Below are 57671 nucleotides of genomic sequence, written 5' to 3'. Positions count from 1 at the left end.
GTAAAATTCCAAGGTTCAACAAGCGGTTTTGCTTACGGTGTTTCTTACTTTGAAACTGGTGATATCCATGTTACTGCCGATAAAGGTGTGAATGGTTACGTTGGTATTGAACAAGAAATTTTTAATGTTTATGCTGGTTATGAAACACGTGATGAAGCTGAATATGATGTAATTACTGTTACTGGTAATGTTAATCTTGGTGTTGTTAAGTTAGGTGCAAACTTCTGGATTGAAGATGGCGATGCTAAAGATTTAACTGGTAAGAATATTACAAATAAAGAAAATACTGGTTATTATTTATCTGCTGGTTATACGTTAAGTGAAGACCTAACATTAGCGGCTGGTTATGCCGCTAATACTAAAGATATTTCAAACGTAGAGACTGATTACTCTTACATGAACGTTGCAGCAATGTACACGTTAGCTAGTAATATGGATATGGGTGTTGATATTCGTCAAGATCTTGATGCCGGTGCTGCTGACGAAGAAACTTACGTGTTTGCAGCTGGCTATTATTACTTCTAGTTCTAATATTATAGATATTAAAGCTGACCTAATGGTCAGTTTTTTTTGTTCTTTTTTAAGTGAGGCGTTTATGGATGCTTTAAATAGGTTATAAAGTGGATCATAGATCACAATTAATTTTTATCCTTTCTTACAAAAACTGTATTGTCGTTCTGATATTTGGAAAATAATTCACTCAGGATGACATTTTTTTTGCTTGTATTTCTATCTATATTTCTATTTATAAACATTAAGCGCTCTTACCGCTAAAATATCGGTAATTTAGGTATATTTATATTATTAACCCTAATTTATTAGTGAGTTATGCGCTTTCTGTGTGGGTAATGCGTTACGGTAATTTATATAAATTTATATTTTATGATTTGAAGTAGGTCACACTTCTATATACTTGGCATTAAGTGTATGTATTGCAACTCTTTATTAATTTTTACTTTCCTTGACTTTGCGCGTTGACACAATGAGAAAACTTTAGCAAAGTAGCGTCCAGAAACAGAGACGCTAACAAGTCGCACATTAGATGTAGCTGTAGCGCTCTAAAATAATGGAACCGGAAATCGGATTTCCAATCTTTCTAAGAAAAGGCAGTGGACTTATTATGAAAAAGACTCTTTTAGCGCTTGCAATCGCAAGTATCTCAGCTTCAGCTTTTGCTGTTGATACAAGCAGCCAAAACAGCAAAAATGATGCAATGTTTGCATTTGACCCAATGCACAAAGACCAGTTCTCTGTATCTGGTTCTGTTGGCGTTGGTGGTTATTACGACACAGGTTCTAAAGCATTTTATGATGATTGGGCTACTGGCCTAACGCTAGCAGTTAACTACCGTAACAACCGCATTGTTGGTTATTTTGAAACTGACCTAATGTTGAACTACGCAACTAAGCATGATGTTGCTGCAAATGTTAATACAGCTGGGTGGGTTAACGGTATTGAGTCTGGTCCTGCAACTGATGTTGATAAAGCATGGTTAGGTTTTGATACTGGCTTTGGTATCGCTTCTTTTGGTTGGGAAAATGATACAGCGTTAGATACAATTGACGGTGCAGGTGATAATACGTACGAGTTTGGTGCTAATGTTGGTGATGCTGGTGATGCATTCAATGTTGCAAAATTTGAAGGCTCTACTAGCGGTTTCGCATACGGTGTGTCTTACTTTGAAACGAAAGATAGCCATAAAGCGTCTGACAAAGGTTTAAGTGGTTACGTGGGTCTTGAGCAAGAGATGTTCAATATCTATGCTGGTTATGAAAAGCGTGATGATGCAGATTACGACGTAATGACTGTAACAGGTAATACAACTCTAGGTGCTCTAACATTAGGCGCTAACTTCTGGATCGAAAATGGCGATTCAGATGATCTATCTGGCAACAATGCAGATAATAAGAAAGAGACTGGTTATTACGTATCAGCTGGTTACTCAGTATCAGAAGATCTAAGACTTGCTATGGGTTATGCTGCAAACACAACAGAAAAGAATAATTATCAAGATGTTGATACTTCTTACGTGAATATTGCAGCAATGTACACAATGGCGAAAAACATCGACATGGGTATTGATATTAAGCAAGACCTAGAAATGTTTGATGAAGAAGAAACTCACGTATTCGCAGCTGCATACTACTACTTCTAATCTCTTGATTTAAAGTAAACCAAATTATTAAGCCAGTCCTTGTGACTGGTTTTTTTTCGTCTGAATAAAAGTCAGATATAAGTATATTTATTAAACCTTTCATAACATCAAAACTTTCTTTAAAATAATTGATCTTTTTTGTTGAAATAAAACCACAGTTTGCTAATGTGTTTACAAGGTTAAAAACAAAATCAATTTGTTACTAAAGGTTTATAATTATGCGTATTCAAGGTCTGAACATTCATCACCACCATCATCCTGAGTAGTCTTTCGGGAGGATATGCATATCCGGGAAGGCAACTAGAATTTCCTTCCGATGAATAAAATTTCAAACCCTCGGAAGGTAAAACTTCTGAGGGTTTTTTCGTTTTATGACCAACATTAGTAACAGATAACCACAACAAATTTAGAATTACATTTTTACAAGGAAGAGATTATGTCAGCACAACGATTACGCATCGCGATTCAAAAAAAGGGACGTTTGTCTAAAGAGTGCCAAGAGCTATTTAAGCGCTGTGGTATGAAATTTAATATTTCAGGTGAGCGTCTAGTGGTTCATTCTGAAAACATGCCAATCGATCTGCTATTAGTTCGTGATGATGATATTCCAAGTCTTATCATGGATGGCGTGGTTGACTTAGGTGTTATTGGCGAAAACGAATTAGAAGAAGTACGTCTAGAACGTAAAGCATTAGGCGAGGCTTCTGCATTCACCACACTGCGCCGTTTAGATTTCGGTGGTTGCCGTTTATCTATCGCTATCGATAAAGATGAAACCTACAACGGCCCACAAGATCTTGCAGGTAAACGCATTGCAACGACTTACCCACAATTGCTTAAAAGCTTTATGGATGAGCAAAATATCCCATTCTCAACTTGTATTTTAAATGGTTCTGTTGAAGTTGCTCCACGAGCGGGTCTATCTGATGCAATTGCCGATCTAGTTTCAACAGGCGCAACCCTTGAAGCAAATGGCCTAAAAGAAGTTGAAGTGATCTTCCGCTCTAAAGCAACGCTAATTCAACGTGAAGGTGAGTTTGATGCGGATAAAGCAGCCTTGATTGATAAATTACTGACTCGTATGCAAGGTTGTATCCAAGCGAAAGAATCTAAGTACATCATGCTACACGCGCCAACCGATAAGTTAGAGGCGATTAAATCACTACTACCGGGTGCAGAAGATCCAACCGTGCTTCCTCTATCAAGTGATGGTGCGAAAGTAGCTGTTCACCTAGTGAGTACTGAAAATCTATTCTGGGAAACGATGGAGCAACTAAAAGCATTGGGTGCAAGTTCAATTCTTGTCTTGCCAATTGAGAAGATGATGGAGTAACCATGATGAAAACCCTAGTTTGGCAATCATTAAGCGACTCACAACAAGATACGGTGCTTCAACGTCCAGCTATTACAGAAGGCGCTAATATAACGGCCGCTGTAACCAGTGTGATAAATACCGTAAAACAAGACGGTGATGCTGGCGTGTTAGCGTTGACTGAAAAGTTTGATAGGGTTAAACCTGATTCTATTCGCGTTTCAGCAGCAGAAATTGACGCGGCGAGTGAACGTTTATCTGAAAAGATGAAAGCGGCACTGCAACAAGCTTATAGTAATATTTCAAAGTTCCATAAAGCACAAAAGCCTCAGCCAATCAAAGTTGAAACTCAACCTGGTGTCGTATGTGAACAAATTACGATGCCAGTGAACAAAGTCGGCCTATATATTCCGGGTGGCAGTGCGCCATTGCCTTCAACAGTATTAATGTTAGGTATTCCTGCGCAGATTGCGGGTTGTCATAAAGTGGTACTTTGCTCACCACCGCCGATTGCTGATGAGATCTTATACGTTGCAAAACTATGTAAAGTCGATGAGGTGTATAACATTGGTGGCGCACAAGCGATTGCTGCTATGGCATATGGCACAAAATCGGTTTCTAAAGTAGATAAGATCTTTGGCCCTGGTAACGCATATGTCACTGAAGCAAAACGCCAAGTTTCTAATGATTTTCGTGGTGCTGCTATTGATATGCCAGCGGGACCTTCTGAAGTCTTGGTTATTGCTGATGAAACGGCAGATCCTGATTTTATTGCGGCAGATCTTCTTAGCCAAGCTGAACACGGTCCTGATTCACAAGTTATCTTAGTTACACCATCACCAATCATTGCTGATCAAGTCGCTGATGCCATCGAAAAGCAATTAAAAACACTGACTCGTGCAGATATCGCTCGCCAAGCGCTAGGGTCTAGTTTATTGATTATTGCTGAATCATTGACGCAATGTGTTTCAATCTCAAACTTTTATGGTCCTGAGCACTTAATTGTTCAAACTAAAAACCCACGTGAATTATTACCACTGCTAGATAATGCAGGATCTATTTTTTTAGGTGAGTATTCTCCAGAATCAGCAGGGGATTATGCATCAGGAACTAACCATGTATTGCCGACTTATGGTTATACCAGAACCTATTCAAGTCTTGGTCTCGCTGATTTCTCTAAGCGTATGACAGTGCAAGAATTGACAGCAGATGGTTTAAAAGGATTAGCACCAACAGTAGTAACAATGGCCGAAGCGGAAGGGCTTGACGCTCACAAACGTGCGGTAACAATCCGAGTTGAAAAACTAGCTAAACTAGAAAAAGATCAGCTTGAAGCAAATCAATTAGAAGCGAATTAATAGGAATTCATGATGGAAAAGTTAGCCAGAAAACAAGTGCAAGCGTTAACACCATACCTCTCTGCTCGCCGTATTGGTGGAACAGGTGATGTATGGTTAAATGCCAATGAATCTCCATTTGATAACGAATACAAATTCAATTTTGCACGACTAAATCGTTACAGTGAATGTCAGCCTCCAGAGTTGATTAATGCTTATGCGGCTTATGCAAAAGTAAAGCCTGAACAAGTGCTAACTTCTCGCGGTGCAGACGAGGGTATCGAGTTATTAGTTCGTGCGTTCTGTGAGCCAAATGAAGATGCGATTTTATATTGTCCACCAACGTATGGCATGTATTCAATCAGTGCAGAAACCATTGGTGTAGAGACAAAAATGGTTCCGTTAACCTCTGATTGGCAATTGGATTTACCATCGATTGAGCAAAATTTAGATAACGTAAAATTGGTCTTTATCTGTAGCCCAAATAACCCAACAGGCAATGTGATCAATCGTAACGATATTTTGTCTTTATTAGAGATGACAAAAGATCGTGCCATTGTAGTGATGGATGAGGCGTACATTGATTTCTGTCTGGAAGTCTCAACAGTTGATTTACTTACTGATTATCCGCACCTTGCTATCTTGCGTACACTATCTAAAGCATTTGCTTTGGCTGGTTTACGTTGTGGTTTTACATTAGCAAATGAAGAACTGATTAATGTACTACTGAAAGTGATTGCCCCATATCCGGTGCCAGTCCCTGTCGCTGATATTGCAACTCAAGCCTTATCTGAAGCCGGTTTAGCTCGCATGAAATACCAAATGCTTGATTTAAGCGCCAACCGTGCTTATTTGCACGCAGGATTAATGGTATTGAATGGAGTTACTGTTCATGAAGGTTGGGGTAACTATTTATTAGTGCAGTTCTCTGATGGCGATGCAGTGTTTCAAGCCGCGTGGGATCACGGCATTATTTTACGTAACTCACCAATTAAAGATTGTGTGCGTATTAGTGTTGGTAACCGCGAAGAGTGTGAAAAAACATTGGGTTTTATTCGTAATCAATTAATCTAATACCAATCGTAGTAAATAACTGATCATCCTAGCTAGTTAAAATGCTCGATAACTGCGTTAAAATTTTTGATTGTAGAATAACTACCTATCGAAAAATTTTGCCTTGTTCTCAAGCATTTTTCCTTCGCTATTACTGCTCATTTACTTACTGTGATTGGTATAATTTATCCTCTAAGCCTAGGAATAAGGCTTGGGGCTATCAATAATAGAATTAGAAAAATTAAAAGGACGTTCCTGTGAGCAAACAACAAAAGATTTTATTTATCGACCGTGACGGCACCTTAATTGTTGAACCGCCTGTCGATTTTCAAGTAGACCGTTTAGATAAGTTAAAATTTGAGCCTCTGGTTATTCCTTCTCTGCTGTCTCTTCAAGATGCCGGTTACCGTTTAGTGATGGTCACCAACCAAGATGGTTTGGGTACAGATAGCTATCCACAAGATGAGTTCGATGCGCCACACAATATGATGATGGAGTTCTTTGAATCTCAAGGTGTGAAGTTTGATGATGTTCTGATCTGTCCTCACTTTGAAGAAGATAACTGCTCATGCCGTAAACCAAAATTGGGTATGGTAAAAGAGTACCTTCAAGGTGGAAAAGTTGATTTTCAACACTCGGTTGTGATTGGTGATCGCCAAACGGATCTTCAATTGGCTGAGAACATGGCAATCCGTGGTATTCAATATCACCCTGAGACAATGAACTGGCCTGCGATCCTAAAAGATCTGATGGTAAATGCTCGTACTGCTGAAGTGATCCGCACCACCAAAGAAACCGATATCAAAGTCTTTGTTAATTTGGATGAACAAGGCGGTAATACAATCTCAACGGGTCTTGGCTTCTTTGATCACATGCTTGATCAAATTGCCACACATGGCGGCTTCCAAATGAAGATCAATGTGGACGGCGACTTACACATTGATGATCACCACACTATTGAAGATACAGCGCTTGCTTTAGGTGAAGCGTTAAAAGAAGCGTTAGGAGATAAGCGTGGCATTGGTCGTTTTGGTTTCAGCTTACCAATGGATGAGTGTTTAGCGCAGTGTGCGTTGGATTTATCAGGCCGTCCATATCTAAAATTTGATGCGGAATTTAGTCGTGATCAAGTAGGGGATTTATCAACAGAAATGGTGGTTCATTTCTTCCGCTCATTAACAGATACCCTTGCTTGTACATTACACCTTTCTTCTGCAGGTCATAATGATCACCACATTATTGAAAGCTTATTTAAAGCGTTTGGTCGTACGTTACGCCAAGCGATTAAAGTGGAAGGTAATGAATTGCCAAGCTCAAAAGGCGTATTGTAGGAGTGACTATGACAAAGCAAAATGTCGTTATTATTGATACAGGCTGCTCTAACGTATCATCAGTGAGATTTGCGATTGAGCGTTTGGGTTATGACGTTACGATAAGCAGAGATCCACAAGTGGTATTAGCAGCAGAAAAGCTGTTTTTACCGGGTGTTGGTACGGCAAGCGAGGCGATGAAAAACTTGGCTGAGCGAGATCTTATTGAATTAGTAAAACAAGTTGAAAAGCCGCTATTGGGTATCTGTTTAGGTATGCAACTGCTAGGTAAGCTCTCTGAAGAGAAAGGCCAAAAAGCAGATCAAATTGTGGATTGCTTAGGCCTATGTGACGGTGAAGTTCGTAAGCTTCAAACGGGTGATTTACCCCTGCCTCACATGGGTTGGAACACGATTAAGCCTGTCGATGGTCATCCGTTATTTAAAGATATTCCAGAGAACAGTTACTTTTACTTCGTACACAGCTTTGGCATGCAAGTGGGTGATTACACTATTGCTTCTTGTGACTATGGACAGCAATTTACCGCCGCATTACAAGTGGGTAATTATTACGGTGTTCAGTTTCATCCAGAGCGCTCAAGTAAAGTGGGCTCAAAGCTTATTCAGAACTTTTTGGAGTTGTAAAAGGCAGGGTTCAAAATAAAAGAGTTCAGATCGGTCGCAAGCTCCCTTGCAGAATTCAGAGAAAGGTGAGGGGATTATTAATGCCAAAGCGGTTTTTCTGAATTCTTCAAGCGAAGCGATCTGAACTCTATTACTCTGAAAGTACAGTATTTGATAGCGTAAATAAAAATTAGGAACTCACAGTAGAGTGAGGCGTAAAAGGATATTTATGATCATTCCAGCATTAGATTTAATTGAAGGCCAAGTAGTCCGTTTATTTCAAGGCGACTACGGGCAAGTAACAGAATACAAAGTCGATCCGGCTGAGCAGTTCAATCTGTATCACCAAGCAGGCGCTAATTGGCTGCACCTTGTGGATTTAACGGGCGCAAAAGACACAACAGCGCGTCAACTCGACTTAATTGCACGCTTATTAGCAAGTACCCCTGCCAATATTCAAATCGGTGGTGGTGTACGTAACGAAGCGGATGTACAAGATTTATTGAATGCAGGCGCACAACGTGTGGTTGTCGGCTCTACTGCGGTAAAACAGCCAGAGCTTGTTAAAGGTTGGATGGAAAAATACGGCGCAGAAAAAATCGTATTAGCGCTAGATATCAACATTGATGAAAACGGCACGCGTAATGTGGCGATTTCAGGCTGGCAAGAAGACTCTGGCGTGACTATTGAAGCACTGCTTGAAGATTATCTAACCGTTGGCCTTAAGCACGTATTATGTACTGATATTTCACGTGACGGCACACTGCAAGGTTCAAACGTAGAGCTGTACGTAGATCTATGTAAACAGTACCCACAAGTGCAATTCCAATCTTCAGGTGGCATTGGCTCATTGGATGATATTGCGGCTTTGAAAGGCTCCGGTGTTGCAGGAGTCATTGTTGGACGAGCACTGCTTGATGGCAAGTTCACCGCAGAGGAGGCATTCCAATGTTGGCAAAGCGAATAATCCCTTGTCTTGATGTAAAAGATGGTCAGGTAGTAAAAGGCGTTCAGTTTCGTAATCACGAGATCATTGGTGATATTGTTCCTCTGGCGCAGCGTTATGCTGAAGAAGGTGCCGATGAGTTAGTTTTTTATGATATTACTGCATCAAGTGATGGTCGCGTCGTAGATAAAAGCTGGGTGGCGCGTGTGGCAGAAGTGATTGATATCCCTTTCTGCGTTGCTGGTGGTATTAAATCAGCAGAAGATGCCGCGAGGATTTTAGAGTTTGGTGCTGATAAAGTATCTATTAACTCACCGGCACTGGCTAATCCTGAACTCATTACGGAGCTTGCGGACAAATTTGGCGTTCAATGTATCGTTGTTGGTATTGATTCATACTTTGATAAAGAAACGGGTAAGTACCAAGTTTACCAATTTACGGGTGATGAAGAACGAACCAAAGCAACTAAATGGGAAACCAAAGATTGGGTGCAAGAAGTACAAAAACGCGGTGCGGGTGAAATCGTACTTAATATGATGAACCAAGATGGTGTGCGTAACGGTTACGATCTTGAACAGTTAAACATGGTGCGTGAAGTGTGCCATGTGCCATTAATCGCATCAGGCGGAGCGGGTGAAATGGTTCACTTTGCCGATGCGTATAAAAAAACAAACGTGGACGGTGCATTAGCGGCATCGGTCTTTCATAAACAAATCATCAATATTGGTGAGTTGAAAGAATATTTAGCCCAACAGGATGTAGAGGTGCGCCGATGAGCCAACAAGAATTAGCAACACGAATTGATTGGGAAAAAGTGGACGGGTTAGTGCCTGCAATTATTCAAGATTTTGGTTCAAGCCAAGTATTGATGATGGGTTACATGAACCAAGAAGCATTGTCGAAAACATTAGAAACAGAGAAGGTAACGTTTTTTTCTCGCACTAAAAATCGTCTATGGACCAAAGGTGAAGAGTCTGGCAATAGCCTAAATCTAGTCAATATCTCTTTAGATTGTGATAACGATACTTTGCTTATTAAAGTCAATCCAGTAGGCCCAACGTGCCATACAGGAACAACCACTTGTTGGGATGGCGATAAAACAGAAGAGACACAATTGGTGTGGCTTCATCAGTTGGAACAGCTACTTGCCGAGCGTAAGAATGCTGATCCTGATTCCTCTTACACAGCAAGTCTCTATGCCCGTGGCACCAAACGTATTTCGCAGAAAGTTGGCGAAGAAGGCGTTGAAGTCGCGCTTGCAGCGACGTCGGGTGACAAGGCGGAGCTAGTATGTGAATCTGCGGATTTGATGTATCACTTGTTTGTTTTGCTTCAAGATCAAGGTTTGTCGTTTGATGATGTGATCAACAAACTAAAAGAACGTCATAAGTAAGTCTATCGTTCTGAATGACGTAGATTCAAAGATAACGCCGATCATCTGATCGGCGTTTTTGTTGGAATTGAGAAACTAACCTCGCTATACTCTGCGCTCAATTTTAGGAGCGCCAATGTTCGATATCCTTTATCAAAATTCAGATTTTCTTGTCATCAATAAACACCCTAATGTTAGTGTTCATAAAGATGATGGTGACACTTCATTATTAATCGAACTCGGGAAAGTTACAGGTGATAAACAGCTGTATCTTATTCATCGTTTAGACAAAATGACGTCAGGATTATTATTGATTGGACGTACTCAATCTGCAGCCAGTGAATTATCACAATTGTTTGCAAATCGCTTAGTTGAAAAATACTATTTAGCTATTGGCGATAAAAAACCAAAGAAAAAACAAGGCTTAGTTATTGGTGATATGGAGCGTTCACGTCGTTCTTCATGGAAGTTAATAAATAGCAAAGAAAACCCTGCGATAACTCAGTTTTTCTCAACAGCAGCACATGATGGCAACCGCTTGTTTTTATGTAAGCCTCATACAGGTAAAACTCATCAAATTCGAGTGGCTTTAAAAAGTGTAGGTTCTGGTATTTTAGGCGACTCTATTTACAGCTCATCAACGTCTGATCGCGGTTATTTACACGCTTATGCTTTGCGATTTACCTATCAAGGGCAAGCGTTTGAATTTGTTGAAATACCAAAACAAGGTGATGAGTGGCAAGATGACACCATTCAAGCAGGATTAGCGCAGTGGCAAACACCATGGACATTAACTTGGCCTGAGATTAAGAAGAAATCATGAAGATAGAAGCATTAGATACGTTATTTACTCATTTAGAAGCGCAGTTAGCAACACCACAGAATGAGCTTCGTCGTTTATTCCATGGTCGTGGACAATGTTTTGAAGGATTAGAGCAAATTACGGTAGATTGGCTACAAGCGAAAGACTCTCAGGGGCAGGGCTCTCAAGGTCAACTAGTAGTGGCGTTATTTAAAGAGCAAGAACCTGAATTTTTAGAAGAGTTAGAAGCTAGGCTAAAAGCATTTGCAGACTCAGAGTTATGGACGAATGCAAAAGGGGCTTCTATCTTATTGCAGCATCGTTACCAAGAATTAGCGCCAACACAAGTGGTATGGGGAGAAGAAAATACGTACCCTGTCGTTGAAGAAAACGGTTTAAAGTACCAACTAGAGCTGAAAAAGAACCAGAATATGGGGATCTTTTTAGACATGCGTTATGGTCGCCAGTGGGTTCAAGCACATAGCGAAGGCAAGTCGGTATTAAATTTATTTGCGTATACTTGTGGTTTCTCTGTGGCTGCTATTGCTGGTGGTGCAACTCAAGTGGTTAACCTCGATATGGCGAAAGCATCATTAGGCCGTGGCCGTGATAACCATCGTTTAAATGAACATGATCTTTCTAAAGTAAAATTCTTAGGTCATGATATATTTAAGTCATGGGGAAAGATTAAGAAATTGGGTTTGTATGACTTGATCATTATTGATCCGCCAAGTTTTCAAAAAGGCAGTTTTGCGTTAACTAAAGATTATCAAAAGATCTTACGTCGTCTGCCAGATCTGTTAACAGAAAATGGAGAGGTATTGGCGTGTGTGAATTCACCGGCAGTATCAACGGATTTCTTAATTGATGGTATGGCAGAAGAAGCACCAGAGTTGAAATATATTGAGCGTTTAGATAACCCACCTGAGTTTGCTGATATCAATCCTGAAAGTGGTTTAAAAGTGATGCTATTTACACGTTAGTTTTCAGTATAAGACATTAATATTTACAGAAAAGCCCTCTCATTATCAGATTATGAGAGGGCTTTTTAATTAGCTAAATGTGCATAAATGAGAGAAGAAAGAGGTTAATTTTCAGCTTGCTCTCGATCTAAACAAGATTGTTCATTAACAAAAATATCATTTTGCTTTTGACCACGTGCATTACGGATTAAATAACGATAAGCGACGCCTTTTTCAAGTACAGGGCGGATCTCTTGATCTTTACAGTAAGTTGTAATGCTTTGCTCTATGATTTGATTGGTACTAGTTTCACCAACACCGCTGTCTAAAAACATCATTTCAATCACACCTTGTTTTTCTTTTACTTGAATCAAGGTCAGTTGTCCCATTTCTAATGGGAGGGTACTTGCAAGAATACTGGCGCGGTAATCGGCAAGCATCTCTATTTTTTGTTGCTGTTCGTTGGAAGAACATCCTGAGAGCAGAATGGCACTTAACGCGGTAAGAATAATTTTATTCATAGGATTCTTTATCATTTTTAGTTTAATTTTACTATTTATTAAAAATAGTGTCATTAAGCTGGGAGTACTTTCTTGAATGGTTTAACGATTACATTAGCATAAACGCCTGCATCAATATATGGGTCATTATTTGCCCATTCTGTTGCCGCATCTAAAGAGTCAAATTCTGCGATGACAGTTGACCCTGTGAAACCAGCGTCTCCTGGGTTCTCAGAATCAATCGCAGGCATTGGGCCAGCTACTAATAAACGGCCTTCATTTTGCAGTTGAGTAAGGCGCTCTAGATGTTTTTCACGAACACTTAAACGACGTTCTAAGCTATTTTCAACATCTTGAGAAAAAATGACATACCACATAGCTGAATCCTTTTATTTTTGAATCATCATTGATATAACCATCATAAAAAAAGCTCTAGCGATAAACCAGAGCTTTTTGATAATTAATCAGAAAAATACTAATAACTACGCACTTTTAGCTATTGGACGGGGTTTTCCTTTCGCATCAATGGCAACATAGTTGAATATAGCGTCACAAACCATGAAGCGATCGCCAATACCATGTTCTTTAATTGGCTTAACCCACACTTCAAGATTGATAGACATTGAAGTTCGACCGATTTTCACACACTCACCGTAACAGCAAACCACATCGCCAACTTTTACTGGCTTTTTAAAGGTAATACTAGAAACAGAAACCGTAACAATACGGCCACCAGAAATTTCTTTGGCTAAAATACCACCGGCTAAATCCAGTTGTGACATGATCCATCCGCCGAAGATATCACCATTTGCATTGGTATCAGCAGGCATAGAAAGAGTACGAAGAAGAAGCTGGCCTTTAGGAGCTTGTCCTAGATTATCTGGTGTTGTCAAAGTGGGGTTCCAATACAACAAAAATGAAATTGGCGGCAGTCTATCACAAAAAAACAGATATAAAAAAGCCGTGCGATAAAACAGCACGGCTTAATAAATAGAAACTAAGATTACTCTTGTTCTTCTTTTTTCTCTTTTGGCATGAATTTGTAAACGTACATACCTGTAAGTAATGTGTATAAGAAGGTTAGGCCAAGTAAGCCGAAGACTTTAAAGTTAACCCATACATCTAATGGCATTTCAAAGGCGACGTATAAGTTTGCAATGGCACACACGGCGAAGAATAGAACCCACGCGTGATTAATTTTTGCCCATTTATCGTCAGGTAAGGTCACTTCTTTACCTAGCATGCCTTTGATAATTGGTTTACCCATAATGTGAGTAACGATTAATCCTGCGGCAAATACACAATAAACGATAGTTACTTTCCATTTAATGAAATTGTCATCGTGCAGGAAGATGGTCATGCCACCAAATACGGTCACCATAAGAAAGGTGATTAGCTGCATTTTTTCTACTTTTTTGTATAAAGCGAAAGTAACGATGAGCTGTACAGCCGTAGCGATGATCAGTGCGCCTGTCGCTGTATAAATGTCGTACATTTTGTACAGTGTAAAAAAGATGACCAGTGGAATAAAATCTAAGATCTGTTTCATTTTTATATGTCGAGCCAATAATAAATTATATTGTGAGTGTATCTAAAATTTGTGGGGGAGGGAATCGCTAAAAATTGCTTGTTACATTTTACTTGTTCATTTTTTTTAAAAGATCATTGGTTAAAGGTTATAAAATAATAAAGAGCTCATCATGAGCTCTTTATTAGTGGGAGATTTGTGTTAACGGTTATTTTTGTGTTGCAGCTTTCATCGATGAGGTAAATGATGAAAGAGCGTTAAGTAAGGCGATAGAATCATTTTGATGTTGCTCAATGATTTTTACGGTTGCAGAGCCTGAGATTGCCCCGGCAGCACCCGCTTTAATGGCTTCTTCTACTTGAGCTGGTTCTGAAATACCAAAGCCTAAGATAGCAGGAGGCGCATCAAATTGGTTTAAGCGCTCTAGTAATTGAGCAACTGGCATGCCTGCTTTTGTTTCTGCACCGGTAACACCTGCACGAGAAAGAAGGTAAGTATAGCCGCCGCCTAATTTAGCTACCGTTTCTAATGTTTCGTCAGAGGCCGATGGTGGTGCAATGAAGATAGGGTGAACATTGTGCTTAATCGCGCTTGTTCTAAACTCTGCTGATTCATTGGTTGGAACATCCGCAATTAACACTGAATCTACACCAGCTTTCTGACATTTAGCATAGAAAGTATCAATGCCATTTGCGAACACAAGGTTCGCGTAAACTAATAAACCAATGGGTGTTTCAGGATATTTAGCTCGGATTTTTGCGATTAAATCAAAACACACAATAGGGGTTGTTTTGCTGTTTAATGCACGGATGTTTGCGCCTTGAATTGTCGGGCCATCAGCCAGAGGGTCAGAGAATGGGATACCAAGTTCAAGTGCGTCTGCGCCAGACTCGAGTAGTGTTTCCATTATCTGATAAGAAAGTTCTGGATTTGGATCGCCAATCGTTACAAAAGGAACAAAGGCACCTTGATTTTTGTCTGCTAATTTAGCAAAGAGGGCTTGATAACGATCCATTAGATTTCTCCCTTTTCTTTTAGGATATCATGAACAGTAAAGATGTCTTTATCACCACGGCCAGATAGGTTTACTACTAGCAGTTGTTCTTTTTCTTGTTCTGAATGTGCCATTTGTAGAGCATAAGCCAGTGCATGAGAAGACTCAAGAGCAGGAATGATGCCTTCGCCTTTTGCCAGAGTTTGAAAGGCTTCTAATGCTTCATCATCGGTTACTGAGCCATATTCAGCACGGCCAATCGAATTTAAGTGTGCGTGTTGTGGACCAACCGATGGAAAATCAAGACCAGCAGATACCGAATAAGACTCTTCGATTTGACCATGCTCATCTTGCATTAGTGGGGCTTTCATACCGAAGAATATACCGGTTTTACCATGTTTAAGTGGTGCGCCATGTTGGTTGGTATCAATACCTTTACCTGCCGGCTCTACACCAATCAATCTTACGTTTTCTTCTTCAATGAAATCAGCAAACATACCAATTGCGTTTGAACCGCCACCAACACAAGCAATAACCGCATCAGGAAGTCGACCTTCACGAGCAAGGATCTGCATTTTTGTTTCTTCGCCAATCATACGTTGGAATTCACGTACAATGGTTGGGAATGGGTGAGGGCCTGCCGCAGTACCCAATAGGTAATGCGCGGTTTCATAGGTTGCAGACCAATCGCGTAATGCTTCATTACATGCATCTTTCAGTGTTGATGAACCAGAATGAACAGGGATCACTTCTGCGCCCATTAATTCCATACGGAATACATTCGGGCTTTGACGTTCAATGTCTTTTGCGCCCATGTAAACGCGACATTTTAAGCCGAGTAGAGCACATGCAAGTGCAGTTGCTACACCGTGTTGACCTGCCCCTGTTTCAGCGATAATTTCTTTTTTACCCATACGTAAAGCGAGCAGTGCTTGACCTAATACTTGGTTGGTTTTGTGTGCGCCACCGTGCAGTAAATCTTCACGCTTTAGGTATAACTTAGTTTTAGTACCCTTGGTTAGGTTACGACAAAGCGTAAGAGCGGTAGGACGACCGGCATATTCTTGCAGCAGTGTCATGAACTCGGCACGGAAATCTTCGTCTGCTTGAGCATCAATAAAGGCTTGCTCAAGTTGATCAAGTGCAGGTACTAAAATTTGTGGAACGTATTGACCACCATATTCGCCGAAGTAGGCATCTAATTTTGCCATGATATTTTCCTTAATAATCTCGTAATGCGCTAAATACGGCGCGTAATTTTGTGTGATCTTTTTTTCCTGGGGCCGATTCGACACCAGAGTTGAAATCTAATCCGTGGCAACCAAGTTGTGCGGCTTGTTTGGTATTGTCTAGTGATAAGCCTCCGGCTAGCATAATGTCGTTATGTGGCAGTTTACTCCAATCAAAACTAACGCCTGTGCCGCCTGCTTGAGAGCCAACTTTACAATCTACCAACACTTTATCAGCAAGGCTTTGCGGAAGGGAAATACTTTGCGCATCATCTGACACAGAAATAACATTCCACACTTGGCATGCTGTTGGTAATTGCTGTTTTAGCTCGGCAATATATTCTTCACTTTCATTTCCATGAAGTTGAACAACAGCTAAAGATAACTGGCTTTCTGCATTCACTACGGTTGCAACTGTTTCATTTTGAAACACCCCGACATAGTTTAATGTTGTCGCTTGAGTGATGGTTTTTGCGGTTTCAAGAGAGACAAAGCGAGGTGATTTTTCAACAAAGATTAATCCGCCATACACAGCACCTGAGTCATAAACTGCTTTTGCATCTTCAACAGAAGTTAAGCCACAGACTTTGTTCTCACCTAGAATTACTTTTCGCGCAGCTAGTTCTAGATTTTCTTCTGCCATTAACGAGCTGCCAATTAAAAACCCCGTTGCGTGTTTCGCTAGATCTTTCACTTGCTGATGGTTATAAATGCCTGACTCAGAAATGATTATTGTGCCTTTTGGTAGCAGTGGGGCAAGTTCTTTCGTGCGGTTTAAGTCGGTGGATAAATCACGTAGATTGCGGTTGTTAATGCCAATCACTTGCGCTTCTAATGCGACCGCTCGGTGTAACTCTTCTTCATTACTGACTTCCGTGAGTACACTCATACCAAATGAATGAGCGACTTCTGCAAGTTCTCTGTATTCTTCATCGTTAAGCACTGAAAGCATTAGTAGAATAGCATCAGCACCGTAGTGGCGAGCTAAATAGACTTGGTATGCATCAATCATAAAATCTTTGCATAGAATAGGCTGATTAACTTGATCACGAATAATTGGTAAGAAATCAAAACTGCCTTGGAAATACTTTTCGTCCGTTAACACAGAAATTGCACTGGCGTGTTTGTTATAAACTGATGCAATGTAATTCAAATCAAAATCTTGTCGAATTAGTCCTTTCGATGGCGATGCTTTTTTACATTCAAGAATAAATTCGGTTTTACCCGTTTTTAATGCATCATAAAAACTGCGATCAGAATTTGTTAGGCCATTCTTAAAGGTATCGAGAGGCTGACTTTCTTTACGTTCATTTATCCAAATCGCTTTGTCTTTGACAATTTTAACTAGCACTTCAGCCATTTGGGTATTTTCTACTGAGATGTGCTCAGACAATTGTTGTGTCATCTTTATTATCCTCGTGCAGCCAGTTGTTGAACTAGCTCGAATGCTTTTCCTGAGTTCATCGCATCAATGGCTTTTTGTGCATTGGCTTTTAAATCTTCATGTCCAAATAAACGCATTAATAGGGCAACGTTAACGGCAATGGCACCTAATTGAGCGTCAGTCCCTTTACCCGTCAGGATATCAGTAATAATGGCTCTGTTTTCTTCCGGCTCTCCACCCTTAATTGCTTCAAGTGGGTGGGTGTCTAAACCAAAATCTTCAGGGGTTAATGTGTATTCTTTGATTTCGCCATCAATGATTTCAGCAACCGTTGTTGGACCATGAATCGCAACCTCATCTAAACCTGAACCAAAGACCACGGCTGCGCGTTTCATTCCCATATTCACCATGGTTTCTGCAATTGGTCGAACAAGAGACTCATCGTATACACCCATTAATTCAATGTTTGGACGAGCAGGGTTGATCAATGGACCAAGGATATTAAAGATGGTGCGTGTTTTCATGGTTTGACGAATTGGCATCGCATGACGTACACCGCCGTGATAGTGCGGTGCAAATAAGAAGGCAACGCCTAAGTCATCAACGGCTTTTCGTGTATCTTCTGCTGACATCGCTAAGTTGATACCAAAAGAATCCAGCAAGTCAGAAGAACCTGATTTACTTGATACGCCACGATTACCGTGTTTTGCGATTTTTAGACCACACGCTGCAGCAACAAACGCTGCTGTGGTGGAGATATTAATGGTATTTGAACCATCTCCTCCTGTGCCTACGATATCGGCAAAATCATAATCTGGGCGAGGAAAATCATTGGCATTTTCAAGCAATGCTTTTGCAGCGCCTGCAATTTCGTTAGGCGTCTCGCCTTTTATTTTTAAACAAGTTAGCGCGGCGGTAAGTAGAATCGGATCTAACTCACCTTTAATAATTGCATCAAAAAGGACTTGGCTTTCCGCTTCTGAAAGAGAAATTTGATCATATAGTTTTGTAAAAATGGCTTCAATTTGAGTCATGAGAATATCCTTATTCTTTGTTATCTGAATGGCTTGAATCTAAATTTAAAGCCCAGTTTAGTGTATTAATTAGTAGCTCAGCGCCTTGCGTCGTTAAAATGGATTCAGGATGAAATTGGAATCCACACACTTTATCTTCTTCTTGGATCACCGCCATGACTAAATCATCAACGGTTGCTGTAATGGTTAATTGATCGGTTACCTTTGTTGCGACTAAAGAGTGGTAACGAGCAATAGAGAGTGGGTTTGGTAAACCGTCAAAAATTGCGTGTTGGTTATGGCTCATCATTGCAGATTTACCATGAACGATTTCACCAGCACCTGCAACCGTACCATCATATGCTTCAACAATTGCCTGATGACCAAGACAAATACCGATCATAGGTACTTTGCCTTTTAAGCGTTGAATGACTTCAGGCATACAGCCCGCTTCTGATGGAGCCCCTGGTCCTGGAGATAATACAACTACCGGATTTTCTAGTTTATTTACCGCCTCTTCAAAAGCTACCGCAGATAAACTATTACGATAAATGGTAACTGGGTAGCCAAGTGAGCGAAATTGATCAACCAAGTTATAAGTAAAGGAGTCGAAATTATCGAGTAATACAATATGAGCCATTAGTTTTTCTCCTTAGTGCTTACTGGTTGAGCTAAGTGCGCTTTTTGAATTGCAGAGATCACCGCTTGGGCTTTTCCACGCGTTTCATCAGCTTCAGCTTGTGGGTCAGAGTCATACACCACACCAGCTCCGGCTTGAACTTGAGCGATACCGTCTTCAACATAGGCTGAACGAATAACAATACAAGTATCCATGTTGCCATCGCCTGTTAAATAACCAACAGCGCCACCATAAGTGCCTCGGCGTGTTTTTTCTACGTCACGAATGAGCTGCATAGCACGGATCTTTGGTGCGCCAGTTAATGTCCCCATATTCATACACGCTTGGTAAGCATGAAGGGCATCAAGATCCCCGCGTAATTGACCAACAACACGAGAAACCAGATGCATAACATGGCTGTAGCGATCGACTTTTAATAAATCAGCCACATAGCGAGTGCCTGCTTCTGAAATACGAGCCACATCATTACGAGCCAAATCAACTAGCATCATGTGCTCTGCATTTTCTTTGGTATCACAACGCAGTTCTAATTCAATGCGGCTGTCTAAATCATGGTTGATAGAGCCATCGTTGTTTTTACCACGTTGACGTGTGCCTGCGATTGGGTAAATCTCAACTTGGTTTGTTTCTTTGCCGTATTTCAATGCAGATTCAGGCGATGCACCAAACAGGGTGAAATCGCGATCTTGCAGATAAAACATATAAGGGCTTGGATTACCTATTTTCAGTTCACGGTAAGCTGCTAATGGCGCAGGGCAAGGAAGAGTAAAGCGACGAGAAGGAACAACTTGGAAAATATCGCCTTTAATGACAAATTCTTTTAAATCTAATACGGTTTGACAGAAATCTTCATCTGACACACTTGGAATTGCTTCACAACGTTCTAGCGTTGGGGCTGAGGGAACCGTATGTGGCTCTGAGCAAAATTCTTTTATTTCAAGAAGTCGGGTAGAAACACTGGCTTTGATAGTCTCATCAGTATTAAACAGTGATCCCTGAAGTACCGAAGACTCGGTTTGGTGATTGATAACCAAAAGTGATTCCGCTACATAAAACACATAGTCTGGACAATTATTGGTTGTTTCTGCATTACCGAGGTTTTCAAAATTCGCCACTAAATCATAAGCAAATAAACCGCCCAAAAATAGCGCATTAGAGGGTAATCCAGTTACATCAAAGTGATTCTGAATAAAACGCAGAGCATCAAAAGAAGAAAGCTCACGTAAACGGCTGTCTTCATCCAGATCTTGGTTAATCTCTGGAAAGTGCAGCGTGAGTAGAGTTTGAGAAGATAGAGTGATCAAAGAAGAAGGCAGAGATAGCGCTAAGGTCTGTAATAAACGTTCACCGTTCAGCGTTAGGGCTTCTAAGGTAACGTCTTTATCAAAACAATGAATTCGTACCGCCGCATCAATCAGCATTAAGCTTATGATGTTTTGCTTAGAGTTTACTTCAGCCCCTTCGAGTAACAAGCTCATCTCTTTATTCTCACATAAAGTAGAATAAAGTTGTGTTGGATCGGAAACGTATGGAACGTTAAGGGAAAGAACTTCTAGCTGACCATCATTGGACATTACTGACTGCATTCCAGCCTCCATGCTAATACGTTGAATTGATGTTACATTTTTATTGGATTTCATAGTCGCATATTTCACTTTTGTTGCCACTCTTTTCTTAAAACTTGTGAGGGCTGAATGACTGGCTGTTTAGATTTTCATCTATTATTGGTGTTATCTATCGTTTAAGCTTAAGGTATAAAAAACCCGCTGGATGGCGGGTAAGGTTTTTATGTTGAAAAATATTAAGCACAAAAACACTACCCGAAGTAGTGCCACCAACGTTGAGTCATCACGCTTCTTTTTAAGAATACTTGTTGTTTGCTAAGCTGTGACATAAAGTACCTACTATGTAAACCAATAATGAATTGGTGAAAAAATGTTTAACTGTGTATCAGTAAACTAGTACGCAAGGTGAAAGTCAAGAATAATTATGAAAATAGACCTACATAGTCACACAACTGCGTCAGATGGGCGTATGTCACCTACTGAATTAGTAGAAAGAGCGGTTACTTTTAATGTGAAGGTGCTTGCTATTACTGATCACGATACCGTGGCGGGCTTGGTTGAAGCTCATCAAACGATTAAAGCAAAAGCTCTGCCAGTACATTTAATTGATGGTATTGAACTTTCGACTTTATGGAGCAACAAAGACATTCATGTTGTTGGCCTTAATGTTGATGTGAATCACCCTGAATTAATTGCACTGATAGAACAACAAGCGCAGCGTCGAGATTCTCGTGCGAGAAAAATGGCTGAACGTCTTGAAAAAGCCGGTTATGCGGGAGCGTATGAAGGCGCGGTGGCTCTGGCTAATGGCGGCTCGTTGACGCGAGCGCATTTTGGTAAGTGGTTAGTTGACCAAGGTCACGCAAAAACGATGCAGGCGGTCTTTAAAAAGTTCTTAACACGCAATAACATAGGATATGCTCCACCAGATTGGTGCTCAATCGAAGAAGCGGTGGAGGTCATTCATAATGCTGGTGGAACAGCGGTATTAGCTCATCCTGGCCGATATAATTTAACGGCAAAATGGATTAAACGACTATTGGTCGCTTTTGTTGAGGCAAAGGGGGATGCAATGGAAGTCGCATTACCACAACAAGGTGTGCAAGAACGTCGAGTGCTTGCAAACTATGCCATTGATTATGAATTACAAGCATCACAAGGGTCAGATTTTCATTATCCGTCACCTTGGACAGAGCTTGGAAGAAATTTATGGCTACCTGAAGGGGTAGTACCAGTATGGCAAGAATGGGATTTACCCACATTTGAGTAAACTCTGCTCTAGATAATAATTAATATAATAATGACCTGCTAGGCAGGAGGAATAATGAGCCAGTTTTTTTATGTACATCCAGAAAACCCGCAAGCGCGTTTAATAACTCAAGCGGTTGCGATCATTCGTAATGGTGGTGTGGTTATTTACCCAACCGATTCAGGGTATGCGCTAGGTTGCCAATTAGAAAATAAACAAGCATTAGAGCGAATTTGTCAGATCCGTCGTTTAGATGATAAGCACAATTTTACCCTGTTGTGTCGTGATCTTTCTGAGTTATCGATTTACGCTCGTGTTGATAATAGTGTTTTCCGTTTATTGAAAAATAATACGCCGGGCGCATACACCTTTATCTTTAAAGGCACAAAAGAAGTGCCGCGTCGTTTGATGAATCCAAAGCGTAAGACGATTGGTATGCGTGTACCTGACAATAAAATTGCCTTAGCTCTGTTAGAAGAGTTGGGTGAGCCATTAATGTCTACGACCTTGATTTTACCTGGTAATGAAATGGCAGAGTCTGATCCTGAAGCAATTCGTGATCAACTTGAGCATACTGTCGATTTAATTATGAATGGTGGTTATTTAGGCGAGCAACCAACAACGGTTGTTGATTTTAGTGATGATGAAATTAATGTTGTACGTATTGGTGCGGGTGATCCAAGCCCATTTCAGTAAGAGAGTATAGTCAACACTTACTAATAAATAGCCAGCAGTGACTGGCTATTTTTATATCCATTGTTCTACGATTTTTAGTAGCTGTGATTTAATAATAGGCTTTGTTAAGTACCCATCCATTATCGTTGTTATTTTCATTAGTTCATTATGATCAGATTCACCAGTTAAAGCGATAATAGGGATTAATGGGTGTGTTTTTTTAATTTTTTCTGCGGCATCAACACCATTCATAATAGGCATACGAGAATCCATAAAAATAAGATCAATATGAGTATTGTGGACTACATCAATGGCTTCTAATCCATCCCCTGCTTCAATAATAGTGAGATTATCTCTTGCAATGAAGGTTTGAATTAACATTCTCTGTACTTTTTTATCGTCGACGATAAGTATGGTTTTTTCCGAGTTGTTATTTGTAATATTCGTTTCTAATGTGATGTTTTGTTGTACTTGTGGAGACTGAGTTATTGGCTGGTTATCATTACTCACTTTAGGAAAACTCAGAACGAATTCAGTAAATGCCCCTTTTTTTGAATAGCAGGCAATATTGCCACCAAAGGAGTGCATAACTCTTAGACAATAAGATAGTCCTAAACCAGTGCCTCCTTTCTTATTATGAGTAAAAAAATCATCAAAGATATTAGGTAATATATTTGAATCAATTCCAGGCCCAGTATCTCTAAAGATTAAAGAATTGGTCGTATTCCCTCTAGTTAACTGTATTGATATTTTACAGTCTGAGTCATCAAAATAATGAATGGAATTACGTAATAAGTTAAAGAGGATAAAACCAAATAAAGTATCGTTAGCATGTATGGTGAAATCATCGCTTAGATTAACGTGAATACGGTTACGAATCTTTTCTGAGTCAAAAGCATACTCATTTATAAACTGATTAGTTAATTCCGAAATGGAATAATACTTAAATAAATGCTGGTTTATTTCTGAACCTTTGCTTTCACTGAGAATGATATCAATGAGTTGAGCGCCACGTTGGATCGCCAATTTGCCTTTTTGTAACTCATCATTGATCGTTGTTTCGTTTGAATGCGCGCCAATACGTTCAAAGTGGTACTGAAGTTGTGATAAAGGATTACGCATCTCATGGGCGATAGAGTTTGCAAGTGCTTGAGATTGAAGAACTTTACGTTCACTTTCAATATACCCTTGAACCTTGGTTAATACCCACTGTACAGCGGTAATCTCTTCATTAGAAAAAGTAGAACCATCTCGCTTATTTGCAGAGATAAGTAAGTGAGAAATCAGCTTATTTTTTCCAAACACAGGAAGTATTAAGGCTGTTTTATGGGAATCCATCTCTTTTTGGATTTGATGCAGTTCAGAATGATTTGATTCTGGAGCATAGTGAATTTGATAATCTAACTCATCTTTCACCAATGCAGAATTTGATCGGTTCAAATGTGGTATGAAGATATTGTAGTTTGTGTTTTTACCGACTAAGAGCAGATCATCTTGTGGTGTTCCAAGCAGAGAAGCCAATTTCTCGATAGCATGTTGAGTTGAATATTTAAATTCATCAGCAATTTCATATATTTTATCTACCGGTGTTTTTTTGTCTTTGTAGATTAATAAACTAGAGAGCATTTTTGCTTTTGAAAGTATTTTATTCCAAAACAAACCAGTGAAAATTATCAATAAAATACTACTATAGAATAGACCACTTTCTTGATGGTTATTATAAAAATAGAGAAAAGGGCTAAGGAAGACGATTAAGGTCATCGTATAGGAGGCTACCCAAAAAGAGATATAACGGAAGCTGTATAAGCGATGATAAAGTAACGTATAACCAATTAAAACGGCTTCGGTGACAGAAAGGGCAGGTGGTATCCAAGCAAATGAAAAGTCGTGCCATACCATCGGTATTATTATTTGAGAAATAATAGTGGAAGACATAAAGATTAAAATACCAAACAATAAGTAAGTCGATTTTTCTTTATTCAGTTTTATTTTACTTTTTCTTAATTTTGTAAAATTATAAATAATCAAGCCAATAAAGACAAAAGCATTAAGAAAAAACAGAGTAGCTAATGGGCCAAAATGAATAGTAAAAAGGCCTTTATCTACAATAGTAACACCAGTAACGGTTAAGTTTGGTATTAGATTGATGGCCAGAGCAAATGTTGTTTCAGCATAAAAAAGAACCACTTGCCACGTTTTTAATTTTTTGTTTTTCTCTGTTGATACTAGTCGACAGGAAAATAAGAAGGCAAAACTAAAGGCAAAATATGAGCTTAAGTTAGCAAGTAGTGCGACTTGTATCGCGGTACGTTCAGTAAATTTAACTAATAGATTAGATTGAAAATAGTAATTAGTTAAAATCCAAAGAACGATAAAAATAGAGTATGCAATATATGGATGATAAACTTTAGGGTCAACTTCCATCCGATCTTTAAACAATGATCGAATAAAGTAGGCCACCCATAATAAGATAAAGACGGCAATAAACAGTAATAAATTATCTTTTGGGAGGCCACTTAACATTTATATTAAACTCATTGTTGTTTTAGTTCTTTTCTTCGTTGGATGATTTTAACATTATATTCTTTAAAATCATATTGGTTGAAAACATAACTTGCGTTCTTTGTTAGACAGATCCCTTTGTAAGTAATTAAACCTGAGCTATTGATATCTTGAGAGCTAGTAAAAATAAAAGGCATATGTTCTGTTTCTATACTATTCATTGCTTGATAGAAAAGTATCATTGCTGGCTGCTCTATAATAGAGAAGATCATATCCCTACCTGAGTTATAAAGCGCATTGGCTAAGCCTTTCTGAGCTAAATACAGAAAATGATTTAATTTTCGTTTTGGTCCATTTATCGTAAATCTAATCACGCCACACACTCTTTTTTTATCTACTATAGAAGAATAAATGGCGTTTTCTAGAACTGAGCTGCACATCATTGTGTTTTTATTTTTAGATAAAGTAAGTCGTGATTTTAGTTGTGGAGAAAAATGCTGCAGTGAAGGGGTGATATCGTATTTATTCCATTGCTCTGTTAAGAAAAAAGAATCAAAAAACAACCAATTTTCTTTGTCTTGATAGTGTTCAATCAGTGCGGAGGAAATGATCATTGGCTTTTTGATCTGTTCGTCCATTTGATACAAGATAAAATGCTCTCCTTTTGACGAAACATCGAGAAGATTAAGCATCTCGTACCATTTGTGCTGTTTTATAAAAGTAGCAATGTTTATTAGTACAATAGCATCTGAAAGTAACAATGGTTGATCTGTAAATTCGGTATAAAAATATCGCTGATCTTGGGAGATATCTCTAACTAATTCATAGTGGTAGTCTTCATGAATAACAGATGATGCCGTTGTTTGGAATTGGTTTGTATGTTTATTGCTTAGTGCTGAATTTTGTATGGTTCGAAAGATTTCAAATTCAGTCCAGCATGTTAATAAACAACCAAACAGTTTTTGTGCAAGTTGTTCGATGACAAAGTAGTGTTGCGGAAGGGTTGAGCAGGGGATCTTACCTATAATATTAAAAGCGATATCAGTTGAAAAAATGTGTGCAAGGTTTCCTTGATTCGATTCGATTAATTTACGCGAAATAGTAGTCTTTCGACTATCAACAATTTGTTTGAGTAAATTGGGATTTTCCGTTTTTTTACAGTGTATTTCGAGTAGCTGTATAAATTCATCTTGCTGGTTTTTTTTGTGCCATTTCATTAAATGAATTATTTGATACTGAGTTCAGTAATTGATGTAATTTTTTCATCTCTATTTTCCTTTGTGATGATTAAGATGTACTGATTATAAATCAGCATCTCCATCATACGGTAAAATTTCATGTAATATAAATTTTTGCTTAATTTTTTACCATTCGTCACAACCTTATTGTATAATCACCCTCCATAGAATTTTAAAGTGGTTGAGAAATACTATCTAGTTTAGGTAGATTCTTGATTCATAAAAGTTAATTGACGCCTGTGAAGGCGACATAATAAGGTAAAAAATGAGCGAAAAATTACAGAAAGTATTAGCACGAGCAGGTCTTGGTTCTCGTCGTGAATTAGAAACGATGATTCAGTCTAATCGTGTTAGTGTTGATGGTCAGATTGCAAAGTTAGGTGACCGCCTAGAAAATATTGATGCAAGAATTCGTATTGATGGTCATGTTATATCGGTAAAAGAGTCAACTGAAGTTATCTGTCGTGTTCTTGCTTACCATAAACCAGAAGGCGAATTGTGTACTCGTCACGATCCTGAAGGTCGTCGTACTGTTTTTGACCGTTTACCAAAAATCAAAGACTCTCGTTGGGTTTCTGTTGGTCGTCTAGATGCCAACACTGCTGGTTTATTGTTGTTCACTACTGATGGTGAACTAGCAAACCGTCTAATGCACCCAAGCCGTAAAGTTGAACGTGAATATATGTGTCGTATATTCGGTGACATTAATGACAAAATGGTTAAAAACCTTGTTTCAGGTGTAAAACTGGAAGATGGTGAAGCTCGTTTTGAAGACGTGATGTATGCAGGCGGCGAAGGTATGAATCATACTTTCTATGTTGTAATCAATGAAGGTCGTAACCGCGAAGTTCGTCGTTTATGGGATTCTCAAGGCGTAACAGTAAGTCGTCTAAAACGTGTTCGTTACGGTGATATTTTCCTAGAGAAAGCATTACCACGCGGCGGTTGGATGGAGCTTGAGCTTAAAGAAGTAAACTACTTACGTGAAATGGTTGAATTGCCACACGAAAAAGAAAGTTTATTAGATGTAGATAAAGAATCACGTAAGCGTGCTAAGTCTAAATCTCAAAAGATCCGTCGTGCAGTAAAACGTCATGATGAGCGTACAACGGATGATCGTGGTGCAGTACCTGCTGCTGCTGGTCGTCGTGGTCGTAATAACAAGAAACCTGTCGGTAGCTCATTACCATCAGCAAAACGTAATACAACGGGTGATGCTACTAAGCCAACTGGTAAGCCAAGCGGTAAAGGTAAAAAACCTTCTGCAAATGGTGTAAAACCAATTAGAACTAAGTTCTCTCCAAATGGTAAAGCACCAAAATCAGCACCAAGACAACGTTAAGTTGAATCGCTGATTAAAAATCAGAAAACAGACAAATAAAAAAGGGTTGAAGCCATACGGTTTCAACCCTTTTTTTATCTATTTTTTGTATATTATAGAGAGTTCTAAAAATCACTTACTTTGGTTGTGCGTCAATACATTGGCCGTTAACGTTAATGCTTTCTGTAGCCATTAAGTAAACATATAGAGGCATGATATCCTTTGGTGTTTTAAGTAGACTAATGTCTTCCGCTGGAAAAGCTTGTGCTCGCATACGAGTGTGAGTACCGCCAGGATTAATGGCATTTACTTTTACGTTAGTCCCTTCCATTTCATGTGCGAGCGTTTGCATCATCCCTTCAGTGGCAAATTTTGAGATAGCGTAAGCTCCCCAAAAAGCACGGCCTTGATGTCCGACCGTCGATGTAGTGAAAATAATACGTGCATCATCTGATTGCTGTAGAACAGGCAGTAAAGCTTGAGTCATTAAGAATTGTGCTTTGACGTTAATTTGCATAACTTCGTCAAACATAGCTTCTTCAAATTGCTCAAATGGACTTAACATGCCAAGCAATCCTGCATTATGTAGCAGACCGTCTAGTTGACCAAATTGACTGCTAATTGTTTCAGCCATATCGACGTAGTGTTGTTTGGTTGCACCTTTTAAATCAAGAGGGACAATTGCTGGTGTAGGGTAACCTGCCGCCTCGATTTCATCATATACGGCTTCTAATTTAGCCACGGTACGACCAAGCAGAATCACTGTCGCGCCATGTTGTGCATAATGTAATGCCGCTTGCTTACCAATGCCATCTCCAGCACCTGTAATGAGAATTGTTTTGTTTTTTAATGCGTCAGCTGAAACCTGATAGTCCACTCTGTAATCCTTGTATTTCAACGCTCACCATAAATAAGACTGCTTGTTTTTGCAGTGTATTGATGTAAAAACACGCATTTAGTGCGAGTTTCTATCATAAGGTGAATTAACTTAGGGTTAAGTTAGGTACAATACACGAAACATACTTAAGAGGGTATTACATTGGAATTTTTGTTTGATTACGGTCTCTTTTTAGCGAAAGTAGCCACAGTGGTTGTGTCTATTATCGTCATTTTAGTAGCGGTGAAAGCGGTAGGTGGTAAATCTGCGGCAGCAAAAGGTGAGTTGGAAGTCACTAACTTAACTGAGCAATATAAGGATACGGTTGCAGAGTTAGAGCACCATTTATTTGACGAGGCTGAATTAAAAGCACGCGCAAAAGCTGAGAAAAAAACACAGAAAGAAGCCGATAAAGCAAAACAGAAAGAAGTTAAACAAGCGGCAAAATCAGGTGAATTAGAGCTGAAACGTGATGCTCGCTTATTTGTTTTAGATTTTAAAGGCAGTATTGATGCTAAAGAAGTTGCGAGTCTTCGTGAAGAAGTGTCCGCGATTTTAGCGATTGCTGTTGAAGGCGATGAGGTGCTTTTGCGTCTTGAAAGTGGTGGTGGCATGGTTCATGGTTATGGCCTAGCCTCGTCACAACTGGATCGCTTACGAGATGCCAATATTACGCTGACTATTTCAGTAGATAAAGTTGCGGCTTCAGGTGGCTATATGATGGCGTGTATCGGTGAGAAAATCATTGCAGCACCGTTTGCGATTGTTGGGTCTATTGGTGTTGTCGCTCAATTGCCAAATTTCAGTAAGTTGTTGAAGAGAAACGATATTGAATTCGAACAACTGACTGCTGGTGAGTACAAGCGTACGCTTACTATGTTTGGTGAAAATAGTGATAAAGCACGTGAAAAATTCCAATTAGAATTAGAAGAAACTCATGTGTTATTTAAAGATTTCATTCATGAGCACCGTGCAGAATTAGATCTTGAAAAAGTAGCGACAGGTGAACATTGGTTTGGAAAGCAAGCGCTAGAATTAGGCTTGATTGATGCCATTCAAACGTCAGATGATTATGTAACACAAGCATGTAAAGATCGTGAAGTACTAGCGATTCATTACGTACAAAAGAAGAAGTTAGGCGCTAAAATCGCAGGAATTGCAGGGCAATCTGCTGAGAATGTATTTATGCGTTTAATCAGCAAGGGTCAACGTCCGATTGTTTAAGTTTTAAGCAATGGTAATTAACAAAAAAAGGCTGAATAATTCAGCCTTTTTTATTGTTTTTGACTAGCAAAAATCACTTAACGGTAAACTTTTTTGAAAGCTGGTGGGCAAGGTACTTAAACATATTAAATACAGCGGTTGTTTTCTCTGTTGGTAACCCTTGGTCTGATAAAAAGTACTCACCTTTAAAGACTAATACTTCGTCTTTTTCTTCTACACTAGTTGCACGCATGCCTTCGGCATAGTTCTCATGATCTTGAATGATTTGATTGGCGATTAACAGTAAATCAGCCTCTGAAATGGATTTTTTATCGCTCATAAGTCACTCATTTTTTACTGTATAAAGGAGGGATTTTAAGCATAAAGAATTAAAATTACAATTGATGTAAATCATGATGTTTAAAATAAAATACAGGGGAGTTAATTGGCGTTTTATTGTGAGCAAGCGCAAGTTATGAGATTAACTTTTTGAGCTATTGGTCGGTAAATGTTAATAGATTCCATCGAAATAATAAGACATGAAATAGGATGCAATGGTTATTACATCTAGTTAACATCTGTCCAAAGCGCGACCATTTAGAATCAATTGTAAAAAAAGAGGTTGACGTGATGGCATCCTCCCTCAATAGTAATATAGAGATAAAAGTTTAATTTATAGCTGCGGATATCGTTTTTCGACAGTATTGTATTTCAGCACGAGGACGTTAGTGAGACATTATGGGTAAATCTCTAGTTATCGTGGAGTCACCAGCCAAAGCAAAAACAATTAATAAATACCTTGGCAAGGACTTCATCGTAAAATCCAGTGTAGGTCACGTACGTGATTTGCCTATGGGTTCGACAAGCACCGGAAAGAAAACGGCGGCAGCGTCAACCAAAGGTATGAGTGTTGAAGATAAAGCACGCATTAAGAAAGAAAGAGACAAGAAGAATCTGATCAATAAAATGGGGATCGACCCATATAATGATTGGGAGGCAAATTACCAAATTCTTCCTGGCAAAGAAAAAGTCGTAGCAGAATTACAAAAACTGGCTGAAGACGCAGATATTATCTATCTCGCAACCGATTTAGACCGTGAAGGGGAAGCTATTGCGTGGCACCTTCGCGAGATCATCGGTGGTGATGATTCACGCTATAAACGAGTAGTTTTTAACGAAATTACAAAAAATGCGATTCAACAAGCGTTTGAAACTCCGGGTGAACTAAGCATGCCTGGTGTTAATGCTCAACAAGCACGTCGTTTCTTAGACCGTGTGGTTGGCTTCATGGCTTCTCCGCTGTTGTGGAAGAAAGTCGCACGTGGTTTGTCTGCTGGTCGTGTTCAATCCGTTGCCGTGAAAGTATTGGTGGAACGTGAACGTGAAATCAACGCATTCATTCCTGAAGAGTTCTGGGATATCCATGCGGATACACTGACAGCGGGTAAAGAAAACTTCCGTTTGCAAGTGGCACAGCGTAATGGTTCAGTATTTAAGCCTCTGAACCAAGCTGATACAGAATCAGCGGTAAGCATTCTTGAGAAAGCTGAATACGAAGTCTGTAAGCGTGAAGACCGTCCTACGAAAAGTAAGCCATCTGCACCATTTATTACGTCAACATTGCAACAAGCGGCAAGTACTCGCTTAGGTTACGGTGTGAAAAAGACCATGATGCTAGCTCAGCGCCTCTATGAGGGCGGTTACATCACTTATATGCGTACTGACTCAACTAACTTAAGTAAAGAAGCTGTAGAGACGCTACGTGAGTTTATTGGTTCTGAGTATGGCGACAGCTATTTACCAGCCGCGCCAATTATTTATGGAAGCAAAGAAGGCGCACAAGAAGCTCACGAAGCGATTCGTCCTTCGAGCGTAGAAGTGAAAGTTGACGACCTACAAGGTATGGAAGCGGACGCTCATAAACTTTACAACCTAATTTGGAATCAATTTGTGGCGTGTCAAATGACGCCAGCACAATACGATTCAACCACATTGAGCGTTAAAGCCGATGAATTCACCCTAAAAGCGAAAGGTCGTATCCTTAAGTTTGATGGTTGGACTCGAGTGCAACGTCCAATGGGTAAAAACGAAGATCAACTGCTTCCTGCCGTTCAACTTGGCGATAAGCTAAAACTAGAACAGCTTGATCCAAAGCAACACTTTACTAAACCACCAGCGCGTTTCAGCGAAGCAGCATTGGTTAAAGAACTTGAAAAGAAAGGCATTGGTCGTCCATCGACTTACGCATCAATCATCTCAACGATTCAAGACCGTGGTTATGTTCGTGTTGAAAGCCGTCGTTTCTATGCAGAAAAAATGGGCGAAATTGTCACTGATCGTCTAAATCAATCGTTTGATGATTTGATGGATTACGATTTTACTGCTCGCATGGAAGGCAACTTGGATAAAATTGCTGAAGGCAGCAAAGATTGGAAAGAAGTGCTAAATGCATTCTTCCAAGACTTTACTGACGATATAGCAAAAGCTGAGCTTGATGAATCAGAAGGCGGTATGTCACCAAATAATATCGTAGAGACTGATATTAAATGTCCGACGTGTGACCGTAATATGGGTATTCGTACTGCATCAACTGGGGTATTCCTAGGTTGTTCAGGTTACGCACTGCCACCAAAAGAACGCTGTAAGAAAACCATTAACTTAGGTAATGAAGAGGGCATTATTAATGTTCTTGAAGAAGACGTAGAAACCGCCGCATTACGTGCGAAGAAACGTTGTCCTAAGTGTGAAACAGCAATGGACCCTTACCTGATAGACCAAGATCGTAAGCTACACGTTTGTGGTAATAACCCGAACTGTGATGGTTACATTGTAGAGAAAGGTGAATTCCAACTTAAAGGCTATGATGGTCCAATTGTCGAGTGTGACAAATGTGGTTCAGATATGGAGCTTAAGAACGGTCGCTTTGGTAAATACATGGATTGTACGAGTGAGACCTGTAAAAACACACGTAAGATCCTAAGAAATGGCGATGTTGCACCACCAAAAGAAGATCCTGTTCATCTTCCTGAATTGGAATGTGAAAAATCTGACGCGTACTTTGTATTACGTGATGGTGCATCAGGGTTATTCTTAGCGGCAAGTACGTTCCCTAAATCGCGTGAAACACGAGCGCCATTAGTGGAAGAGTTAGTTCGCTTTAAAGATCGCCTATCACCTAAGTTCTTATACTTAACGGAAGCACCAACACATGATCCAGACGGTAAACCAGCCGTAATTCGTTTTAGTCGTAAGACTAAAGAAAATTACGTTCGTACTGAAACTGATGGTAAGCCATCTGGTTGGACGGGGTTATATCTTGATGGAAAATGGGCTGTTACCGATAAACGTAAAAAGCCAAAGGCAGAGAAAGAGTCTTAATTTTTAAGACATTAATCTCAAGCTAAACAGAAGAGGGCTGCAGAAATGCAGCTCTTTTTTTATGATACCGCTGTCACAAAATTTCATATTTATTATTATTTCGAAATAATGATTGATCTAGGACGTTATACCGAACGAATGGTTAAGGAGATAATTATCGTTATTACCCTTTATTGTTCTATGGAAGTCGGTAGCGTTATGCGTCAATACATGAAGTATTTAATCCCAACAATTATCCCACTCATCATTCTTTTGATGCCTTTGTCAGCTTTTCCTTTTGAAGGTATGACGATCATTCAGCAACGTGTCATCGCTGTCTTTTTATTAGCCGCACTATGTTGGGTATTCGAACCTATTCCTATTTACGCTACCTCGGTTGTTATTATTGTCTTAGAGTTACTTATGGTGTCAGACAAAGGTTTATTCTTATTTAAGATGAATCAAGATGCTGCCCATTTTGGTGAGCTTCTTAATTACACCGACATCATGGCCACGTTTGCTAGCCCAATTATCATGTTGTTTTTAGGTGGATTCTTTCTTGCAATGGCAGCTACGAAATACCGTTTAGATGTTAACTTAGCTAGAGTATTGTTGAAGCCATTTGGAACAGATCCAAAATTCGTTATGCTTGGTTTGATGTTGATTACTGGCATCTTTTCGATGTTCATGTCTAATACTGCGACAACAGCGATGATGCTATCTATCTTAACGCCAGTAATCGCCGTATTTGGACCTAAAGATCCAGGTCGTATTGCTTTTGCATTGTGTATTCCAATTGCAGCGAATATTGGTGGTATTGGTACTCCTATTGGAACACCACCTAATGCGATAGCGCTGAAATACTTAGTGGGTGATAATTTAATTACTTTCGGTGAATGGATGGTCTTTGGGGTGCCATTTGTGATTATTATGATGGCACTGGCTTGGTTCTTAATTGTTTATCTATATCCAGCCAAGCAAACATCAATGAACTTAGACATTAAAGGTAAGTTCTTAAAAACACCAAAAGCGATCACGGTTTATATTACGTTTGCAGGTACGATCTTATTATGGCTTATGGGATCAAGTCACGGCATGAACTCATATACAGTTGCTCTTATTCCCGTCGCTATTTTCTCTATTACAGGGATCATTAACAAAGAAGATCTTAAGAAAATTTCGTGGGATGTTCTATGGTTAGTATCGGGTGGTATTGCACTTGGTTTAGCTTTAGATAAAACAGGCTTGGCTAAGTTAGTGGTTCATAGCATTCCATTTGATGCTTATTCTCCTTATGTGGTTTTATTTGGTGCGGCTTTCTTATGTTTAATCATGGCAAACTTCATGTCTCATACCGCAACCGCTAACTTATTAATGCCAATTATGGCGGCGTTAGGTACATCAATGACGTCACTGACACCACTTGGCGGAGAGTTAACGCTTATCTTAATCGTAACGTTTGCTGCTTCTTTAGGTATGTCATTACCTATCAGTACGCCACCGAATGCATTAGCACACGCAACAGGGAATGTAGAAAGCAGCCAAATGGCAAAAACAGGTGTGATATTAGGTGTTGTTGGGGTGCTATTAAGCTTTGTTATGGTATGGATACTTCATTCTGTTGGCCACATTGGATAGCTTATGAATCAAGAAAAATTACAACGTTTGATTGATGCCTATTTTAGTCAACCTGAGCGAAGAGTCGTTATTCCCGCCGGAGAAACGATTTTAGAGCAAGGTGCTGATAATGATCGTCTCTATTACGTCTGTTCTGGAGAGCTAGAAGGGTTTTATCTAGAAGAGAATGGTGAGAATCAAGTTAAGGTATTCAGCGCTTCTGAAGGCGCTTTTATTGGGGTACACAGTTTTTTTTCTGAAACCCTAATTGCCTCGTCAACGGTGGTGAGTAAAACCGAAAGTGAATTGAGTTGGATTGATTCTACAACAACCGCAATTGAGTTAGAGCGCTATGGCCCTTTAACTGCTCAATTTACGCCTATTATTGTTAATGAACTTTCTCGTAGGCAACGCAGAGCAATGCATGAATCTATTGAAAAAGAGAAAGCATTGCAAAAGTTGTATTCAGCAGAGCAAATGACAACGTTGGGGCAGCTGGCAGCGGGAATTGCCCATGAACTCAATAATGCAGTAGGTGTCTTGAGCAGTAAAACAGAGCGACTTCAATCTATTATTTTAGAGTTACTTGAAGAGATACACCCAGAAGCGAGTAGCTTTGTCGATCAAGGGTTAATCCACGGGCAAAACATCAGCTCTTCTGAAGTAAGAAAGCGAGGGCGAGAGCTTGAAGTGAACTACGGTATTGATAGAGATACCGCACGAGAATTAGCTAGAGCTGTTCCAGAAGGTGAGCTTTCTCAATTTTGGCTTAAAAGTCCAGAACAAGCGGTAAGGTATTGGAACATAGGTCGAGATCTACATGACATGCGTTTGGCTGCAAGACATTCTGTTGGCATTGTTCGTTCTGTCAAACAGCTAGGTCGAACAGACATTGATACCGATGAAATCTTAGATGTGAATGACAGTATCAATAAAGCCTTAGTACTACTGCAAAGTGATTTACGCCGTGTCTCTGTGCATTTAAGTCCTGCAGCTATGCCAATGGTGAAAGCCTCAGCAACAGAGCTTGTGCAGATATGGGCTAACATTATCAAAAATGCCAGTGATGCCATGGAGAAAGTACAAGAACCAGAGATTGAGATCTCTACCAGAGTATCAAACCGTTTTGTCCTAGTCACTATTGCTAATAATGGCCCCGAAATTGATGAAGCGACAAGACGTAAAATATTTCAACCTAACTTTACGACCAAAAAAGGCGGACTCTCTTTTGGCTTGGGGTTAGGGTTAGCTATCGTGAAACGGATCTTGAGTGGCTACGGTGGCTCAATTGCAGTAAAAAGCAATCAAGAAAAAACTATTTTTAGAATTAAATTGCCAGTGGAGGACGGTCATGGAAAAGCTTAATCTGATTTGTGTAGACGATCAAAGGGAAGTGCTGAGTGCCGTTTTGCAAGATCTCGCACCACTAAAGTCATGGATCAACATTGAAGAATGTGAGTCGGCAGATGAAGCTCTCGATTTAATGGATGAATTGGACAGTGAAGGTGGGTACATTGCGTTAGTGTTGTCTGATCATGTGATGCCGGGTAAAAGTGGTGTGGAGTTATTAACCGATGTGTCTCACGACTACCGTTTTTTAAGAACCAAGAAGGTATTGCTAACAGGGCAAGCAACTCATCAAGATACCATTATTGCCATAAATCGAGCACGTATTGAAAGTTATATTGAAAAACCATGGAACGCAGACGAATTAAGAGCATTAGTCACTCGTTTAGTGACCGAGTTTGTATTTGATAAAGGACTTGAATATACCGATTATCAAGAACACCTTGATCAGCAAGTAGTATTAAACCGACTACGATAATCTGGTATTTTTACTATAACTCCCTCATGCACTGTTTTATATGAGGGAGTTATCATAATTACGCCTGAATTAATTCATTACCAGACACATTACCGTTAATGAAAGAGTCAATGCTTCCCAATGTAGTGCCCGCAATATTCTCTAAGGCTTCGTTTGTTAAGAATGCTTGATGTCCAGTAAAGAGAACATTATGGCAAGCAGATAAACGACGGAATACATCATCCGTAATAATATCGTTTGATTTATCTTGGAAGAACAATTCTTTCTCGTGATCATAAACATCCAACCCAAGCGCGCCTATTTTTCCTGATTTTAATGCTTCAATCGCATTGGCTGAATTAAGTAAACCACCACGGCTTGTATTGATGATCATCACACCATCTTTCATTTTTTCAAATGAGTCAGTATCTAATAAATGTGTATTTTCTGGAGTTAGTGGGCAGTGTAATGTGATCACATCTGAGTGGGTAAAAATATCATCTAAGGTCGTGTATTTAACCCCTAAATCAATAGCAACTTGGTTTGGATATGGGTCATAACAGAGGATATCCATCCCTAATCCTTTCAGAATTCGCATCGTTGCAAGGCCAATTTTACCTGAACCAATAACTCCAACCGTTTTTCCAAAGAAGTTAAAGCCAGTTAAGCCCTCTAAAGAGAAATTTGCATCACGAGTGCGTTGGTATGCTTTATGAAAACGGCGGTTAAGACACATCATCATTCCAACGGCATGTTCGGCAATAGCTTCTGGTGAATAAGCAGGAACACGAACAACTTGCAGTCCCAATTCTTTGGCCGCCTCAAGGTCAACACGATCAAAACCTGCGCAACGCATTGCGATTAATTTGGTGCCTTGAGAAGCCAGTTTAGCTAGTACTGGTGCAGATAAGTCATCATTGACAAAAGCACAGATAACATCAGCACCATTGGCAATAGGTGCTGTACTTTCTGTGAGTTGAAAGTTGAAATACTGGCACTCAAACTGATATTTCTCATTACTTCGGCTAAAAGAAGATTCATCATAAGATTTAGTGCTGAACATTGCAATTTTCATATAATATCCTTACAAATAAATAGGTTATATTAATTTTACTCTGTTTCTACTCTATCACTTATTAATGTAAAAATAAGTGAAAAATGAGAGATAGTTGTTTTTTGTATTATCTGAGTAAAGATAGTTATGTATTAGAGCTATAATTTGTTCATATTTAATTTTACATTGAGTTTAGCGATTGCGCTCATGTAATTGATAATAAATATCATTTAGAATTATGGCATATTCAGTAAAGAGGTTTTCATTATGATGCAGCAAATAACAGAATGGCTAGCGAGAGATCCAGATCCAAAAACACGTGAAGAACTTCAATACATTGTTGATAGTAATAATATCTCTGAATTAGAAGACCGTTTTTCTTCTCGTCTGCAATTTGGTACTGCAGGGTTGCGTGGCATGGTAGGTGCTGGACCGAACCGAATGAATCGACTCGTGATCCAAGAGACAGCAACAGGGTTAGGTCATTACTTAATTGAACACATTACAGATGCAAGCCAAAGAGGGGTTGTGATTGGTTATGATGGTCGTACAGACTCTCAACAATTTGCTCATGATACCGCTAGCGTTCTAACTGCACTTGGCATTAAAGTCTTTTTAACAACCAAAGTAGCAGCGACTCCAATTGTTGCTTATGGCATAAAGAAATTTAATGCAGCAGGCGCAGTGGTGGTTACTGCAAGTCATAATCCACCAGAATACAATGGCTTTAAAGTGTATTGGGAAAATGGGGCGCAAATTATTCCACCGCACGATTCCGGTATTGCCAATGAAATAGAGATTGCGGCGACTAAGCCAATCCCATTGATGTCGCTTGGTGATGCCGAAGCTAAAGGGTTATTGGTGTGGCTGAATGATGATTACTATCAAAGCTATCGTAATGCGATGAACAGTAATCCATTACTTTCAAATCATACTAACCCATCAGCCATTTCAATTGCTTATACTGCTATGCATGGCGTGGGTGCTGATATGGCCGAAACTTTATTACGTGACGCTGGGTTTAACCATGTTGTTAGTGTCGCAGAGCAAAGAGAGCCTGATGGGACTTTTCCAACGGTAAATTTCCCTAATCCAGAAGAGAAAGGCGCGATGGATATGGTGATTGCACTAGCTGATTCAATACAGGCTGAGCTGGCGTGTGCCAATGATCCCGATGCGGATCGCTTTGCACTTGCTGCGAGAAAAGTAGATGGTAGTTACCAAATGCTAACAGGAGATCAAGTCGGTATCTTGTTTGGACATTATTTATTGAAACACACGGATGCCACTAAGCAGTTAGTCGGTAATACGATTGTGTCTTCTCGTTTGTTAAAGAAAATTGCAGAAGCAAAAGGGGCAGAGTATTTTCAGACGCTGACTGGTTTTAAGTGGCTGACTAACGTTGCAATGCAAAAACAGAGTGATGAGAAACAATTTCTTTTTGCTTATGAAGAAGCGCTTGGTTATACCGTTGGTAGTGAAGTGTGGGATAAAGATGGGTTATCTGCTTTAGTTGCCTTTGCTCAATTAGCGGCAGAGCTTTCAACCCAAGGCAAGAGTGTTTGGGATGAGTTAGAGTTGATTTATCGCACTAATGGTTTATATGTAAATGCGCAACAAAGCATTGCACTAGATCCTAACTCTCCACCAATGGGGGATAAATTAAGAGCAAATCCACCCAAGCAAATTGCTGGTGTTAACATTAGTGTGACTGAAGATTTGAAAGCATCATTACGTTACTTATCTGATGGTTCAACAGAGTCAATTGATCTGCCTGCGAGTGATGTGCTGATTTATCATCTAGAAGATGAGTCTCGTATTATTGTTCGTCCTTCAGGAACTGAGCCAAAACTGAAATGTTATTATGAGATGGTAACAGAGGTCGCTCCAACTGATGATTATGCGGAGACTCAAATAAAAGCAAATGCAGCAATGACTCGATTGATTAGCGAGCATCAAAAAAGTTTATAATATTTAGGCGTAAATATAAAAACGGTGAGCTATGAGGCTCACCGTTTTCATTTGTATTCTAAAGTGAAATTAAAACGACATTGCAAAAGAACTCAACATCCATAGTGCAAGAACAATAAATATCCCGCCCATAAACTTATGTTGATAGGTTCTGAATTTCACATTGTTAATTAATGATTTACCAAGCGTACCGACTAAAGCAACTAGGATTAGATTAAACACTAACCCCAGAACATTCAGCAATAACCCCAGAACCAGCATTTGCTCTCCTGAAGTCGCAGCAATATTCGTAGAGACAAATTGCGGCAGAAACATCACAAAGAATACTAAGGCTTTTGGATTTAATAAGTTACTCACTAAAGCGCGCTGGTAAAATGTAGTCGCCATGGTTGAGCCTTGCTCTAATTCAGGCGCTTCATCAGCTTCTGCACGAATACAATCCAAACCCATCTTTAATAAGTAAGCGCCACCAACTAGATGTAATGCTTTTAAGGCAATAGGGCTCATAGCAATCAATGCAGATACGCCTAAAGCAGCAAGCAAGGTTAAAATAATACCAGAGGTCGCATTACCTAAGCTGGCAAATACCCCTACTTTTTTACCATAACTCATGCTCGAGGAAGTAATGAGGAGCATATCTGGCCCAGGGATAAGAAGCAGTGCGATCACGGCGGTTAAATAAACAGGAAGAATAGAAATATCAATCATTAGTACATATTGATTAGTTAAATTAGGTGGCGGATTTTATAGTAGTGAGTAGGGCATTTCTACTACTTAAAATGATTGGGAATATAATTTGATGAAAGCAGGGCTAGTTATGCGTCAGTGATGAATTTTTTTCACTATAAAATCAGAGAATTAAATGTTGTATTTATATCTTTGTTCTTACTAAATACGGAGTAATGATTTCGATATCACAGTTGGGTGTAAAATAACTGAAGTAATATCACATATATTAAAGTTTGCAGTGTCTTTTTGTTGATACTGTGTGCATTTATCTACTATATTTCGCCAGTCAATTATCAACCCTGTTTGAGAAAAGGTTTATCCACATGAAATTAAGCACTCTTTGTATCGCAGTGATGCTAGCCAGTTCAACGTATGTAAATGCGGCTGATTTATACAATAAAGAACAAAGTTATCAAGCAGGTAGCCAAGTTTCTTTTAATGGTGATATCTATGAAGCAAAATGGTGGGCAAACCCAGGTCAAACACCTGCGGATATTGCTGCAAATCCATGGGATACTCCTTGGGCGTTGATTTCAGAAGGTGATGGTGTAACACCTCCGCCACCAGTGGTTGATCCCGAACAGCCTGAACCTGAGCCAGAATTGCCTGAAGGTGATTACCCTCAATATAAAGATGGCGAAAAATATAAAGGTGGTGATGTTGTTCAAAATGAAAACGATTTATATCGTTGTAAAATAGGCATAACAGAAGCATGGTGTTCAGGTGCTGCATGGGCTTATGCTCCAGGTACCGGTACAGCGTGGGTGGATGCATGGGAAAAAATTAAAGAAGGTGATATTTTACCACCGGTAGAGCCAGAGATACCACCGGTAGAACCAGAAATACCACCAACAGAGGGTGATGGTTACACGATTAAGCAATCTCAATTGGATGCAAAAGAAGCGGTATTAACGGATTTCGATACAATGAATGATGTTAAAGCGGCAATAGCAACATTAGGTAATGACGCGGTTGAGCGTATTATACCTGGTGCTGAATCAAATCCTGCAAACGTAAAGCGTATTGAAGGTATTGTATCTGAACAAACGTGGCAGTTCTTGTTCCCTAAACGTGCCCCAGAATATACATACCGTCATTTCTTGCAGGCGATAGGCAAATTTCCTGCATTTTGTGCAACGTATGAAGATGGTCGTGATTCAGACGCGATTTGTAAGAAGTCATTAGCTACTATGTTTGCTCACTTTACACAAGAAACAGGTGGTCATACAGCACACTGGGAAGTGGCTGAGTGGCGTCAAGGCTTAGTTCATGTTCGTGAAATGGGTTGGGATGAGGAGATGCGTGGCGGTTATAACGGTGAATGTAATCCTAACGTATGGCAAGGTCAAACATGGCCATGTGGTCAATTTGAAAATGATGAATTTAAATCTTATTTTGGTCGTGGTGCAAAACAGTTAAGTTATAACTATAACTATGGCCCATTCTCTGATGCGATGTTTGGAACAGTACGTACGTTATTAGATAAGCCAGAGATGGTGGCAGATACATGGTTAAACTTAGCGTCAGCGGTATTCTTTTTTGTATACCCACAGCCGCCAAAACCAAGCATGCTACATGTTATTGATGGTACATGGCAGCCAAACCAAGCGGATCTTAATAATGGATTAGTTCCAGGCTTTGGTGTTACTACTCAAATCATCAATGGTGGTGTTGAGTGTGGTGGCACAGTTGAAATTGCACAGTCTTTAAATCGTATTAAATATTATAAAGAATTTGCTAACTACTTGGGTGTGCAAGTGGCTGACGATGAAATTCTTGGCTGTAAAGGTATGAAACAATTTGATGCAGCGGGAGCGGGTGCAGTTAATATCTATTGGGAACAAGATTGGAGTTGGTCAAGTGCAACTCCTGATGGCAAAGCATACGCTTGTCAATTAGTGGGTTATCAGACACCACATTCAGCATTTAAATCTCGTGACTACACAAAATGTGTTCAGGCGAACTTTGAAGTGAACATCATTAATGATGTAGAATAAATTTAACGAATAAATGAAAATCCTCAGTGAGTTTGCTGAGGATTTTTTTTGTCTTTTTATTACCTTGCAACCCATTCTGCTTCTATTAATGTATTTCCATTTGATTTTAAACGGCTAAGAAAAATATCCCCCATGTGAATTTCGCCAACGCCTTGTGGTGTACCTGTCATGACGATGTCGCCATCGCAAAGTTGTGTGTAAGATTTTAAATCTAAAAGAATAGTGGTTGGCGAATAGATCATTTGGTTAACGTGACCACACTGAACTCTTATACTGTTTATAAATAGCTCGATTTGTAGTTTATTAATATCGATGTCATCAAGAGGAATAAAGCGGCTGAACACAGCTGAGCCATCAAATGCCTTTGCTCGCTCCCAAGGAAGTCCTTTGCTTTTTAGCTCAGATTGTAAATCTCGTTTGGTTAAATCAAAACCTATTGCAACGGCAGATAGCTGTTCTTTTTCAATCAAAAAACAGATCTCTACTTCATAATGTAAACGCTCTTGATGGAAAGAAGATAGGGTTGAATTGATGCATGAATTTGGTTTATTAAACACCACCATTTGTTCAGGGATCGTATTATTTAACTCATTAATATGGGCAACGTAATTACGGCCAATACATAATAATTTAGATGGAGTAATTAATTTTTCTCCAAAGCGAACCGAATTCATTTTCCTATCCTTGGTTTTTAAATATGCAATGCAGAGTGTACCTGAACTCCTCTTTTTTCAATCGAACTCTGTTGAGTTTTTAGTCAAAAATCAGATCTCTAGCTCAACTACGAATCGGATCATATAAATAATTATGGTGATCTGTTGTGCTGTTAATGAGATAAATCAGTTAGACCATCATTTATCTGTTTATTATTTTGAATTATTTCTTGGTAGGGATTGTAGGCAAAAGTAAAAAAGGAAGATTGAATAAAAGCGACAGTTTGATCAAAAAACCGCACCACCTAAAATTCTCACAAAATAGGGTAGTGCGGTTTTAATTTTTGATTCTACACATCAGCCATTGAGGTGGCCGTATATAATGATATTCAGATTAACGGATGATCATTTGTTCACGCTCAGGACCAACAGAAACCATGCTTACTCGTACACCCATCAGCTCTTCAATACGTAATACATATGCTTGAGCCGCTTTTGGTAGGCTTTCAAAAGTACGACAACCTGTGATATCTTCTTGCCATGCTTCCATGTTTTCATATACAGGGCTTAATGCAGCGGTTTGAGGCCAAATTGGGTTCTCAGTGTGTTCGCCAGCGTAAGACGTACAGATTTTAAGATCCGCCATGCCACTTAAGCAGTCAATTTTTGTTAATGCTATTTCAGTCGCTGCTTGTAGCTCAATACCGTTGCGTGTTGCGACTGCATCAAAATAACCCATATCACGTGGGCGACCTGTTACTGCGCCATATTCGTTAGCCGCTTCACGGAAGTTATCTTGCTCTTCCATTGCTGTTACTAAAGTACCCGTACCAACAGATGAGCTGAATGATTTAGCAACCGCAATAATACGCTCAGGACGTAAAGCAGGTAGACCACTGCCGATACCAGCATAAGCTGCGGTTACGTTTGAAGAAGTCGTCCATGGGTATTCACCATAAACTAAGTCACGCCCAGCGCCTAACTGTGCTTCAAACAATAAATTTGCATCGTTCTTTTGCATTACTTTTAGAGGTTCAGTCACGTTACAGATGAATTCGCGCCAAGGTGCGCTCACTTCTAGTAACCATTCCGTCATTTCTTCAGCCGTTTGGCTGAAATCGCACGTTGGGTATAGTGCTTTCAGTTGTGGCATTTTCCAATCAAGCATGAATTGAATACGCTCAAGCAATACTTCAGGTTGTGTTAACCAACCAACAAGGATGCCTTTTTTCATTACACGGTCACCGTACGCAGGAGCAATACCTTGGCGAGTTGAACCGTAAGCGCCGTCGCCTAAACGTAATTCTTCTAATGTATCTTCAAGAGCATGAAGAGGAAGACAAAGCGTAGCACGGTCAGAAATGTGCATTTTTACCGTAATACCAGCCGCTTTTACTTCTGCGATTTCTTCGCTTAATGCCGCAGGGCTAATTACCATGCCAGGGCCAAGAATCGCTGTACAATCTGGGTTAAAAATACCGCTTGGAAGTTGGTGTAGTTTAAATGTACCGAAGTCATTTACCACGGTATGACCGGCGTTATTACCACCTTGAAAACGAATGCTTGCAGACGCGTCAGCAGCAAGAAAATCAACGATACGGCCTTTACCTTCATCGCCCCAATTAGCACCAACAACAACAATAGACGGCATAATACAAACTCCTAAATGATTAAGACGCTATGCTAATCCTAATAATGCAATATGAGAAATTAATTATAATTATCGACTTGATAAGAAATTCATATAACATATTGCGTGAAATCTATTCAAAAAAAGGGTATAGGAATGCTTGATCTTCATTGGCTTAAAACATTTGTAACATTGGCAGAGTTAAAACATTTTGGTAAAACAGCCGTAGTTCTTCACATGACGCAACCTAATGTAAGTTTACATATCAAACAGTTAGAAAGTGCGACTCGAGTAAAGTTGATTGAAAGAACCCCATTTCATCTAACTGAAGCAGGCGTTCGATTATTAAAAACCAGTCAAAATACATTAATGGAACTGCAAGTGTGCCAAGCGGATCTCAACGCCATTAATGATTTAAGCCGTGGAACATTGACGATTGCGGCGAGCGATATTATTTCTCGCTTATTATTGATCGGACCTTTTCAATTATTTAAACAAGAGTTTCCAGGGATCGATTTTTCACTACTCAATACAACGTCATCACAAGCGTCAGAATTAGTGAAAAGTGCAGAGGCAGATCTGGGATTTGTTATTGCTCAAAAAGAGAGTCAACCGCTTCATTTTACTGAACTTCAGCAAATAAAGTGGTGTGCATTGGGGAATCATCTTGAAAAGTGGCAGCAAGCGAATTTTGATCCTACTATTGTTTTAGATGGTGAACCTACGCTCATATTACTAGGCCATGATACACGAACACGAGATTTACTTGATTTGGCGTTACCATCCTTGAATTTGCCTAAGTACCGCATCATGGAAGTGGGCAGTGTCGATGCTCAGATTGATTGGGCTGAAGCTGGGTTTGGTGTAGCCATAGTTCCTGAATTTTCTATCCATGCAAAGCGAAATATTAAGGCAGCAGTAACTCCATTGCCTAAGTTTCCTACGACCAGCTTAGGTTACATTGTTAGACAAAATCAGGTGCTATCTAAGGCGATTAAACAACTGCTTAAATGGGTAGATGACGAGATAATTCGTTCACAGAAGTCGTTAACTTAGCGACGTACATGCCTTATAAAATGCAACAAATAGCATTGACATTCATAACTAAAAGGCCTAAAAATACAACTAAATACCAACAAGTAACTAATTGACACTATTGTAATTACTTATTTATTTACGGCCGAATCTAATAAATTTGACAGTTTATATTCTTAATTGTTTGTTCAATTTAATGGAGCTAAAACGTATGCCACTTCACTCTAAAGATACAGTCAGAGATGATCTTCTTGATGATGTTTATTCGTCAGCTGACCTTTCGTTGTCTATGCCAAAATACAAAATGCCTGAACAAGAACATGACCCCCGTCATGCCTACCAAGTCGTTCATGATGAGCTCATGATGGATGGTAATTCTCGACAGAACTTAGCTACGTTTTGCCAAACTTGGGTTGAAGATGAAGTTCATAAACTAATGGACGAATGCATCGATAAAAACATGATCGATAAGGATGAATACCCTCAAACAGCAGAGCTTGAAGCGCGTTGTGTGCATATGTTGGCTGATTTGTGGAACTCACCAGATGCAGAAAATACGTTAGGTTGTTCTACTACAGGGTCAAGTGAAGCCGCAATGCTAGGCGGAATGGCGCTAAAATGGGCTTGGCGTGAAAAAATGAAAAAGTTGGGAAAACCAACAGACAAACCAAATATGATTTGTGGTCCTGTTCAAGTGTGCTGGCATAAATTTGCGCGTTATTGGGACATTGAATTACGTGAGATCCCAATGGAAGGCGATCGCTTAATCATGACACCGGAAGAGGTGATTAAACGCTGTGATGAAAATACCATTGGTGTTGTTCCAACATTAGGTGTGACATTTACTTGTCAGTATGAACCTGTAAAAGCGGTGCATGAAGCGTTAGATAAATTACAAGAAGAAACGGGTTTAGATATTCCAATGCACATTGATGCGGCGAGTGGTGGTTTCTTAGCCCCATTCTGTGATCCTGAGTTAGAGTGGGATTTCCGTTTACCTCGTGTGAAATCAATCAATGCGTCAGGCCATAAATTTGGTTTGAGTCCATTAGGTGTGGGTTGGGTAATATGGCGTGATGCGTCTGCATTGCACGAAGATCTTATTTTCAACGTGAACTACTTAGGTGGCAACATGCCTACCTTTGCGTTGAACTTCTCTCGTCCTGGCGGCCAAATTGTAGCGCAATACTATAATTTCTTGCGTCTAGGTAAAGAAGGGTATCGTAAGATCCACCAAGCGTGTTACGACACGGCGGTTTATCTTTCAGCTGAAATCGAGAAAATGGGAATGTTTGACATTATTTATGATGGCAAAGGTGGTATTCCTGCAATGAGTTGGTCGCTAAAAGAAGGCGTGAACCCAGGGTTTAACTTATTTGATCTGTCGGATCGAATTCGTTCTCGTGGTTGGCAAATTGCGGCGTATGCAATGCCACCAAAACGTGAAGACTTAGTTATCATGCGTATTTTGGTTCGTCATGGCTTTAGTCGAGATCAAGCTGATCTGCTGGTTGCTGATTTAAAACATTGCATCGAGTTTTTCGACAAGCACCCAATCTCTCATGGCAGTGATGAAGTTGAATCTTCAGGCTTTAATCACGGTTAATGTTTCTTGGGCCGTTTTTACGGCCCATTTTCGTTCTAATGGGTTTCTATAAATCTTATTTTTATCTAGATTGATAATAGAAGCCTGCTTCATCTTTATTCTATATGGGAAATAATTATGAATATGGATCAATTGAACCATGCCTTTCATTGGATTAAGTCTCAACGCCGAACTTTATTACTTACTCTATCACTTTTTCTATTTTCTAGTCGCCTTATGGCTGCCGAATCTGTTGAAGCGTTAGCGCAGCATGAAGCTTCTGGATTGTTTGGCTTTTTGTTTACTTATATCGCTCACAATCCTTTTGTGTTTCTTTTCTTAAGTATTGCCATTGGTTATCCTTTAGGAAAAGTAACAATTAAAGGTATTAATTTAGGCTCAACGGCAGGTACATTGGTTGTTGGTGTCGGTATCGCATTAACCGCGTTCTCTGTTTATGGCTTACATATCGATGCGCCGGGTTTGGTGTCTGATATCTTCTTAATGATGTTCATGTATGCCATCGGTATGAAAGTAGGGCCACAGTTTTTCTCTGGCTTAGCAAGAGGTGGGTTAGACTTTGTCGTTATTGGCTTAATTGTTGTATTCAGTAATTTTATTATCGTTTTCTTTGGTGCTAAATTATTGGATTTAGCTCCGGGTTATGCTGCTGGGATTATATCTGGTAGCTATACGGTAACTGCGGTGATGGGGGTTGCTCAATCCGCCATTGATTCTGGTGCCGTTAAAGCACCCGCAGGAATGACTCTCGATCAAATCAGTGCCAACATAGCCGCGGGTTATGCCATTAGTTATATTCTTTCTAGTGTCTTCATTATTTTACTTATTAAATACCTACCTGCGATGTCTGGTATTGACCCGGTGAAAGCGGGTAAAGATGCTGAAGCTGATTTTGGTGCCGGAGGTGATACAGAGGCATTACCTAGTACCAATGGTTTCTCAAATTTAGGAGTTCTTCCTTTAGATATTCGAGCGTACAGAGTTGATCACCAAGAATTAGTTGGACAAGATGTCGACGCGTTATTCCATCGTTATCCTCATGCTGCAATCCTTAAAGTGGTTCGTGGTGATGACGTATTCGATGCGGCAGATAACCCACAACTTCAACTTGGAGATATCATCGGGGTTCGAGGTGATTACCATGTATTAATAGAAGGTGGAGAATCAACTGTCGGTGTAGAAGTTGATGAGCCTAGAGCGCGTAATGTCGATATAGAAGTTGCCGATATTCATTTAGGTAAATCAGCCTACACAGGCAAAACCATCGAAGAAATGAGTAAAGAAGTTGGTTTTGGTATCTACATGAAAGCGGTGTTTAGACAAGGACATCAACTTCCTATGCTACCTCAAACGGTGGTTGAAGTAGGTGATGTTATCCGTGTCGCAGGCTCTGATTGGTGTGTTAAACAGGCCGCGAAAAAATTGAATAGTAATCCTATTGTTGAGAGTACATTGACAGAAACCTTCTACTTAGCGCTTTCTTTATTGATAGGTTATGTATGTGGTCATTTTAGTGTCACTTTAGGTGGGATCCCATTTGCATTAGGAACCTCTGCGGGCTGTATGTTGACGGGGATTATATTCTCATTCCTACGTACTCGTAATCCAGCATTTGGCGGCCCTATGAGTGAGGGGGCTCGTAGCTTCTTACAAGATATTGGTTTGAGCTTGTTTGTTGCGGTATTAGCAGCAACGGTAGGGCCAAAAATCTTGGCTTCATTCCAAGGTATTGTGGTAATTAAAATTGCAGGTTTAGGTTTAGTTGCAGCTTTACTTCCCCCATTATTGGCTTGGATTTATGGTTTGTATTTCCGAAAGATGAATCCTGCGATCCTAGCGGGTGCTTGTGCTGGTGGTCGTAATAGTACCCCTGCAATGAAAGGTGCTCAGGATGAATGTCAAAGCGATATGCCAGCGGTAGGCTATCCGGTTCCTTACGCATTAACCTCAATGATAGTACTGGTCTTAGGTTATCTGACAATGGTCTTGTATTAGAATGTAATAAATATTATAAGCGTTAAACAAAAAAGCCATAGTGATACTTATCATTATGGCTTTTATATTGATCTTTTTTTCTTTTTCTTTGGTCTTTTTTTCTCAAGTACTTTAGTGAGTAGTTTTCGCTGTGGTTCCGAAATCGGAAATCGCTCCATTAATTGATTTTGAATACTTAAAAGTAACGTTTTTTCCCACGGTTTAAACACATCAAACTTAAGTAAAATCGCATCATTTACTTTGATGAAAAGCTCATAGTCGTTCATTGGACTCCTTATTACTAAAAGAACCATAGCATAGGTAGATCGCAAATATCGAGTTATGAAGAAGGTTTCTTTGTTAGTGAGGGGGAATTGAATCGTTATTTATTGAAAGGGCATTTATTTTCCCTGATTTTATAGTGATATGCCATAATATAGACATAATTACTCTATCAAAAATGGTCAAATATGATGGGTGAACATTATTCGATTAGTAAAAACAGTTTTGATGTTTTTCGTTTCGCTAAAAGAGATGTCGATAAAATTGCGTTAGTTACTGAAGGTGGCGGCCAAAGAGGCGTGTTTACTGCTGGTGTGCTTGATAGCTTCTTGCAAGCGAACTTTAACCCATTTGATTTATTGATTGGAACCTCTGCCGGATCGCTTAATTTAGCGTCTTATATTTGTGGTCATAAAGGACACGCTTATCGAATTATCGATCAAGTTACTCGCAGTCCTGATTTTTTCAAATTATCCCGCTTCTTATTGACTGGCGAAGGGATGGACTTAGATTGGTTAATTGATAAAACAGAATTCGATATTCCTCTTAATTGGAAAGTTGGAGAAGAACATCTCAATACTAAACAAGTGCTTGCCGTTGCGGCTCATGCAACCAATTTTGAAACCAAATACTTCGATCTTTCTACCAGTAATTGGAAAGACATCCTCCGCGCCTCTTGTGCTATCCCTGCTCTACATAAACAGCCTGTAATTATGGATGATAAACGTTGGCTTGATGGTGGCTTAACAATGCCTATTCCAGTGCAAGCCGCGTATGATAGAGGTTTTCGTCATATTGTTGTTATTCGCACAGTACCTGTTGATTTTAAAGAAAATCATGACTGGTTAATTTCTCTTGCTAAGATGACAAAGAATAATACGTTAGATCATATGGCCGCAATGCTGATTATTCACGAAGATAATTATCGTAAGACTCAAGCATTTTTAGCGAATCCACCAGATGATGTCATTATTTATGAAATATCACCGAATAGAAGTCTTCAATCTAAAGTACTTGGTAGTACAAAAAAACAATTGGACGCCGATTATCATCATGGTAAAGACGTAGGTAAGCTATTTCTTGAAACAATAGCACCAAAGCTGAATTTAGCGCATTTATCACAAGAACGTTTTTTAGTGAAAACTCGTGAAGAGCATTTTACGGATGGAGAGAAACAGCAAGAATACAATGAGCAAATTGATGCTATTTGGAATAACAAAAAGCTCGGTGAAGTCTTAGGTGTAGAACGTATTCCATTAAAATGGATTAATGTTAACCCTAATGATAAAAAGCAAACGTTAGTTATTGTGAATGGTCGTAATGAAAGCTATTGGAAATATAAAGAAGCGATTCTTGAATTAAGTCAGTATTTTAATATCTACGCTTATGATCACCGTGGTCAAGGTGAGTCTGGACGAATGACACAAGATCATGAATTAGGTCACGTGGATGATTTTCATGATTATGTTATGGATCTTTATATTTTTATGGAGAAGGTCGTGCGACCAAATTTAGAGGGCGAGTGTTTTATGCTTTCTCACTCGATGGGCGCTGCGGTAATGACTCAATATTTATCAACCTTCGATCATCCAGTAAAGGCATCAGCAGCAACCTCTCCTATGTTTGGTGTGTACATTTCGGGCAGGGCGCATGGCTTTAAAAAACAAACGTTAAATTTACTTGATGTGTTAGCGAGTAAACCAAACTATGCGTTAGGCCAAAGTCATTTTAAAGAAGTTCAATATCAAGATAATGTCTTAACTCACAGTGAGGCGCGCTATAAACTATTTCTTGATTTGTTTTTAGAGAAGCCAAACCTAAGATTAGGTGGACCAAGTACCCATTGGATCACTGAATCTATTAGGGCGGGTAAGAAATGCATTGCGAATGCACATAAAGTAAAAATCCCAATACTGATCCTTCAAGCAGGGGAAGATCTTGTGGTGAGTAACGTGGCGCAATCTGAGTTTCATGAGAAATGCGATACAAGCCATTTAGAACAAGTCGCAGGGGCTTATCACGATATGTTAATTGAGAAAGACAGTTATCGAGATATTGCGATTAATAAACTACTGGATTTTTATACCAGTGATTATCGTTATTATTGATGGTAAAAAGCCCTGCGGCATAATCTTAAACAGGGCTTTATGTTGTTAATGGTATTAGAATTTATAGTTTAGACCGACAGTAACAATGTATTCTGATTCGTCATAAAAAGTAATGTTTGAATCGGTTGAGCTGTAACCCGCAAAAGAGATGAATGACCAATCTTTCGAATTCATGAATTTAGTGTATTCGTAAGCGGCAAATAGGCTTAACTTATTGTCTTTACGAGTTTTATTATAAATAGGATTGTCTGCGCTGAAGTTTTGTTGGTTGTACCCTGCGGTTACTACTAACTTATGCCTTTGCATTAATTTGAAAAAGCTCAGCTCAGCGCCGTATTGATCGTAAGAGCTCGCTTCTCCGTCTGCAGATGACGATTGGTAAATAACAGAAGGTAGGACGAAAGAAGTGCGACTTAATGGTAAACGATATTGACCCTTTAAGTAGAGAGTATCGGCGTCTCTTTTTAGTATGTCTTCGACCTCATCGTTTTTGATATCTTTGGTGGCATAAGCGGTATCAATGGTAAAGTTTGAACCTGCAATATTATCGACTTTAAAACGAAATGCGTTTCCTGAGGCATCCGTTTCTGTACGTGCAGAACCGACCAAATATGGGTCAGCCCATGTATTGCTCGACATAATGGTTGGCAGAATAGAAACATCAATCGCCATTCTTGATTTAAATTGATATTTATAACCGACTTCAAGAACAACCGTACCTGTTGCCACATCTTGACGTGTTGTACCAACGTGAACTTGTTGATTTAACTCTTGGCCAAACGTATAGGCAATATTACCAAGAGGAAAGGCCATGAAGCTGTTTTCGGCAGAGGCTTTTTGATTTGTTGAGGTAATGGTGTCATCACCGTCAGTATTAAAATTGGATGTTGAAGATGCAAACCCCGTTGTTAATGCAATTTCACCACTAATGCCTTCTTTATTTGCTAATTTCGAAAGCGCAGGCGTACTAATTACGCAAGTAGTAAGAAGTAAATAGCGTAAGTTCATTCGTCATCATCCTTTGGTTATTATAATGTGAATGACTCCATTGAAACAGTTATAGTAAAAGTTATCAATGATGAATAATTATAAGTCTTTTTTATATTGTTTTGGTGTTGCTGCGACCATTTTCTTAAAATTTCGATGGAAATGACTTTGATCAGTAAAGCCAAGGTCTGTCGCAATAGACGCAATATTATCTCCTTGTTTTAATAATTCTTTTGCTCGATTGATGCGCATGACAATTTGATAAGCATGGGGAGTAATACCATATTGTTTTCTAAATGAATGGATAAGATAAAAATCACTTAAACCCGAGATATTGGCAATGTCAGAAATTGAAATGTTTTTATCAAAATTATCTGAAATATATTGATAAGCACAATCAACAGCTTTTTTAGAAATGATATCTATCGAAGGTATTTTGGCATCAATTAAAAATAATTCAGCGAAAAAATTGATTGCGGTTTGCTCCACTTTAATCGCTGATTCATTTTCTATTAGGGTTTGAGCTAGTGATTGGAATCCTTGATATAGAAAAGGACAATCGCTGTGTGTCATCTGAATAGGTTGAAAGTTATTGTTGTTCTTATTAGATATTTTAGATTGAAGGTTAGCCAACCAACTGGGCTCAACATACAGCATTTTATAGCTCCAGTTTGTGCCTTTTTGTGGGTTACATGAATGCACTTCTTCCGGGTTTACAATAACAGTAGAACCTGGTTGAATTGTTTGTTTTATATTTTGATTTACATACTCACTGATCCCACTATCAACCACTCCTATCGAGAATTCTGAATGGGTGTGCTTTTTGTAGCAGGCGTTTGAATTATCTGAATAACGTAACTCAAACGGAAGAACTGATGATCTTAAAAAGTGAGGATTTGAATTAGCCAACGTAACGTCCATTATTATTTTGATATAAAGAAAACATACACTACGGTTAGTGCAAGTAAGGCCCCCATAATTCGATTAAAAATTTTATAATGAATAGGGTGCTCAAGGTATTTGCCTATAGTTAACCCTAATAGAGCCCAGGTTGATATACAGCAATAACATACGATAAAAAATATCACACTAAATGCCCCAAGGTCTTCGAGAGGAATCACACCATTACTAGAAAAAACGGTGACACCTGATAAAGACACAATCCAAGCTTTTGGATTTAACCATTGACACAATAAGCCCTGGGTCATGGTTGGAGCATCGTCTTTTTTACTTTTATCTTGTTCAGTTCTTTCGCTTGTTGCCACTTTATAAGCCAAATAAAGTAGAAAGGCACTGCCAAGGTAATTTAAGATGAGTGTTGCTGTATGAGAATCATCAAAGGCTTGTATGAGCCCTAATCCCAATAAGATAAGGATAGACACAAACCCCACAGTTGCACCAAAAATATGTGGAATGGTTCTCGTGTACCCATGATTGGCACCAGTAATGGTGGCAAGAATATTTACCGGTCCAGGTGACAGTGAAGTGACAAAGGCAAACGTTGCCATCGCTAGAAATAGAGTCATAATTTATCCTTAAAATTCGGTTACTTCTTTGTGTCCTTCAATGAAGCGGTGTTCTTGTAAATCGACAATACGATAGCGTTTTGCCTTAATTTGTCCTTCTTTGCAGTAGCCTGCTTTTTTTTCCCAGAATCCGGCTTTAAATTCTTTAGTAAAGTATAGTTCAGACAAACACTTAACTCCTTTATAGCGATATAAAGAGAAATTAATTAGTCTTAATGGATAGCCCTCTTCAAATGACAGTTCTTCGCTGTCTACTGCCCATACAAGCATAGTGCGGTTTTCAATGGCGTTGATAAAAGGGATGGTAGAGTCGTATTGACCTTTCTCCGTACCCACGCTTATTTGTTTCAAGAAATGAGAGCGGTATTGTGGACTATCAATTTTAAGATAATTCAATAAATCTAAGAGTAAAATTCCTGTCCAAGTACGACGAATACTCCAGTTACAGACACAAACTTCACGACGATTTTCTGTTATTGGGGCAATTTTTTTTAATTCATCAAGACCAATTTCAATTGGCGTTGCTTCATTAGGCAAAAAGATTTTTAATGACCATTTTTGAGTATCAAACTCTACTGGTGGTCCTTCTTGGTAATAGCGTAATGACGAGGGTTTCTTCTCTATAAAAGGGGTTTTCGTAATTGTTTCCATAATACGACTCACTAATCCGTTAAATTTTTAACACAGCGGAAACCAACAATATTATCTCTAACCGTTGGGGGGTAATTATCTCTACTTGAGCATCGCATATAATCTTCATCATGCAGGCCTGAACCACCTCTGACAACATGGTCAAAATTAATATTTGATATACAAATAGGATCGATGTTTTTAGTGTCCCATGCATAATTTGGAAGGTAATTATCTAAACACCATTCAGCGAGATTTCCCCCCATATCAACGCAACCAAAAGGTGACCGATTTTGGGGGTGAGCATCCCAATCTGTTGATTTTCTGTCAAACTCTTCGGGTTCACAATCAGGTGCAAAGTTAGCAATAGAAGAGGTCGGTTCTGCATTGCCCCAAGGGTAAGTACGAGTATCATTTCCTTTGGCGGCATATTCCCATTGAGTCTCTGTTGGAAGTGTTTTACCTACAAAGGTTGCATAAGCTTCAGCTTCATACCAACTAATACCAGTGACTGGTTTTTTATCACCATTCCAGTTTTTATCATGCCAATATAATGGTTCAGTGATTTGGCTATCTGTAATAAAGTTAAACCCTTTATGCGACCAATAAGAAGGGTCTGAATAACCGCCTTGTTCGATAAAAATTCTAAAATCTTTATTTAATACAGGGTGTATATCTATAAAAAAAGGTGCCAGAGTAATTGTACATATAGGCTGTTCATCAGGGCTTAAGTTCGAACCTCTCTCATAAGGATCCCCTGAAACTAATGTCATGTTATTGATTCTACTCATCTTACTAATCCTAAATCCCCCGTGTATTTATTGACTATTTTTTTTGCTCCATAAATTGCGATACCAAGATATTCAATATCATCGGCTTTAGTTGAAGCCAGTTTTTCTGAATAATCTTGATAATTTTTAGTACTTTGAGCTACGTTTGAAAAGTCGACTACGGTGACTTCATCTTTTAGAAAGCGTCTTATTTCTTTAATTGAACCAGATGAACTGGCTAAAATAGGGATTGGAATTGAAGTGATCCCTGTATGAGTTTCGCCATCATTATTGATGTTGTCTGCGCCGATTAGTTCTGGGTGTAGTTTACCTAGCGATAAAGTAAGAACAGCCGCAGTATTCGCAATTAGCCCTTGTGGCAAGGCTTTATCTATCACGAGCACGCATTTTTGATTGTCCATTACACTTCTTCCTTTTTACGTTGTTTATTTTTTATAAAAAGCACCCAAGTCATTTGAATGGTTAAAGGGGCTGAAATTTTTTCTAGTTGATAGAGTTTGATGGAATCTGAATTGACAAGGCAACAGTCTGATAAACCTTCAGAAACATGGATAGCAGATTGACTTGTTGAAGATGAAAGTTTGATATTTAAATTAGCGCTCGATAGATCTATTAGGCTTGGGCTCGCAGTCTTGATTAAGCCATCAAGACGTGAAATAGGGGCGTGATGAGTATCGATGCTTATAGTGTCGTTATTATTTATTTTTTGCTGTAATTCATGAAGATTTCTACAACAAAGGTAGTATTTAGGAGGAGAAAAAAAGAATGACCCTGACAGTAATGTTCTTGGGTTCATGTAAAAATAATCTGCTTTTTTATAGGCGTTCGCAACAAGTAATGCCACATTGTCATTATTTTCGACGAAGTCAGAAGCTTTTTCAAAAGTATCGAAAAGTAAGATCTTTAATGGTCTATTGAGTAAATTTGAATAGTAATTAGCCGCGGCTTCACTGCTTGAACTTTTTGGGCCAAGAGTGGCAACTGTCGTAATATTACTGTTATCCCGTAGCCAATAATAATTTTGATCCATCATTGTGTATCAATCCTTGTTTTTATTTATGTAACTAGAGTAAAGCAGGGCATGAATTGGTTCTTGTACAAAATTGCTTTTTTCAAAAATAAGGCTATTAAAACAAACAATGCGTTAACGTAGAGTTAGGCTGGATTTTACACTTAACTAACAATTGAAAGCGGAGGAATATTGTATATTTATAGCAATATTTAAAAAGGAATGGAATTCATGTTTAAATTTACTATAGCGCTATTGAGTGCGGTTATTGGCTTTAATGTATCTGCTGCGGATGAGCCAGTTAAACCGCTTCAATTTGAAGAAATCACGAATAATGTGTTTTTAGTTAAATCGTATCGTGAATTTAAAAACTTACAGAGCCCAAAGAAACCTATTTTGGTCGATGCTAATTCTTTAGTGTATATTGATGGAAAGGATGCGTATTTAATTGATACGCCATGGAATGCGTCGAACATGCCTCAGTTGATGACGTGGATTGAAAATAGAGGATTAACATTAAAGAAAACGGTATTTTCTCATTTTCATGAAGATCAAACTGGTGGATTAGAATACCTGCAAGAACATCACTTTGAGACTTACGCGTCTGCATTAACCAACAATTTTTTGAAAGGTGATAACAAGAAAGCGACTAATCATCAATTTTCAGGTGATAATTTTGTGCTGTTAGAAAATAAGATTGAAGTTTTCTACCCGGGGGCGGGTCACACTAAAGATAATTCTGTTGTATGGCTACCCAAAGAAAAAGTATTACTTGGCGGTTGTTTAATGCGAGCAAATGAGGTTAATACGATTGGATGGACGGGTGATGCAGATACGAAAGAATGGGCGGATTCAGCTCAGAAAGTATTAACTAAATACCCTGAAACTCGATTCGTTGTTCCCGGGCATGGTAACGTTGGCGAAGGGACAAACATTATTAGTCATACTGTCGATATTGCTGAGAGCCTATAAGTAAACAAAAATAAAAAAGGATTATCGATGCTTAATGAAGTATTCAAAAATATTTTAGATTAGATGACAGTAAAGAATAGAACTTTCCAATACTTAGAGTGAATTCAATTAGCCCGAACTATACTAACGATATCTTTCACTACAATGGT

Annotated in this window: 53 protein-coding genes and 1 other annotated feature (1 of these 54 running past the window's edge); of the genes, 27 read left to right on the top strand and 26 right to left on the bottom strand. The window is 39.2% G+C overall.

Annotated features, from left to right (window positions below; all coding sequences use genetic code 11):
• The 12 genes from Q1K78_RS04425 to Q1K78_RS04370 form a co-directional block, all read left to right on the top strand.
• On the top strand, positions 1 to 525 hold the 3' portion of the coding sequence (locus Q1K78_RS04425) for a porin (protein WP_300174840.1). It extends 489 nt beyond the left edge of the window; 525 of the gene's 1014 nt are visible here — the last part of the coding sequence; its start codon lies beyond the left edge, outside the window; its stop codon occupies positions 523 to 525.
• A 595-nt stretch (positions 526 to 1120) separates the two neighbouring features.
• Positions 1121 to 2155: a porin gene (locus tag Q1K78_RS04420; RefSeq protein WP_300174838.1), complete on the top strand. Its 1035-nt coding sequence runs from the start codon at positions 1121 to 1123 to the stop codon at positions 2153 to 2155.
• A 241-nt stretch (positions 2156 to 2396) separates the two neighbouring features.
• Positions 2397 to 2520 (top strand) — a sequence feature (His leader region).
• 71 nt (positions 2521 to 2591) lie between these two features.
• Entirely contained in the window at positions 2592 to 3488 is an 897-nt protein-coding gene (gene hisG / locus Q1K78_RS04415) for an ATP phosphoribosyltransferase (protein WP_300174836.1), read from the top strand.
• A gap of 5 nt (positions 3489 to 3493) precedes the next feature.
• Complete coding sequence (gene hisD, locus Q1K78_RS04410; RefSeq protein ID WP_300174897.1) at positions 3494 to 4825, top strand: histidinol dehydrogenase; 1332 nt, start codon at positions 3494 to 3496, stop codon at positions 4823 to 4825.
• A gap of 12 nt (positions 4826 to 4837) precedes the next feature.
• Positions 4838 to 5878 carry a histidinol-phosphate transaminase gene (hisC, locus tag Q1K78_RS04405; protein WP_300174895.1) on the top strand — a complete coding sequence of 347 codons (1041 nt, stop codon included), beginning with the start codon at positions 4838 to 4840 and terminating at the stop codon, positions 5876 to 5878.
• Between the two features lie 236 nt (positions 5879 to 6114).
• Positions 6115 to 7188: a bifunctional histidinol-phosphatase/imidazoleglycerol-phosphate dehydratase HisB gene (gene hisB / locus Q1K78_RS04400; protein WP_300174834.1), complete on the top strand. Its 1074-nt coding sequence runs from the start codon at positions 6115 to 6117 to the stop codon at positions 7186 to 7188.
• Positions 7189 to 7196: 8 nt separating this feature from the next.
• Positions 7197 to 7811: an imidazole glycerol phosphate synthase subunit HisH gene (gene hisH / locus Q1K78_RS04395; RefSeq protein ID WP_300174832.1), complete on the top strand. Its 615-nt coding sequence runs from the start codon at positions 7197 to 7199 to the stop codon at positions 7809 to 7811.
• A 208-nt stretch (positions 7812 to 8019) separates the two neighbouring features.
• A complete protein-coding gene (hisA, locus tag Q1K78_RS04390; protein WP_005418747.1) occupies positions 8020 to 8757 on the top strand; it encodes a 1-(5-phosphoribosyl)-5-[(5-phosphoribosylamino)methylideneamino]imidazole-4-carboxamide isomerase in 738 nt (245 codons plus the stop codon).
• Positions 8739 to 9512: an imidazole glycerol phosphate synthase subunit HisF gene (gene hisF, locus Q1K78_RS04385; protein WP_300174824.1), complete on the top strand. Its 774-nt coding sequence runs from the start codon at positions 8739 to 8741 to the stop codon at positions 9510 to 9512. The genes hisA and hisF overlap by 19 nt, the downstream gene beginning before the upstream one ends.
• Complete coding sequence (gene hisIE, locus Q1K78_RS04380; protein ID WP_061002091.1) at positions 9509 to 10129, top strand: bifunctional phosphoribosyl-AMP cyclohydrolase/phosphoribosyl-ATP diphosphatase HisIE; 621 nt, start codon at positions 9509 to 9511, stop codon at positions 10127 to 10129. Before hisF ends, hisIE begins: the two co-directional genes overlap by 4 nt.
• Positions 10130 to 10244: 115 nt before the next feature.
• Positions 10245 to 10931: a TIGR01621 family pseudouridine synthase gene (locus Q1K78_RS04375; protein ID WP_300174820.1), complete on the top strand. Its 687-nt coding sequence runs from the start codon at positions 10245 to 10247 to the stop codon at positions 10929 to 10931.
• Positions 10928 to 11893 carry a class I SAM-dependent methyltransferase gene (locus Q1K78_RS04370; RefSeq protein ID WP_300174818.1) on the top strand — a complete coding sequence of 322 codons (966 nt, stop codon included), beginning with the start codon at positions 10928 to 10930 and terminating at the stop codon, positions 11891 to 11893. Before Q1K78_RS04375 ends, Q1K78_RS04370 begins: the two co-directional genes overlap by 4 nt.
• Positions 11894 to 11997: 104 nt before the next feature.
• Here Q1K78_RS04370 and gspS2 read toward each other — a convergent pair whose 3' ends face one another.
• The 10 genes from gspS2 to Q1K78_RS04320 all read right to left on the bottom strand — a co-directional run bounded on the left by gspS2 (position 11998) and on the right by Q1K78_RS04320 (position 20746).
• Positions 11998 to 12393, bottom strand: a complete 396-nt coding sequence (gspS2, locus tag Q1K78_RS04365; protein WP_300174816.1) for a type II secretion system pilot lipoprotein GspS-beta — start codon at positions 12391 to 12393, stop codon at positions 11998 to 12000.
• A gap of 53 nt (positions 12394 to 12446) precedes the next feature.
• Complete coding sequence (locus Q1K78_RS04360; protein WP_300174814.1) at positions 12447 to 12749, bottom strand: YciI family protein; 303 nt, start codon at positions 12747 to 12749, stop codon at positions 12447 to 12449.
• 105 nt (positions 12750 to 12854) lie between these two features.
• Positions 12855 to 13265 carry an acyl-CoA thioester hydrolase YciA gene (gene yciA, locus Q1K78_RS04355; RefSeq protein ID WP_300174812.1) on the bottom strand — a complete coding sequence of 137 codons (411 nt, stop codon included), beginning with the start codon at positions 13263 to 13265 and terminating at the stop codon, positions 12855 to 12857.
• Positions 13266 to 13375: 110 nt separating this feature from the next.
• Positions 13376 to 13921: a septation protein A gene (locus Q1K78_RS04350; protein ID WP_300174810.1), complete on the bottom strand. Its 546-nt coding sequence runs from the start codon at positions 13919 to 13921 to the stop codon at positions 13376 to 13378.
• A 187-nt stretch (positions 13922 to 14108) separates the two neighbouring features.
• Positions 14109 to 14915 carry a tryptophan synthase subunit alpha gene (gene trpA, locus Q1K78_RS04345; protein WP_300174808.1) on the bottom strand — a complete coding sequence of 269 codons (807 nt, stop codon included), beginning with the start codon at positions 14913 to 14915 and terminating at the stop codon, positions 14109 to 14111.
• On the bottom strand, positions 14915 to 16105 hold the full coding sequence (trpB, locus tag Q1K78_RS04340; protein ID WP_300174806.1) for a tryptophan synthase subunit beta: 1191 nt from the start codon (positions 16103 to 16105) through the stop codon (positions 14915 to 14917). The genes trpA and trpB overlap by 1 nt, the downstream gene beginning before the upstream one ends.
• A 10-nt stretch (positions 16106 to 16115) precedes the next feature.
• Positions 16116 to 17528, bottom strand: a complete 1413-nt coding sequence (trpCF, locus tag Q1K78_RS04335) for a bifunctional indole-3-glycerol-phosphate synthase TrpC/phosphoribosylanthranilate isomerase TrpF (protein ID WP_300174804.1) — start codon at positions 17526 to 17528, stop codon at positions 16116 to 16118.
• Positions 17529 to 17533: 5 nt separating this feature from the next.
• Complete coding sequence (trpD, locus tag Q1K78_RS04330; protein WP_300174802.1) at positions 17534 to 18541, bottom strand: anthranilate phosphoribosyltransferase; 1008 nt, start codon at positions 18539 to 18541, stop codon at positions 17534 to 17536.
• A 10-nt stretch (positions 18542 to 18551) separates the two neighbouring features.
• Entirely contained in the window at positions 18552 to 19160 is a 609-nt protein-coding gene (locus Q1K78_RS04325) for an aminodeoxychorismate/anthranilate synthase component II (RefSeq protein WP_300174800.1), read from the bottom strand.
• On the bottom strand, positions 19160 to 20746 hold the full coding sequence (locus Q1K78_RS04320) for an anthranilate synthase component 1 (protein ID WP_300174798.1): 1587 nt from the start codon (positions 20744 to 20746) through the stop codon (positions 19160 to 19162). The genes Q1K78_RS04325 and Q1K78_RS04320 overlap by 1 nt, the downstream gene beginning before the upstream one ends.
• 403 nt (positions 20747 to 21149) lie before the next feature.
• On the opposite strand from Q1K78_RS04320, the gene Q1K78_RS04315 reads away from it, so the two are divergent.
• On the top strand, positions 21150 to 21995 hold the full coding sequence (locus tag Q1K78_RS04315; RefSeq protein ID WP_300174796.1) for a PHP domain-containing protein: 846 nt from the start codon (positions 21150 to 21152) through the stop codon (positions 21993 to 21995).
• Positions 21996 to 22049: 54 nt separating this feature from the next.
• The gene (locus Q1K78_RS04310) at positions 22050 to 22670 is read left to right on the top strand and encodes an L-threonylcarbamoyladenylate synthase (RefSeq protein ID WP_300174794.1); all 621 of its coding nucleotides are present in this window, start codon (positions 22050 to 22052) and stop codon (positions 22668 to 22670) included.
• 51 nt (positions 22671 to 22721) lie between these two features.
• Here the strand turns inward: Q1K78_RS04310 and Q1K78_RS04305 are convergent, their stop codons facing one another.
• Both Q1K78_RS04305 and Q1K78_RS04300 read right to left on the bottom strand, forming a co-directional pair.
• Positions 22722 to 25073, bottom strand: coding sequence for a hybrid sensor histidine kinase/response regulator (locus tag Q1K78_RS04305; RefSeq protein ID WP_300174792.1), 2352 nt, complete (start codon positions 25071 to 25073; stop codon positions 22722 to 22724).
• Between the two features lie 110 nt (positions 25074 to 25183).
• Entirely contained in the window at positions 25184 to 26368 is a 1185-nt protein-coding gene (locus tag Q1K78_RS04300) for an acyl-homoserine-lactone synthase (RefSeq protein WP_300174790.1), read from the bottom strand.
• Positions 26369 to 26654: 286 nt separating this feature from the next.
• Between Q1K78_RS04300 and rluB the strand changes: the two genes are divergently transcribed.
• Complete coding sequence (gene rluB, locus Q1K78_RS04295) at positions 26655 to 27731, top strand: 23S rRNA pseudouridine(2605) synthase RluB (protein ID WP_300174788.1); 1077 nt, start codon at positions 26655 to 26657, stop codon at positions 27729 to 27731.
• A 115-nt stretch (positions 27732 to 27846) separates the two neighbouring features.
• Here the strand turns inward: rluB and Q1K78_RS04290 are convergent, their stop codons facing one another.
• Positions 27847 to 28587 (bottom strand): YciK family oxidoreductase, encoded by a 741-nt coding sequence (locus Q1K78_RS04290; protein WP_300174786.1) that lies wholly within the window; start codon positions 28585 to 28587, stop codon positions 27847 to 27849.
• A 162-nt stretch (positions 28588 to 28749) separates the two neighbouring features.
• Here Q1K78_RS04290 and sohB point away from each other — a divergent pair, with 162 nt between their 5' ends.
• Positions 28750 to 29811 (top strand): protease SohB, encoded by a 1062-nt coding sequence (sohB, locus tag Q1K78_RS04285; RefSeq protein WP_300174784.1) that lies wholly within the window; start codon positions 28750 to 28752, stop codon positions 29809 to 29811.
• Positions 29812 to 29884: 73 nt separating this feature from the next.
• Here the strand turns inward: sohB and Q1K78_RS04280 are convergent, their stop codons facing one another.
• Positions 29885 to 30130: a YciN family protein gene (locus Q1K78_RS04280; RefSeq protein WP_300174782.1), complete on the bottom strand. Its 246-nt coding sequence runs from the start codon at positions 30128 to 30130 to the stop codon at positions 29885 to 29887.
• Positions 30131 to 30528: 398 nt separating this feature from the next.
• Between Q1K78_RS04280 and topA the strand changes: the two genes are divergently transcribed.
• The 4 genes from topA to Q1K78_RS04260 all read left to right on the top strand — a co-directional run bounded on the left by topA (position 30529) and on the right by Q1K78_RS04260 (position 36589).
• The gene (gene topA, locus Q1K78_RS04275) at positions 30529 to 33168 is read left to right on the top strand and encodes a type I DNA topoisomerase (RefSeq protein ID WP_300174780.1); all 2640 of its coding nucleotides are present in this window, start codon (positions 30529 to 30531) and stop codon (positions 33166 to 33168) included.
• A 198-nt stretch (positions 33169 to 33366) separates the two neighbouring features.
• On the top strand, positions 33367 to 34785 hold the full coding sequence (locus Q1K78_RS04270) for an SLC13 family permease (RefSeq protein WP_300174893.1): 1419 nt from the start codon (positions 33367 to 33369) through the stop codon (positions 34783 to 34785).
• A gap of 3 nt (positions 34786 to 34788) precedes the next feature.
• Entirely contained in the window at positions 34789 to 36129 is a 1341-nt protein-coding gene (locus tag Q1K78_RS04265) for an ATP-binding protein (RefSeq protein ID WP_300174778.1), read from the top strand.
• Positions 36116 to 36589 (top strand): response regulator, encoded by a 474-nt coding sequence (locus tag Q1K78_RS04260; RefSeq protein WP_060990674.1) that lies wholly within the window; start codon positions 36116 to 36118, stop codon positions 36587 to 36589. The genes Q1K78_RS04265 and Q1K78_RS04260 overlap by 14 nt, the downstream gene beginning before the upstream one ends.
• Positions 36590 to 36647: 58 nt before the next feature.
• Here the strand turns inward: Q1K78_RS04260 and Q1K78_RS04255 are convergent, their stop codons facing one another.
• The gene (locus tag Q1K78_RS04255; protein WP_300174773.1) at positions 36648 to 37643 is read right to left on the bottom strand and encodes a 2-hydroxyacid dehydrogenase; all 996 of its coding nucleotides are present in this window, start codon (positions 37641 to 37643) and stop codon (positions 36648 to 36650) included.
• Between the two features lie 246 nt (positions 37644 to 37889).
• On the opposite strand from Q1K78_RS04255, the gene Q1K78_RS04250 reads away from it, so the two are divergent.
• Positions 37890 to 39593, top strand: coding sequence for a phospho-sugar mutase (locus Q1K78_RS04250; protein ID WP_300174770.1), 1704 nt, complete (start codon positions 37890 to 37892; stop codon positions 39591 to 39593).
• 69 nt (positions 39594 to 39662) lie between these two features.
• On the opposite strand, the gene Q1K78_RS04245 is transcribed toward Q1K78_RS04250, so the two are convergent.
• Entirely contained in the window at positions 39663 to 40301 is a 639-nt protein-coding gene (locus tag Q1K78_RS04245; RefSeq protein WP_300174768.1) for a LysE family translocator, read from the bottom strand.
• Between the two features lie 344 nt (positions 40302 to 40645).
• On the opposite strand from Q1K78_RS04245, the gene Q1K78_RS04240 reads away from it, so the two are divergent.
• On the top strand, positions 40646 to 42319 hold the full coding sequence (locus tag Q1K78_RS04240; protein ID WP_300174766.1) for a glycoside hydrolase family 19 protein: 1674 nt from the start codon (positions 40646 to 40648) through the stop codon (positions 42317 to 42319).
• Between the two features lie 59 nt (positions 42320 to 42378).
• Here Q1K78_RS04240 and Q1K78_RS04235 read toward each other — a convergent pair whose 3' ends face one another.
• Positions 42379 to 42993 (bottom strand): fumarylacetoacetate hydrolase family protein, encoded by a 615-nt coding sequence (locus tag Q1K78_RS04235; RefSeq protein ID WP_300174764.1) that lies wholly within the window; start codon positions 42991 to 42993, stop codon positions 42379 to 42381.
• A 373-nt stretch (positions 42994 to 43366) separates the two neighbouring features.
• Complete coding sequence (locus Q1K78_RS04230; protein ID WP_300174762.1) at positions 43367 to 44623, bottom strand: adenylosuccinate synthetase; 1257 nt, start codon at positions 44621 to 44623, stop codon at positions 43367 to 43369.
• A 135-nt stretch (positions 44624 to 44758) separates the two neighbouring features.
• On the opposite strand from Q1K78_RS04230, the gene Q1K78_RS04225 reads away from it, so the two are divergent.
• The 3 genes from Q1K78_RS04225 (at position 44759) to Q1K78_RS04215 (ending at position 49238) form a co-directional block, all read left to right on the top strand.
• Positions 44759 to 45658, top strand: coding sequence for a LysR family transcriptional regulator (locus Q1K78_RS04225; RefSeq protein ID WP_300174760.1), 900 nt, complete (start codon positions 44759 to 44761; stop codon positions 45656 to 45658).
• Positions 45659 to 45848: 190 nt separating this feature from the next.
• Entirely contained in the window at positions 45849 to 47243 is a 1395-nt protein-coding gene (locus tag Q1K78_RS04220) for a glutamate decarboxylase (protein ID WP_300174758.1), read from the top strand.
• A gap of 117 nt (positions 47244 to 47360) precedes the next feature.
• A complete protein-coding gene (locus Q1K78_RS04215) occupies positions 47361 to 49238 on the top strand; it encodes a transporter (RefSeq protein ID WP_300174756.1) in 1878 nt (625 codons plus the stop codon).
• A 62-nt stretch (positions 49239 to 49300) separates the two neighbouring features.
• Here Q1K78_RS04215 and Q1K78_RS04210 read toward each other — a convergent pair whose 3' ends face one another.
• Complete coding sequence (locus Q1K78_RS04210) at positions 49301 to 49504, bottom strand: hypothetical protein (RefSeq protein ID WP_300174755.1); 204 nt, start codon at positions 49502 to 49504, stop codon at positions 49301 to 49303.
• A 183-nt stretch (positions 49505 to 49687) separates the two neighbouring features.
• Here Q1K78_RS04210 and Q1K78_RS04205 point away from each other — a divergent pair, with 183 nt between their 5' ends.
• Entirely contained in the window at positions 49688 to 51607 is a 1920-nt protein-coding gene (locus Q1K78_RS04205) for an alpha/beta fold hydrolase (RefSeq protein WP_300174754.1), read from the top strand.
• Positions 51608 to 51661: 54 nt separating this feature from the next.
• On the opposite strand, the gene Q1K78_RS04200 is transcribed toward Q1K78_RS04205, so the two are convergent.
• From Q1K78_RS04200 to Q1K78_RS04170, 7 genes are all read right to left on the bottom strand, one after another.
• A complete protein-coding gene (locus Q1K78_RS04200; RefSeq protein WP_300174753.1) occupies positions 51662 to 52615 on the bottom strand; it encodes a DUF2860 domain-containing protein in 954 nt (317 codons plus the stop codon).
• 78 nt (positions 52616 to 52693) lie between these two features.
• Positions 52694 to 53503, bottom strand: coding sequence for an AraC family transcriptional regulator (locus tag Q1K78_RS04195; protein ID WP_300174752.1), 810 nt, complete (start codon positions 53501 to 53503; stop codon positions 52694 to 52696).
• Positions 53504 to 53517: 14 nt separating this feature from the next.
• Positions 53518 to 54120, bottom strand: a complete 603-nt coding sequence (locus Q1K78_RS04190) for a LysE family translocator (protein WP_300174751.1) — start codon at positions 54118 to 54120, stop codon at positions 53518 to 53520.
• 9 nt (positions 54121 to 54129) lie between these two features.
• Positions 54130 to 54771 (bottom strand): molybdopterin-dependent oxidoreductase, encoded by a 642-nt coding sequence (locus Q1K78_RS04185; protein ID WP_300174750.1) that lies wholly within the window; start codon positions 54769 to 54771, stop codon positions 54130 to 54132.
• A gap of 11 nt (positions 54772 to 54782) precedes the next feature.
• Entirely contained in the window at positions 54783 to 55541 is a 759-nt protein-coding gene (locus Q1K78_RS04180) for a formylglycine-generating enzyme family protein (protein WP_300174749.1), read from the bottom strand.
• Positions 55538 to 55942, bottom strand: a complete 405-nt coding sequence (locus tag Q1K78_RS04175) for a DUF2000 domain-containing protein (RefSeq protein WP_300174748.1) — start codon at positions 55940 to 55942, stop codon at positions 55538 to 55540. The genes Q1K78_RS04180 and Q1K78_RS04175 overlap by 4 nt, the downstream gene beginning before the upstream one ends.
• Positions 55942 to 56574 (bottom strand): hypothetical protein, encoded by a 633-nt coding sequence (locus Q1K78_RS04170; RefSeq protein WP_300174747.1) that lies wholly within the window; start codon positions 56572 to 56574, stop codon positions 55942 to 55944. The genes Q1K78_RS04175 and Q1K78_RS04170 overlap by 1 nt, the downstream gene beginning before the upstream one ends.
• 207 nt (positions 56575 to 56781) lie before the next feature.
• On the opposite strand from Q1K78_RS04170, the gene blaALI reads away from it, so the two are divergent.
• Positions 56782 to 57522: an ALI family subclass B1 metallo-beta-lactamase gene (gene blaALI, locus Q1K78_RS04165; protein ID WP_300174746.1), complete on the top strand. Its 741-nt coding sequence runs from the start codon at positions 56782 to 56784 to the stop codon at positions 57520 to 57522.
• Positions 57523 to 57671: the final 149 nt, after the last annotated feature.

Source organism: uncultured Aliivibrio sp. (assembly GCF_946479765.1).
Taxonomy (GTDB): Bacteria; Pseudomonadota; Gammaproteobacteria; order Enterobacterales; family Vibrionaceae; genus Aliivibrio.
Note: the sequence above shows the minus strand (reverse complement) of the source record. Positions and strands in the feature narration are given on the sequence as shown.

What these genes read in the sequence shown, in the direction of transcription:
- Q1K78_RS04185 (WP_300174750.1), bottom strand. Translation starts at nt 54,771, where the DNA reads ATGGAAACAATTACGAAAACCCCTTTTATAGAGAAGAAACCCTCGTCA.
- trpA (WP_300174808.1), bottom strand. Translation starts at nt 14,915, where the DNA reads ATGGATCGTTATCAAGCCCTCTTTGCTAAATTAGCAGACAAAAATCAA.
- blaALI (WP_300174746.1), top strand. Translation starts at nt 56,782, where the DNA reads ATGTTTAAATTTACTATAGCGCTATTGAGTGCGGTTATTGGCTTTAAT.
- Q1K78_RS04420 (WP_300174838.1), top strand. Translation starts at nt 1,121, where the DNA reads ATGAAAAAGACTCTTTTAGCGCTTGCAATCGCAAGTATCTCAGCTTCA.
- Q1K78_RS04245 (WP_300174768.1), bottom strand. Translation starts at nt 40,301, where the DNA reads ATGATTGATATTTCTATTCTTCCTGTTTATTTAACCGCCGTGATCGCA.
- Q1K78_RS04305 (WP_300174792.1), bottom strand. Translation starts at nt 25,073, where the DNA reads ATGGAAGTTGACCCTAAAGTTTATCATCCATATATTGCATACTCTATT.
- Q1K78_RS04205 (WP_300174754.1), top strand. Translation starts at nt 49,688, where the DNA reads ATGATGGGTGAACATTATTCGATTAGTAAAAACAGTTTTGATGTTTTT.
- hisA (WP_005418747.1), top strand. Translation starts at nt 8,020, where the DNA reads ATGATCATTCCAGCATTAGATTTAATTGAAGGCCAAGTAGTCCGTTTA.
- Q1K78_RS04180 (WP_300174749.1), bottom strand. Translation starts at nt 55,541, where the DNA reads ATGAGTAGAATCAATAACATGACATTAGTTTCAGGGGATCCTTATGAG.
- Q1K78_RS04200 (WP_300174753.1), bottom strand. Translation starts at nt 52,615, where the DNA reads ATGAACTTACGCTATTTACTTCTTACTACTTGCGTAATTAGTACGCCT.
- Q1K78_RS04230 (WP_300174762.1), bottom strand. Translation starts at nt 44,623, where the DNA reads ATGCCGTCTATTGTTGTTGTTGGTGCTAATTGGGGCGATGAAGGTAAA.
- Q1K78_RS04170 (WP_300174747.1), bottom strand. Translation starts at nt 56,574, where the DNA reads ATGATGGATCAAAATTATTATTGGCTACGGGATAACAGTAATATTACG.
- Q1K78_RS04280 (WP_300174782.1), bottom strand. Translation starts at nt 30,130, where the DNA reads ATGAGCGATAAAAAATCCATTTCAGAGGCTGATTTACTGTTAATCGCC.
- Q1K78_RS04210 (WP_300174755.1), bottom strand. Translation starts at nt 49,504, where the DNA reads ATGAACGACTATGAGCTTTTCATCAAAGTAAATGATGCGATTTTACTT.
- Q1K78_RS04300 (WP_300174790.1), bottom strand. Translation starts at nt 26,368, where the DNA reads ATGAAATGGCACAAAAAAAACCAGCAAGATGAATTTATACAGCTACTC.
- hisH (WP_300174832.1), top strand. Translation starts at nt 7,197, where the DNA reads ATGACAAAGCAAAATGTCGTTATTATTGATACAGGCTGCTCTAACGTA.
- Q1K78_RS04370 (WP_300174818.1), top strand. Translation starts at nt 10,928, where the DNA reads ATGAAGATAGAAGCATTAGATACGTTATTTACTCATTTAGAAGCGCAG.
- Q1K78_RS04350 (WP_300174810.1), bottom strand. Translation starts at nt 13,921, where the DNA reads ATGAAACAGATCTTAGATTTTATTCCACTGGTCATCTTTTTTACACTG.
- Q1K78_RS04250 (WP_300174770.1), top strand. Translation starts at nt 37,890, where the DNA reads ATGATGCAGCAAATAACAGAATGGCTAGCGAGAGATCCAGATCCAAAA.
- Q1K78_RS04270 (WP_300174893.1), top strand. Translation starts at nt 33,367, where the DNA reads ATGCGTCAATACATGAAGTATTTAATCCCAACAATTATCCCACTCATC.
- Q1K78_RS04225 (WP_300174760.1), top strand. Translation starts at nt 44,759, where the DNA reads ATGCTTGATCTTCATTGGCTTAAAACATTTGTAACATTGGCAGAGTTA.
- Q1K78_RS04320 (WP_300174798.1), bottom strand. Translation starts at nt 20,746, where the DNA reads ATGCAGTCAGTAATGTCCAATGATGGTCAGCTAGAAGTTCTTTCCCTT.
- Q1K78_RS04265 (WP_300174778.1), top strand. Translation starts at nt 34,789, where the DNA reads ATGAATCAAGAAAAATTACAACGTTTGATTGATGCCTATTTTAGTCAA.
- topA (WP_300174780.1), top strand. Translation starts at nt 30,529, where the DNA reads ATGGGTAAATCTCTAGTTATCGTGGAGTCACCAGCCAAAGCAAAAACA.
- Q1K78_RS04310 (WP_300174794.1), top strand. Translation starts at nt 22,050, where the DNA reads ATGAGCCAGTTTTTTTATGTACATCCAGAAAACCCGCAAGCGCGTTTA.
- Q1K78_RS04235 (WP_300174764.1), bottom strand. Translation starts at nt 42,993, where the DNA reads ATGAATTCGGTTCGCTTTGGAGAAAAATTAATTACTCCATCTAAATTA.
- Q1K78_RS04175 (WP_300174748.1), bottom strand. Translation starts at nt 55,942, where the DNA reads ATGGACAATCAAAAATGCGTGCTCGTGATAGATAAAGCCTTGCCACAA.
- gspS2 (WP_300174816.1), bottom strand. Translation starts at nt 12,393, where the DNA reads ATGAATAAAATTATTCTTACCGCGTTAAGTGCCATTCTGCTCTCAGGA.
- rluB (WP_300174788.1), top strand. Translation starts at nt 26,655, where the DNA reads ATGAGCGAAAAATTACAGAAAGTATTAGCACGAGCAGGTCTTGGTTCT.
- Q1K78_RS04220 (WP_300174758.1), top strand. Translation starts at nt 45,849, where the DNA reads ATGCCACTTCACTCTAAAGATACAGTCAGAGATGATCTTCTTGATGAT.
- hisD (WP_300174897.1), top strand. Translation starts at nt 3,494, where the DNA reads ATGAAAACCCTAGTTTGGCAATCATTAAGCGACTCACAACAAGATACG.
- Q1K78_RS04325 (WP_300174800.1), bottom strand. Translation starts at nt 19,160, where the DNA reads ATGGCTCATATTGTATTACTCGATAATTTCGACTCCTTTACTTATAAC.
- Q1K78_RS04190 (WP_300174751.1), bottom strand. Translation starts at nt 54,120, where the DNA reads ATGACTCTATTTCTAGCGATGGCAACGTTTGCCTTTGTCACTTCACTG.
- Q1K78_RS04255 (WP_300174773.1), bottom strand. Translation starts at nt 37,643, where the DNA reads ATGAAAATTGCAATGTTCAGCACTAAATCTTATGATGAATCTTCTTTT.
- Q1K78_RS04240 (WP_300174766.1), top strand. Translation starts at nt 40,646, where the DNA reads ATGAAATTAAGCACTCTTTGTATCGCAGTGATGCTAGCCAGTTCAACG.
- Q1K78_RS04360 (WP_300174814.1), bottom strand. Translation starts at nt 12,749, where the DNA reads ATGTGGTATGTCATTTTTTCTCAAGATGTTGAAAATAGCTTAGAACGT.
- Q1K78_RS04260 (WP_060990674.1), top strand. Translation starts at nt 36,116, where the DNA reads ATGGAAAAGCTTAATCTGATTTGTGTAGACGATCAAAGGGAAGTGCTG.
- trpB (WP_300174806.1), bottom strand. Translation starts at nt 16,105, where the DNA reads ATGGCAAAATTAGATGCCTACTTCGGCGAATATGGTGGTCAATACGTT.
- trpD (WP_300174802.1), bottom strand. Translation starts at nt 18,541, where the DNA reads ATGACTCAAATTGAAGCCATTTTTACAAAACTATATGATCAAATTTCT.
- Q1K78_RS04315 (WP_300174796.1), top strand. Translation starts at nt 21,150, where the DNA reads ATGAAAATAGACCTACATAGTCACACAACTGCGTCAGATGGGCGTATG.
- hisF (WP_300174824.1), top strand. Translation starts at nt 8,739, where the DNA reads ATGTTGGCAAAGCGAATAATCCCTTGTCTTGATGTAAAAGATGGTCAG.
- hisC (WP_300174895.1), top strand. Translation starts at nt 4,838, where the DNA reads ATGGAAAAGTTAGCCAGAAAACAAGTGCAAGCGTTAACACCATACCTC.
- hisIE (WP_061002091.1), top strand. Translation starts at nt 9,509, where the DNA reads ATGAGCCAACAAGAATTAGCAACACGAATTGATTGGGAAAAAGTGGAC.
- trpCF (WP_300174804.1), bottom strand. Translation starts at nt 17,528, where the DNA reads ATGACACAACAATTGTCTGAGCACATCTCAGTAGAAAATACCCAAATG.
- Q1K78_RS04375 (WP_300174820.1), top strand. Translation starts at nt 10,245, where the DNA reads ATGTTCGATATCCTTTATCAAAATTCAGATTTTCTTGTCATCAATAAA.
- Q1K78_RS04215 (WP_300174756.1), top strand. Translation starts at nt 47,361, where the DNA reads ATGAATATGGATCAATTGAACCATGCCTTTCATTGGATTAAGTCTCAA.
- hisG (WP_300174836.1), top strand. Translation starts at nt 2,592, where the DNA reads ATGTCAGCACAACGATTACGCATCGCGATTCAAAAAAAGGGACGTTTG.